We start from the raw sequence: 57,083 nt of genomic DNA on the forward strand, positions 1-57,083 counted from the left end.
AACGCCCGGTTACATTCCGAACCCGGAAGCTAAGCCTTTCAGCGCCGATGGTACTGCAGGGGGGACCCTGTGGGAGAGTAGGACGCCGCCGAACACCCGCCCTTTTAGCTCAGTCGGTAGAGCGTCTCCATGGTAAGGAGAAGGTCAACGGTTCGATTCCGTTAAAGGGCTCCAAGTGAAAAGGCCCCCGCCTCATGGCGGGGGCTTTTTTGCGTTTCCGGGGAGAGAACCAGACGGTCGGCGATCCCCTTGAGGGATCGCCAGCCGTCTCGTCAGCGGTCGTCCGGTTCTCGGAGGCGCATCGCCAGGATGGCCATGTCGTCGGAGGCGGGAGCCTGGGCGAAGCGCTCCACCGCCCGGAGGACCCGGGCGGCTACCGCGCCGGCCGTCAGGCCCGTGCAGGTCTTGAGGACCTCCGCCAGGCCGTCGTCACCCAGCATGCGGGTGCCCTCACGGCGTTCCGTCACGCCGTCCGTGACGCAGAGGAGGACGTCGCCCGGGTCGAGCGTGATCGTCTGCTCGTACAGCTCCAGGTCCTCCATGACACCGAGGAGCGGCTGAGGCTCGGCCGACGGCTCGACCGTGCCGTCCTGGCGGAGACGCAGCGGGAGGGGGTGACCGGCGCAGACGACCTTGAGGATCGCCGAGCCGTCCTCCTGCGGGCGCATCTCTCCGTACAGCAGGGTCAGGAAGCGGCTGCGGGCGCCCTCCTCGAGGATCGCCGCGTTCAGGCGCTCCAGGACGGCCGGGCCGCCGAAGCCCTCACGGGCCAGGAGACGCAGGGCGTGGCGGGCCAGGCCGGTGACGGCGGCGGCCTCGGGGCCCGTACCGCACACGTCGCCGATGGCGAAGCCGTAAGCCCCGTCGCTGATCGGGAAGAGGTCGTAGAAGTCGCCTCCCACCTCGTTGCCCTCGCCGGCCGCGCGGTAGATGACGTCCACCTCGACGCCCGGGATGTCGGGGAGGCCGGGTGGCAGGAGGCTGCGCTGGAGGGACTGGCTGATCGCCACCCGCTCCGAGTACAGACGGGCGTTGTCCAGGGCGAGGGCGGCCCGGCGCGAGAGGTCCTCGGCGAGCTCCAGGATCTCCTGGCGGAAGTGGTCCTCCGACGGCCGGCCGAGGGTCAGCATGCCGATGACCCGGTTGCGGGCCACCAGCGGCAGGACGACCGTCTCGCCGGCGACCGTGCTCGCGGTGGTCAGGGTGATGTCGATGCCGGAGGACAGCGGGCTCGTGGGGTGGTCGAGGGCGCGGACCGAGGCGCTGAGGGCGGCTCGGTGGGCGGCGTCGCCCGGCGCGGTCCAGACGCGGGCGCCGGGGGTCGGCACCGGGTCGGGCGGGGCGATGGAGGAGAGCAGCGCCTTGAGGCCGTCGATGCGGTCCTCGTCCTCGTGCAGGACGTAGGAGAGGTACGGATCGGAGGTCTGGTCGGCGATCGTGTAGACCGCGCACCAGGTGGCGAGGGTCGGGACCGTCATCTGGGCCATCAGGGCCAGCGTCTGGTCGCGGTCGAGGGTGCCGGCCAGGAGGTCGGATGCCTCGACCAGGAAGCTGAGGGAGCCGCGGCGGAGACGCTCCAGCTCGCCGAGGCGGGCCGACTCGACCGCGAGGGCGATGCGGTCGGCGGCGAACTGGAGGCGGAGCGCCTCCTCGTTGGAGTAGCGGTTCGCGCTCTCCGCCGCGACGCCGAGGGAGCCGGTGAGCCGGCCCTCGACCTTGAGCGGGACGGTGACCACCGAGCGCATTCCGGTGCCTTCGAGGAGGGGGACTGCGCCGGGGACGGCGGCCAGGTCCTCGTGGACGGCGGGCATGCGGGCGGAGCCGTAACGGCTGGCGCCGGTCTCGACGGGGACGCGGGCGAAGCGCTGGCGGGCGGCGGGGAGGCCGGTGGTCGCCCGTACCTCGAGTTCCGTCTCGTCGTCGGTGGCGAGGAGCAGGAAGGCGGCGTCGCCGTCGAGCATGTCGCGAGCGCGTTCGACCGTGCGCTGGAGCAGGCCGTCGAGGTCGTCGGGGGCGGGCGAGCCGATGAAGACCTCGAAGGGGTCTGCGGTCCGGCTCTCGGCGCCCGGCTCGGCGGTGGGGCGCTGCGGGGTCTGGAGGACGGCCCGCTCGTGCTCGCGGACCAGGAGGCAGACGGTGGAGGGCTCGCCCTGGGCGTCGCGGACCCGGAGGTGCGAGGCGTAGACGGGGATGACGCGGCCGTCGGCGCAGCGGATGCCGTAGCTGCCCTCCCAGCGGGAGAGACGCAGCGCCTCGGCGAGGCCGGTGCCGATGCCGGGGGTGTGGGGCCAGGCGGCGAGGTCGCCGAGGGGTTTGCCGGTGACCTGCTCGGAGGCGTAACCGAAGAGTTCCTCAGCGTGCTCGTTCCAGGCGGTGACGGCGCCGACGCGGTCGATCTGGGCGACGGCGACGCGGACGCGGCTGTCGGCGACCGGGAGGAGCGCGTCGGGGAGGACGGGGCCCGCGGAGCGGGTGCCGACCGGGCGTCCGGGGAGGTCGAGGTGGAACCAGACGTGCTTGCGGGTGGGGGAGTAGTCGACGCCCCAGCGGTGGGCGAGGGCGGCGCAGAGCAGTAGGCCCCGGCCGTTCTCGCGGTCGGGGCTGCCGAGGGAGCGGCCGCTCTGGACGGGGATCTCGCGCTCGGGGTAGCGGTCGGCGACCTCGACGCGGATGCTGTCGTCGGCGCGGAGGCAGAGGACCTCGGCGGCGGTGCCGGCGTGGATGACGGCGTTGGTGACGAGCTCGCTCGTGAGGACGACGGCGTCGTCGACGAGCTCGGGGTGTCCCCAGCCCTGGAGGGTGTCCCGGACGAAGGCGCGGGCGGCCGCGACCGATCGCCCGACGGGCTCGAAGGTCGCAGTCGCCCGCGCGGTGATCACTGAACTCCTCGTACGCGTCTCGACGCCCGGCTCTGCCATGCTCGGTCTGTCCCTCCCGCTGCCCGGTGGTCGTGCGCGCACCGCGCCGCCCCCGCCGGGCTGACCGGGGCGAGTGGACAGTCGGAAGCCAGGTTACTTACCTTCACTGTCCCAGCGGATGCCGCTCACGCTGATTCCGTCCCCCGGGGGTAGGGACGCATGTGCGAAGCTGCCGAACTGTTATCGCCTGGTTCGGTGACGGTGAAACACTGGGCAGGCTACCGGCGGGAGCCGGAGCAGTACGACGGTCGACCCCTTTCGGGAGGGACACGGTGGAAGCTGGCACGGCGGCGCGACGCGGCGGAGGCACTGGCACGCGCGCGAGGGGCGGGCGTTCCCGTGGGGGGACGGTGCAGGTGGACGCGGCGGCGCTGGAGCGGCTGCTGGCCGCGCTGGTGTCGATGCGGGACGGCAACCTCCGCAGGCGGCTCACGGTGTCCGGCGACGGGGTCATGGCGGAGATCTCCGCCGTGTTCAACGAGGTCGCGGACCGGCAGATGCATGTGACGGGGGAGCTGTCGCGGGTCCGCCGGGTGGTGGGGCGCGAGGGCAAGCTGTCCGAGCGTCTGGAGGCGGGCGCCGGTGAGGGGGCGTGGGCGGCGGCGATCGAGGCCGCGAACGCGCTCGTCGACGATCTGGCCCGGCCGGTGTCCGAGGTGGGACGGGTGCTCTCGGCGGTGGCCGAGGGCGATCTGGATCAGCGGATGGACCTGCGTTCGGAGGGTGCCGACGGGACGGTCCGGCCGCTGCGCGGGGAGTTCCTCAAGGTCGCCCGTACCGCGAACAACCTGGTCGACCAGCTGTCGGTGTTCGCCTCGGAGGTGACCCGGGTCGCCGTCGAGGTGGGTACGGACGGCAAGCTGGGCGGGCAGGCGCAGGTGCGTGGGGTGTCCGGTTCGTGGAAGGACCTCACGGACTCGGTCAACACCATGGCGAACCGGCTGACGGCCCAGGTGCGGGACATCGCCCTGGTGACGACGGCGGTCGCCAACGGTGATCTGTCGCAGAAGGTCACGGCGAACGTGGCCGGCGAGATGCTGGAGCTGAAGAACACCGTCAACCGGATGGTGGACCAGCTGTCGTCGTTCTCCTCGGAGGTGACCCGTGTCGCCCGTGAGGTGGGTACGGAGGGTGAGCTCGGCGGTCAGGCCGAGGTGGCCGGCGTCGCCGGCGTGTGGAAGGACCTCACGGACTCCGTCAACACCATGGCCGGCAACCTGACCAACCAGGTGCGGGGCATCGCCGAGGTGACGACGGCGGTGGCCAACGGCGATCTGTCGCAGAAGGTGCGGGTGTCGGCGCGCGGGGAGATCGCGCAGCTGGCGGACACGATCAACCAGATGACCAAGACGCTGCGGACGTTCGCCGACGAGGTGACCCGGGTGTCGGGTGAGGTCGGTGCGGAGGGTCTGCTCGGCGGTCAGGCGCAGGTGCCGGGTGCGGCGGGGACGTGGAAGGACCTCACGGACTCGGTGAACACGGTCTTCCGGAACATCACCACGCAGGTGCGGGACATCGCGCAGGTGACGACGGCGGTCGCCAACGGTGATCTGTCGCAGAAGGTCACGGTGGACGTGGCCGGCGAGATGCTGGAGCTGAAGAACACCGTCAACACGATGGTGGACCAGCTGTCGGCCTTCGGTTCCGAGGTGACCCGGGTGGCCCGGGAGGTCGGGGTCGAGGGTCTGCTCGGCGGCCAGGCCGAGGTGCAGGGAGCGGCGGGGACCTGGAAGGACCTCACCGACTCGGTGAACACGGCCTTCCGCAACCTGACCGGTCAGGTGCGGGACATCGCGCAGGTGACGACGGCGGTCGCCAACGGTGATCTGTCGCAGAAGGTCACGGTGGACGTGGCCGGCGAGATGCTGGAGCTGAAGAACACCGTCAACACGATGGTGTCGCAGCTGTCGTCGTTCGCGGACCAGGTCACCCGGATGGCACGGGACGTGGGCACCGAGGGCCGGCTGGGCGGGCAGGCGCGGGTCGACGGTGCCTCCGGGCGCTGGCGGGAGCTCACCGACTCGGTGAACTTCATGGCAGGCAACCTGACCTCGCAGGTGCGGCAGATCGCGCAGGTGACGACGGCGGTGGCCCGGGGTGACCTGTCGCAGAAGATCGACGTCGACGCGCGGGGCGAGATCCTGGAGTTGAAGAACACCATCAACACGATGGTCGACCAGCTCTCCGCCTTCGCCGACCAGGTGACCAGGGTGGCCCGCGAGGTGGGCACGGACGGGCGCCTCGGCGGTCAGGCGCAGGTGCCGGGTGTGGCCGGGGTGTGGCGTGACCTCACGGACTCGGTGAACGGCATGGCCGGGAACCTCACCACCCAGGTGCGCAACATCGCGCAGGTCGCCACGGCGGTGGCCCGGGGTGACCTGTCGCAGAAGATCGACGTGGACGCCCGGGGCGAGATCCTGGAGCTGAAGAACACCCTCAACACGATGGTGGACCAGCTCTCGAACTTCGCCGAGCAGGTGACCCGGGTGGCCCGTGAGGTGGGCACCGAGGGCATCCTGGGCGGTCAGGCCGAGGTGCAGGGGGTGTCCGGCACCTGGAAGGACCTCACCCAGTCGGTGAACTTCATGGCGAACAACCTCACCATCCAGGTGCGGAACATCGCCGAGGTGACCACGGCCGTCGCCAAGGGCGACCTGTCGAAGAAGATCACCGTCGACGCCCGGGGCGAGATCCTGGAGCTCGTGACGACCGTCAACACGATGGTGGACCAGCTGTCGAACTTCGCGGACGAGGTCACGCGCGTGGCCCGCGAGGTGGGTACGGAGGGCATCCTCGGCGGTCAGGCGCGGGTACGGGGTGTCACCGGCACCTGGAAGGACCTCAGCGACAACGTCAACCTGATGGCCAACAACCTGACCAGTCAGGTGCGGAACATCTCCCGCGTGTCGGCGGCCGTCGCCAACGGCGACCTGACGAAGAAGGTGACGGTCGAGGCGCGGGGCGAGGTCGCCGAGCTCGCCGAGACCGTCAACACCATGGTGATGACCCTGTCGTCCTTCGCGGACGAGGTCACGCGGGTGGCGCGCGAGGTGGGTACGGAGGGTGAACTGGGCGGCCAGGCGCGGGTGCCGGGCGTCTCGGGGACCTGGAAGGACCTGACCGAATCGGTGAACTCGATGGCCGACAACCTCACCGGTCAGGTGCGGCAGATCGCCGCCGTCACCACCGCCATCGCCAAGGGCGACCTCACCAAGAAGATCGACATCGACGCGCGCGGTGAGATCCAGGAGCTGAAGAACACCATCAACACGATGGTCGACCAGCTGTCGAACTTCGCCGAGGAGGTCACCCGCGTGGCCCGCGAGGTGGGCACCGACGGCCAGCTCGGCGGCCAGGCCCGGGTCCGGGACGTGGAGGGCACCTGGAGCGATCTCACCGAGTCCGTGAACGAGATGGCCGGGAACCTCACCCGGCAGGTGCGGGCCATCGCGGCCGTCGCCACCGCGGTGACCCGCGGCGACCTCAACGTCAAGATCGACGGTGTGGACGCGGCCGGCGAGATCCAGGCGCTCCAGGACAACATCAACACGATGATCGCCAACCTGCGCGACACCACCCTCGCCAACGACGAGCAGGACTGGCTCAAGAGCAACCTGGCCCGCATCTCCGGCCTCATGCAGGGCCGGCGGGACCTGGACGACGTCGCCTCGCTGATCATGAGCGAGCTGACGCCGGTGGTCTCGGCCCAGCACGGCGCCTTCTTCGTGGCGGTGCCGACGGGCGCCGCCCACGGCGACGCCGAACTCGTCGGTGAGGGCGACGGCTCGTACGAGCTGCGGATGCGCGGGAGTTACGGATACTCCCCCGGGTCCATGCCGACCTCGTTCCGGCCCGGTGAGACGCTCATCGGCACGGCGGCCGACGAGAAGCGGACCATCCAGCTCCATGTGCCGCCCGGCTATCTGAAGATCTCCTCCGGGCTCGGTGAGGCCTCGCCCGCGCATGTGATCGTCCTTCCGGTCCTCTTCGAGGGGAAGGTCCTCGGCGTGATCGAGCTGGCGTCCTTCCAGCCGTTCACGCAGATCCAGCGGGACTTCCTCAACCAGATCGCCGAGCTGATCGCGACCACCGTCAACACCATCAGCGTCAACACCAAGACCGAGGTGCTGCTGCAGCAGTCGCAGGAGCTGACCGAGCAGCTCAGGGAGCGCTCGGCCGAGCTGGAGCACCGGCAGAAGGAACTCCAGGGCTCCAACCTGGAGCTGGAGGAGAAGGCCGAACTGCTCGCACGGCAGAACCGCGACATCGAGGTGAAGAACACCGAGATCGAGGAGGCCCGGCAGGTCCTGGAGGAGCGGGCCGAACAGCTCGCCGTCTCCATGCGCTACAAGTCCGAGTTCCTCGCCAACATGTCGCACGAGCTGCGCACCCCGCTCAACTCGCTGCTCATCCTGGCCAAGTTGCTCGCCGACAACGCCGAGATGAATCTGACGCCGAAGCAGGTCGAGTTCGCGGAGACCATCCACGGTGCGGGTTCCGACCTGCTCCAGCTCATCAACGACATCCTCGACCTGTCCAAGGTCGAGGCGGGCAAGATGGACGTCTCGCCGACGCGGATCGCGCTCGTCCAGCTCGTCGACTACGTGGAGGCGACCTTCCGGCCGCTCACCGCGGAGAAGGGGCTCGACTTCTCGGTGCGGGTCTCGCCCGAGCTGCCGGCCACGCTCCACACCGACGAGCAGCGCCTCCTCCAGGTGTTGCGCAACCTCCTCTCCAACGCGGTGAAGTTCACCGACACCGGCGCGGTGGAGCTGGTGATCCGCCCGTCTGGCGCGGATGTGCCGCAGTCGATCCGGGAGCAGCTCCTGGAGGCCGGTTCGCTGCGGGATCCGGAGGCCGACCTGATCGCGTTCTCGGTCACCGACACGGGCATCGGGATCGCGGCCAGCAAGATGCGGGTCATCTTCGAGGCGTTCAAGCAGGCCGACGGCACGACCAGTCGGAAGTACGGCGGTACGGGTCTGGGGCTGTCCATCAGCCGGGAGATCGCGCGGCTGCTCGGCGGCGAGATCTTCGCCGCGAGTGAGCCGGGCCGTGGTTCGACGTTCACGCTCTATCTGCCGCTGAGCCCGACGGAGCTGCCGACGGGTCCCTTCGGGCAGGGGCCGGACACGGACGATCCGCAGCAGGACGCCGAGGAGGGGTCGGCCGGGGCCGTCCACGCGTTCCCGCACTTCCCGCCTCCGCCCGTACGGACGGAGGCACGGTCGGGAGCCGGGGCGCTGTTCCGGCACCGGCGGAAGGCGGCGGCCGAGGCGACCGGGGCGCGGACGGCGGTGCCGGGCCAGTCCGGCGCGGAGGCCGGGGCGGACCGGGTGGAACCGGAGGTGGAGGCCGAGCCGCGCCGTACCTTCAGCTTCTCCGGCGAGAAGGTGCTCATCGTCGACGACGACATCCGTAACGTCTTCGCGCTCACCAGCGTCCTGGAGCAGCACGGGCTCGCGGTGCTCTACGCGGAGAACGGACGGGAGGGCATCGAGGTCCTGGAGCAGCACGACGACGTGACGATCGTCCTGATGGACATCATGATGCCGGAGATGGACGGATACGCGACGACGACCGCGATCCGGCGCATGCCCCAGTTCGCCGGGCTGCCGATCATCGCGCTGACGGCGAAGGCGATGAAGGGCGACCGGGAGAAGGCCATCGAGTCGGGGGCCTCGGACTACGTGACCAAGCCGGTCGACCCCGACCACCTGCTGTCGGTGATGGAGCAGTGGATGCGGGGGGCGTGACTCCGCACCGGGGGCCCGCGCGGAGCGCCGCGCGGGCCCCCGGGGGCTTCGCTGACGGACTGTCCCCACAGGGGTGTGTGAGAGGGCGGGATACGGGGAACCTTCTGGTCTCCCACCGCGTTTCGGGTATGTGCACAGTGACATCGCGGTGACAGGGTGTGGCGACGGGCGGGGTGCGGCTACGATGACCGGCACAAGGACGGACGGCGTTAGGGAGTCGTCTTCAGGGGCGGCGCCCGGAGCTTCCCCCGGTTCGGGGAGCCGGGGAGAGCCGTTGCCGGGGCGAGGAGGACGGGGCATGGTGCAGAAGGCCAAGATCCTCCTGGTCGATGACCGGCCGGAGAATCTGCTGGCGCTGGAGGCCATTCTCTCCGCGCTCGATCAGACGCTGGTGCGGGCATCGTCCGGGGAGGAAGCGCTCAAGGCGCTGTTGACGGACGACTTCGCGGTCATCCTGCTCGACGTCCAGATGCCGGGGATGGATGGGTTCGAGACCGCCGCGCACATCAAGCGGCGCGAGCGGACCCGGGACATCCCGATCATCTTCCTCACCGCCATCAACCACGGCCCCCACCACACCTTCCGGGGGTACGCGGCCGGTGCGGTCGACTACATCTCGAAGCCGTTCGACCCGTGGGTGCTGCGGGCCAAGGTCTCCGTCTTCGTCGAGCTGTACATGAAGAACTGCAAGCTGCGCGAGCAGGCCGCTCTGCTGCGGCTGCAGTTGGAGGGCGGCGAGGGCGGGCAGGGCAAGGAGTCGGCGGGTCTGCTCGCCGAGCTCTCCGCGCGGCTCGCGGCCGTCGAGGAGCAGGCGGAGGCGCTGTCCAAGCAGCTCGACGACGACTCCGCCGACGCGGCGGCCGTCGCCACCGCCGCCCATCTGGAGCGCAAGCTCACCGGGCTGCGGCGGGCCCTGGACGCGCTTGAGCCCGGCACCGGTGCCGCGGCGCCGAACCTGCCCGCCCAGGGCTGACGCACCGTCACCGACGGGGCGTCGGTGCCCGGGTCGGGTGTGAGTCCGCGTGAGGTGGCGTCAGCTTCGCGCCTCGGCAGGGGCGACACGAACGGGTGAGGCGGACAGCCGGTCCTCACACCGGTAACCTCGGCATCATGGCTTCACGTACGTCCGGCAAGGGCTCCCAGGGCACAGCGGGCACCGCAAAGCCGCGCGCCGGCCGTACGACGGGCGCCGCGAAGAAAGCGGCATCCGCGAAGTCCGCCGCCAAGCCGCCCGCGCGGAAGGCGCCGGCCAAGAAGGCCGCGCCCGCCAAGCGGGCGCCCGCGCGGAAGCCGGCGGCGAGGAAAACCCCGCCTCGTCCCGCGCCGTCTCCCACCGGCGGCGTCTACCGGCTCGTGCGCGGCGCCTGGCTCGGCATCGCCCACGGGGTGGGGGCGATGTTCCGGGGCATAGGGCGCGGCGCCAAGGGTCTCGACCCGGCCCACCGCAAGGACGGGCTCGCGCTGCTCCTCCTCGGCCTGTCGCTGATCGTCGCCGCGGGCACCTGGTCCAACCTCCGAGGGCCCGTCGGGGACCTCGTCGAGATGCTGGTCACCGGGTCCTTCGGCCGGCTCGATCTGCTCGTACCCCTGCTTGTGGGCGCGATCGGCGTGCGGCTGATCCTCTATCCGGAGAGGCCCGAGGCCAACGGGCGGATCAGCATCGGTCTCTCCGCGCTCGTCATCGGTGTCCTCGGGCAGGTCCACATCGCGTGCGGTTCGCCGGGGCGCGGCGACGGCAGCGAGGCCATGCAGGACGCCGGGGGCCTGATCGGCTGGGCCGCGTCCCAGCCCCTCGTCTTCATGATGGGGGAGGTCCTGGCCGTACCGATGCTGGTGCTGCTCACGATCTTCGGGCTGCTCGTCGTCACCGCCACCCCGGTCAACGCGATCCCGCAGCGGCTGCGCGCGCTCGGTGTCCGGCTCGGCCTCGTCGAGCCCGCGTACGACCCGGCGGAGGCCTACGTCGAGGACCAGGAGGGGTACGACGAGGAGTGGCGGGAGGCACGGGCCCGGCCCCGGACCGCGCCGCCCGCCCGGCGCCGTGGCGTCGGCCCCGTGGAGCCGTACGACGTGGACCGCGCGGAGGCGGAGACGCTGGAGCGGCGGGGCCGTTCGGCTCGTCGCACGGCTGTGCGGCCCGCGTCCGACCACGGTCTCGACCCGGTGGACGTCGCGGCGGCGGCCGCCGCCGCGCTCGACGGCGCGGTGCTCAACGGAATGCCGCCCTCCCCGGTCGTCGCCGACCTGACCCGGGACGTCTCCGCGGAGCGGAAGGCCGGGGCGCCGGACACGCCGGGGGCGGCCGGCGCCGAGACGCCCGAGCGGGGGGCGCAGGCCGCGCCCGTGCCGCCGGCGCGGGGCGGGGCCCAGCGCGCCGGGGGCGTACCGGACCGCTCCGGCGGGGGCGTACCGGATCTGACGAAGCCCGCGCCCGAGCCGACCGAGCTGCCGAACCGGGCCGAACAGCTCCAGCTGTCCGGGGACATCACGTACTCGCTGCCCTCGCTCGACCTGCTGGAGCGGGGCGGGCCGGGGAAGACGCGCAGCGCCGCGAACGACGCCGTCGTGGACGCGCTCTCCAACGTCTTCACCGAGTTCAAGGTCGACGCGGCCGTCACCGGCTTCACCCGGGGACCGACGGTCACGCGGTACGAGGTCGAGCTCGGGCCCGCCGTGAAGGTCGAGAAGATCACGGCCCTCACCAAGAACATCGCGTACGCCGTGGCGTCCCCCGACGTGCGGATCATCTCGCCGATCCCCGGCAAGTCCGCGGTCGGCATCGAGATCCCCAACAGCGACCGGGAGATGGTCAACCTCGGCGACGTGCTGCGGCTCGCCGCGGCCGCCGAGGACGACCATCCGATGCTGGTGGCGCTCGGGAAGAACGTCGAGGGCGGCTACGAGATGGCCAACCTGGCGAAGATGCCGCACGTGCTGGTCGCCGGGGCCACCGGCTCCGGAAAGTCCTCGTGCATCAACTGCCTGATCACTTCGATCATGATAAGAGCGACCCCCGAGGACGTCCGGATGGTCCTCGTCGACCCCAAGCGGGTCGAGCTCACCGCGTACGAGGGCATCCCGCACCTGATCACCCCGATCATCACCAACCCCAAGCGGGCCGCCGAGGCGCTGCAGTGGGTGGTGAAGGAGATGGACCTCCGGTACGACGATCTGGCCGCCTTCGGCTACCGGCACATCGACGACTTCAACCAGGCGATCCGGGACGGCAAGATCAAGCTGCCCGAGGGCAGTGAGCGGGAGCTCAACCCCTACCCGTACCTCCTGGTGATCGTCGACGAGCTCGCCGACCTGATGATGGTGGCGCCCCGGGACGTCGAGGACTCGATCGTGCGCATCACGCAGCTGGCGCGCGCCGCCGGCATCCATCTGGTGCTCGCCACCCAGCGGCCGTCCGTGGACGTGGTCACCGGTCTCATCAAGGCGAACGTGCCGTCCCGGCTCGCCTTCGCGACGTCCTCGCTCGCCGACAGCCGCGTCATCCTCGATCAGCCCGGGGCCGAGAAGCTCATCGGAAAGGGTGACGGTCTGTTCCTGCCGATGGGTGCCAACAAGCCCGTCCGGATGCAGGGCGCGTTCGTCACCGAGCACGAGGTCGCGGCCGTCGTGCAGCACTGCAAGGACCAGATGACGCCCGTCTTCCGGGAGGACGTCACCGTCGGCACCCGGCAGAAGAAGGAGATCGACGAGGACATCGGCGACGACCTCGATCTGCTGTGCCAGGCCGCCGAACTCGTCGTCTCCACCCAGTTCGGCTCCACGTCCATGCTCCAGCGGAAGCTGCGCGTCGGCTTCGCCAAGGCCGGACGGCTGATGGACCTGATGGAGTCCCGGAACATCGTCGGGCCGAGCGAGGGCTCCAAGGCGCGCGACGTGCTCGTGAAGGCGGACGAACTGGACGGTGTGCTGGCCGTCATCCGGGGGGAGTCGGGCGCGTAGCCGGAGCAGACGGGTGGCGCCGGGGAGCGGGGGGAGTGGCGCCGGGGGAGCGGGGTACCCGATCGAGACCGGGTCGAGACTCACTCGTAAGGGAACGAAGGGCAACCGTTTCCCCTGGCCGTACGTCAAGTTGGACGGAGGGACAGAAGGATGTCCCATCCTCATGGCGTACAAACAGCACCCGCCCGGTTGCCCCACCCTTTCGTACCACCCATAGACTGAACGTCCAGCAGGTGGCTACACGCTCGAAAGGCGCTCTCGTGTCCATCGGCAACTCCCCCGAAGACGACCGGACCTTCCCGGCAGACGACCGGGACTCCATCGGTCGCGCTCTCCAGCAGGCCCGCGTCGCCGCCGGTCTCACCGTCGAAGAGGTCAGTGCCTCCACGCGTGTCCGGGTCCCGATCGTGCACGCGATCGAGGAGGACGACTTCTCGCGCTGCGGCGGTGACGTCTACGCCCGCGGGCACATCCGTACCCTCGCGCGCGCCGTCGGCCTCGATCCCGCTCCGCTGATCCAGCAGTACGACGACGAGCACGGCGGGCGTCCCGCGCCCACCCCCGCCGCCCCGCTGTTCGAGGCGGAACGCATCCGCCCCGAGCGGCGCCGGCCCAACTGGACCGCCGCGATGGTCGCGGCCATCGTCGCCGTCGTCGGGTTCGTCGGCTTCACGATGTTCGACGGAAACGAGGCGCCGAAGGGCACCACCGCCGAGGGCGGGTCGGCCCCCGCGCCGGAGAAGGCCACGGCCGCCGCCAAGCCGAAGCCGGTCAAGCCCGCACCCAAGCCCACCGAGAGCGCGATCGCCGCGGTCCCCCGGGACAAGGTCACGGTCAAGCTCTCCGCCGTCGACGCCAAGAGCTGGATCTCGGCCAAGGGCCACGACGGCAAGCTGCTCTTCGACGGCCTCCTCCTGGAAGGCGAGTCCAAGACCTTCCAGGACGACGAGCGCATCGACCTGGTCCTCGGCAACGCCGGAGCGATCGAGCTCCACGTGAACGGCAAGAAGCTCCAGGACAAGTTCGAATCCGGCCAGGTGGAGCGGCTCACGTACACCAAGGGCGACCCCGAGGCCGGCTGAGCCCCGTGCGGCCACCCCGGATGTGACCTTGTCGCGCAGGTGAACCCTGCGCGACGGGGGAACAGCCGGGACGAAGTAGTCTTGAGTCCATGCCCGAACGCCGTACCGTCGCCCTTGTCACTCTTGGCTGCGCCCGTAACGAGGTGGACTCGGAGGAGCTCGCAGGCCGCTTGGCAGCGGACGGCTGGGAGCTCGTCGAGAACGCCGAGGACGCGGACGTCGCCGTCGTCAACACCTGCGGATTCGTCGAGGCCGCGAAGAAGGACTCCGTCGACGCCCTGCTCGAAGCCAATGACCTGAAGGACCACGGCAGGACCCAGGCCGTGGTCGCCGTCGGCTGTATGGCCGAGCGGTACGGCAAGGAGCTCGCGGAGGCCCTGCCCGAAGCCGACGGAGTCCTCGGCTTCGACGACTACTCCGACATCTCCAACCGGCTCCAGACCATCCTCAGCGGTGGCAGTGTCGAGGCCCACACCCCGCGTGACCGGCGCAAGCTGCTGCCGCTGTCGCCCGTGGAGCGCCAGGAGGCCGCCGCCGACGTGGCCCTCCCCGGACACGGTGTCGCCGCCGTAGCGCCCGTCGACGCCCCCTCCGACCTGCCCGAGGGGGTCGCGCCCGCCTCGGGGCCGCGCGCGCCGCTCCGGCGCCGCCTGGACGCCAGCCCCGTCGCCTCCGTGAAGCTCGCCTCCGGCTGCGACCGCCGCTGCACCTTCTGCGCCATCCCCTCCTTCCGCGGCTCCTTCGTCTCGCGCCGTCCTTCGGACGTGCTGAACGAGACGCGCTGGCTTGCCGAGCAGGGCGTGAAGGAGATCATGCTGGTCTCCGAGAACAACACCTCCTACGGCAAGGACCTCGGGGACATCCGGCTCCTGGAGGGGCTGCTGCCCGAGCTGGCCGCGGTGGACGGCATCGAGCGCGTCCGTGTGAGCTACCTCCAGCCCGCCGAGATGCGGCCCGGTCTGATCGACGTCCTCACCTCGACCGATAAGGTCGTGCCCTACTTCGACCTGTCCTTCCAGCACAGTGCCCCGGACGTGCTGCGGGCCATGCGCCGCTTCGGTGACACCGACCGCTTCCTGGAGCTCCTGGAGACCATCCGCTCCAAGGCGCCCACGGCCGGCGCCCGCTCCAACTTCATCGTCGGCTTCCCCGGCGAGACCGAGGCCGACTTCGCCGAGCTGGAACGCTTCATCACCCACGCGCGGCTCGACGCCATTGGCGTCTTCGGCTACTCCGACGAGGACGGCACCGAAGCGGCCACGTACGAGCACAAGCTCGACCAGGACGTCGTCGACAAGCGGCTCGCCCAGCTCTCCCGTCTCGCCGAGGAGCTCACCGCCCAGCGTGCGGAGGAGCGGATCGGAGAGACCCTTGAGGTACTGGTCGAGTCCGTCGACGAGGAGGACGGCGTGATCGGTCGTGCCGCCCACCAGGCCCCCGAGACCGACGGACAGGTGGTCCTCACCACGGCCGACGGCGGGCGCCCGGACCTGGCCCCGGGCCGTATGGTCAGGGCGAAGGTCGTCGGCACGGAAGGCGTCGACCTGGTGGCCGAGTGTCTTTTCGAGGAGGCAGCCAGATGACCGGAGTCCCGGCATCCGCGACGGGCGGGACCGGTAGGCCGGCGCCCCGCGGCAAGCTGGGCTCGGCGGCCGTCAACCAGGCCAGCCTGTGGAACATCGCCAACATCCTGACCATGATCCGGCTCGTGCTCGTGCCGGCCTTCGTGCTGCTGCTCCTCCAGGACGGCGGGCACGACCCCGCGTGGCGCGCGTGGGCGTGGGCGGCGTTCGCCGTCGCCATGATCACGGACGTCTTCGACGGGCACCTCGCCCGTGCGTACAACCTGGTCACGGACTTCGGGAAGATCGCCGACCCGATCGCCGACAAGGCGATCATGGCGGCCGGACTGATCTCCCTTTCCACCCTCGGGGACCTGCCCTGGTGGGTGACCGGGGTCATCCTGGCCCGGGAGCTGGGGATCACCCTGCTGCGGTTCTGGGTGATCCGCCACGGGATCATTCCGGCCAGCCGCGGCGGCAAGATCAAGACGCTCGCCCAGGGAACGGCGGTCGGCATGTACGTGCTGATGCTCACCGGGCCGCTGGCGACCCTGCGCTTCTGGGTGATGACGGTGGCCGTCGTGCTGACCGTCCTCACGGGTCTGGACTACGTACGGCAGGCGGTCGTGCTGCGACGCCTGGGGCTCGCCGCGGAGCGGACGGCCGCGCGGTCGGAGGCGGCGACACGATGACCGTGGCCGCCCGGGTGCTGGCGCTGCTCGCGGAGCGAGGTCACACGCTGGCCGCCGCGGAGTCGCTCACGGGTGGTCTGGTGGCCGCGGAGCTCACCGGGGTGCCCGGGGCGTCTGCGGCCTTCCGGGGGTCCGTCACCGCCTACGCGACGCCCCTCAAGCACCAACTGCTCGGGGTCGACGAGGGTCTGCTCGCGGAGCGCGGCGCGGTGGACCCCGAGGTCGCGCTGCAGATGGCGGCGGGTGTACGGGACCGGCTCGGCGCCGACTGGGGCGTCTCCACGACCGGGGTCGCGGGGCCGGACCCGCAGGACGGACAGGCCGTCGGCACCGTCTACGTGGCGGTCGCGGGACCGGCGGCGACCGGCGCCCACGCCGGGAAAGTGGTCTCGTTGAGGTTGAACGGCGGCCGGGCGGACATCCGTAGAGAGAGCGTGCGGACCGTCCTGGAACTGCTCCATGAGGAACTCTCGGGAAATGCGCGGGCACAGGATACGGAACACAACGGGGGGATTTGATGTTTGCAGCCCTGAGTGAACACGACATCGCTCCCCGCACGGCCGCGGCGCGAGGCGGTACGGTGGGGCGTGAAGGATGCGGCTACGCGGTCCGAGGAGGGAGCCACCGATGATTCTGCTCCGTCGCCTGTTGGGTGACGTGCTGCGTCGGCAGCGCCAGCGTCAGGGCCGTACTCTGCGCGAAGTCTCCTCGTCCGCCCGAGTCTCGCTCGGCTATCTCTCCGAGGTGGAGCGGGGGCAGAAGGAGGCTTCCTCCGAGCTGCTCTCCGCGATCTGCGACGCGTTGGACGTACGGATGTCCGAGCTCATGCGCGAAGTGAGCGACGAGCTGTCACTGGCCGAACTGGCCGAGTCGGCGGCGGCGAGCGAACCGGTGCCGACGCCGGTACGCCCGAGGCTCAATTCGGTGTCGGTGACGTCGGTGGCGGGTGTGCCCACCGAGCGGGTGACCATCAAGGCGCCCGCGGAAGCGGTCGACGTCGTCGCTGCCTGAACCGGAACGGGGAGAAGCCCCGGTCGGTACCCCTCAGGGGTGCTGACCGGGGCTTCTCTCTGTGTTCTCCCACCGTGCGGGGCGAATTGTTTGAGATGCCGGGTTCCGGTGATGCGTGCCATGGTGGGGGAACGTTCGACTGGTTGGAGATTCGCAATGTCTGTCGTGAAGAGCCCGCTGTCCGACGCCGACCTCAAGACGGTCGGTAACGCGCTCCAGGGGGCGCTGGTCGACCTGGTCGACCTTGCCCTGGTCGCCAAGCAGGTGCACTGGAACGTCGTCGGACCGCGTTTCCGTTCCGTCCACCTCCAGCTGGACGAGGTGGTCGACACCGCCCGGCTGCACTCCGACACCGTGGCCGAGCGTGCTTCCGCCCTCGGTGTGAGCCCGGACGGACGCTCGGCGACCGTGGCGTCCTCCAGCGCGATCGGCACGGTGCCGGAGGGCTGGATCAAGGACGAGGAGGCGGTGCAGATCCTCGTCGCCGCGCTGGGCGCCGTCATCACCCGGATGCGGGAACGCGTCGACGCGACCGGCGACCCCGACCCGGTCAGCCAGGACATCCTGATCACTCTGACGGGCGAGCTCGAGAAGCACGCGTGGATGTTCCAGGCCGAGAGCGTGTAGGGACGGGACGGTGACGGGTCCGGTGGTGACGGCGGCGTTCGGGTCGCCGCCCGTCGTGGACGCGCCGATCGGGGAGCTGCCCTCGGCGGCGTTCTCGGTCGTGGCGGCGCCCGTGGTGGCGATACGTATGGAGTGCGCCGGTTCTGGCATCGGTGCGCCCTCCCGCAGGGTGATCCTGCCGGTCTAGCGTCGGCGGCAGGAGGCGGCCATGGTACGGCGACGGGTAGCGCAGGCGACGCTCGCGCTGGTCGCGATCGGGCTGGCGGCCGGAGGGCTCTGGTGGTGGGCGGTGCTGCGGCTGGTGCTGGTACCGGGGGAGGCCGGGCCGATCGAGGGCGTGGTGGCCGCGGGCGGTTGGGGCCTGAGCCTGTTGCCGGTGCACGTGGCCGCCTCTTCCGGTCGGCCGGGCGCCCTGGTCCGGCGGATCACCAGGGCGTCGCGGCGCCGCCGTTGGGGCGCAGGCTCTCGCCTGTCATGAACGCGGAGGCGTCGGCCGCACGGTGCAGAAGCGCGAGCGCGACGTCCTGGGCAGTGCCGTGCCGGCCGATCTGATCGATCTGACGAATCATCAAGTGTCGTGGGCGCTCAACCGGTGGGGCCCGTCGTGCTGTCGGGGCCGCGCTGGCAGCCCGGGCACCAGTACGTGACCCGGTCGCCCAGTTCCGCCTTGCGGATCGGGGCGCCGCAGCGCAAGCAGGGGCGCCCCCCTCGGCCGTAGACGTGCAGATGGGTGCCGGGGTGACGAGCCGTGGTCGTGCGACGGTCGGGGCGCTCCTTGTTCGCCTCCAGAAGGCGATGGGCGGTCGCGACGAGGCGGGCCGGGACCCCGGGCTCCAGTTCGCCCACCGGCAGCCAGGGGGTGACACCGGCGAGGAAGGCCAGCTCCGACTTGTACACATTGCCGATGCCGGCCAGGTTCCGCTGGTCGAGCAGGGCCTCGCCGAGCGTCCTGGCGGGGTCGGCGACCAGTCGGCGCACGGCCTCGTCCGGGTCCCAGTCGGGGCCGAGCAGATCCGGGCCGAGATGCCCCACCACGTGGGACTCCTCAGCGGTACGGATCAGTTCGAGGATCGGGAGCCGATAGCCGTACGCGGTGGACTCCGCGTTCCCCAGGATCGCCCGGATCTGGTGGTCGGGGCCGCCGCGCGGCCGCTCTCCCGTGGCGTACACCCGCCACGCGCCGTCCATCCGCAGATGGGAGTGGAGGGTGAGACCACCCTCGACGCGGGCGAGCAGGTGCTTGCCGCGGGAGGTGACGTCGAGCAGGGACCGGCCGGTGAGGTCGGCGGTGGCGAACCGGGGCACGCGGAGGTCCGAGCGGGTCAGCACTCGACCCGCCAGGGCGGTGTGCAGGCGATGGGCGGCCTGCCAGATGGTGTCTCCTTCGGGCACGGGTCCAGTCTGCCGGGTGTCGGAGGTGGTGCGGCTGCGGGCGGCTTCTTGCGGGGTGGATGTCGTGCGGAGGGGGAGGGGGACGGGTGACCGGCTGGGGGTGGTGGCGGCCGGGCGGGGGTCGCACCGAGGTCAGGCGCGGAGACGGAGGCCTCTCGGGGTGGCGAGGAAGCCGGCTGATTCCAGGGCGCGGGACAGGGGTGAGGTCAGGGACGTCGCGCCGTTGATCCGTTCCACCGTGACCGTGCCCAGGGTGCCCGCGCGGGCCGACGCGGCCAGGGCCTCGGCCGCCGCCGTGAGGGCCGGGTCGTCCGGCTCGGTCGGCCAGCAGAGCAGCGTCTTGCCGCCGCGCTCCATGTAGAGCGTCAGCTCGCCGTCGACCAGGACCACCAGCGCGCCCGCCTTGCGCCCCGGCTTGTGCCCGGCGCCGGTCGGGGGCTCGGGCCAGGACAGGGCCGCCCCGTACGCGCTCGCCGGATCGGCCGCGGCGAGAACCAGCGCGCGCGGGCCCGTCGCCGCCTCCACACCCCGGTCCCGGGCGGTCGCCGCCGCCCGCAGCCGGTCCACCGCGCCGTCCATGGCGAACTGGGCCGCGCCGAGACCCTCCACGACATAGCCACGCCGGGCCTGACCGCTGTCCTCGAAGGCGGCCAGGATCCGGTACGTGGCGGAGAAACCGCCCTCCACGCCCTCGGCGGCCACCGCGCCCCGGGTGACCACCCCGTGCCGGTCCAGGAGGGTGCGCGCCAGGGCGTGCGCACGATGGGTCGGCTCCGGCTCCAACGGCGGCAGCAGCGCCCAGCGGCCCGAGACCGTGGGCGGCCCCGACCGGGAGGCGGTCCGGGCGGCCGCCGTCAGCGTGCCGTACCGGCCGCGCGGGACCGTGCGCCGCGCGCGGTGGGCGGTGGACCCCGCCGTACGCCCCGAGCCGAGCAGCGCGCGCAGCGGCGCCAGGGTGTCGTTGGTGAGCCGACCCGACCAGGCCAGGTCCCAGACGGCGTCGGCGAGCTGCGAGTCGGTCGCGGCCGGGTGGGTCGTGGCCCGGACCTGGTCGGCGATCTGGCGGAAGAACAGGCCGTACCCGCCGGAGAGGCTTGTGAGCACCGACTCGTGCAGCGCGGACAGCTCCAGTGGATGCGGCGCCGGGAGGAGCAGCGGCGCGGCGTCCGCGAGGTACAGCGAGACCCAGCCGTCCTTGCCGGGCAGCGACCCGGCTCCCGCCCAGACCACCTCGCCGGTCGTCGTCAGCTCGTCGAGGAGCCCCGGGGCGAAGTCCCTGACCCGGGACGGCAGGATCAGCTTCTCCAGGGCCGACGCGGGGACGGGCGCGCCCTGGAGCTGCTCGATCGCACGGGCCAGGCCGTCGATACCGCGCAGGCTGTTGCTCCCCAGGTGCTGCCACTGCGGCAGGAAGGTGGCGAGCGCCGCCGGGGGCACCGGCTCCAGCTCGTGGCGCAGCGCCGCCAGGGAGCGGCGGCGCAACCGGCGCAGGATGGTGGCGTCACACCACTCCTGGCCGATGCCGGAGGGGTGGAACTCGCCCTGGACGACGCGGCCCGAGGCGGCCAGCCGCTGGAGGGCGCCGTCGGTGACGGCCGCGCCCAGACCGAAGCGGGCGGCGGCCTGGGAGGAGGTGAACGGGCCGTGCGTGCGCGCGAACCGCGCGAGAAGGTCCCCCAGCGGGTCCTTGACCGGCTCGGTGAACGCCTCCGGCACGCCGACCGGCAGAGCCGTGCCCAGAGCGTCCCGCAGCCGGCCGGCGTCCTCGATCGCGGCCCAGTGCTCCCGGCCCCCGACCCGCACCCGGATCGCGCGGCGCGCCGTCCCGAGGTCGGGCGCCCAGCCCGTCTCGGCGCCCCGCTCGACCAGCTCGGCGTCCGTGAGCGGGCCCAGGACCCGCAGCAGGTCGGCGACGCCCTCCACGTCCTTGATCCGCCTGTCCTCCGTCAACCACTGGAGCTCCCGCTCCAGCTCGGTCAGGACGTCCGGGTCGAGGAGCTCGCGCAACTCCGCCTGGCCCAGCAGCTCCGCCAGCAGCCGGGAGTCCAGGGACAGTGCGGCCGCCCGCCGCTCGGCGAGCGGGGAGTCGCCCTCGTACAGGAACTGCGCGACGTAGCCGAAGAGCAGGGAGCGGGCGAAGGGGGACGGTTCGGGGGTCGTGATCTCGACCAGGCGGACCCGGCGGGCCTCGATGTCCCCCATCAGCTCTTTCAGACCCGGGAGGTCGAAGACGTCCTGGAGGCACTCGCGGACCGCCTCGAGGACGATCGGGAACGAGCCGAACTCGCTCGCGACCTGGAGGAGCTGAGCCGCGCGCTGCCGCTGCTGCCAGAGCGGGGTGCGCTTGCCCGGGTTCCGCTTGGGCAGCAGCAGGGCGCGGGCGGCGCACTCGCGGAAGCGGGACGCGAACAGCGCGGATCCACCGACCTGGTCGGTGACGATCTGCTCGATCTCGCCCTTGTCGAAGAGGGCGTCGGCCGCCCCCACCGGCGCCTTGTCGGCGTCGTGGGTCGTGTCGGAACGGCGGCCGGGGTCGACCGGCTCGTGGTCGAGGAGGTCCAGGCCCATGTCCAGGCCCATCAGGTCGGCGTCCGGGAGCCGTAGCACGATGCCGTCGTCCGCGTGCATCACCTGCGCGTCCATGCCGTACCGCTCGGCGAGCCGGGCGCCGAGCGCCAGCGCCCACGGGGCGTGCACCTGCGCGCCGAAGGGGGAGTGGATGACGACCCGCCAGTCCCCGAGCTCGTCCCGGAAGCGCTCGACGAGGATCGTACGGTCGTCCGGCACGTGTCCGCAGGCCTCGCGCTGCTCCTTGAGGTACGCCATGACGTTGTCCGCCGCCCAGGCGTCCAGGCCCGCGGCCCGCAGCCGCTGCCGGGCGTCGTCGTCCGCGAGGGCTCCGACCTCGCGGAGGAAGGCGCCGAGCGCCCGGCCCAGCTCCAGCGGACGGCCCAGCTGGTCGCCCTTCCAGAACGGCAGCCTGCCCGGCACGCCCGGCGCGGGGGAGACGAGGACCCGGTCCCGGGTGATGTCCTCGATCCGCCAGGAGGTCGTGCCCAGGGTGAACACGTCGCCGACCCGCGACTCGTACACCATCTCCTCGTCGAGCTCGCCGACCCGGCCGCCGCCCTTCTTGGGGTCCGAGCCCGCGAGGAACACGCCGAACAGACCGCGGTCGGGGATCGTGCCGCCCGAGGTGACGGCGAGCCGCTGCGCGCCCGGCCGTCCCGTGATCGTCCCGGCGACCCGGTCCCAGACCACGCGGGGGCGCAGCTCGGCGAACGCGTCCGACGGGTAGCGGCCCGCGAGCATGTCGAGCACGGCCGTGAACGCCGAGTCGGGCAGCGACGAGAACGGCGCCGCCCGGCGCACCAGGGCGAGGAGGTCGTCCACCTGCCACGTGTCGAGCGCGACGATCGCGACGAGCTGCTGCGCTAGGACGTCCAGCGGATTGGTGGGGATCCGCATCGACTCGATGTCACCCGAACGCATCCGCTCGGTGACCACGGCCGCCTGCACCAGATCGCCCCGGTACTTGGGGAAGACCACGCCGGTCGACACCGCGCCCACCTGGTGGCCGGCGCGGCCGACGCGCTGCAGTCCCGAGGCCACCGACGGGGGCGACTCCACCTGCACGACCAGGTCGACCGCGCCCATGTCGATGCCCAGCTCCAGGCTTGAGGTCGCCACCACGGCGGGCAGCCGGCCCGCCTTCAGGTCCTCCTCCACCTGCGCGCGCTGCTCCTTCGACACCGAGCCGTGGTGGGCGCGGGCGAGCAGCGCGGGTGCGCCCTGCGCCGCCCCCGACTGCGCCATGATCTCGGCCGGGGAGACCGTGTCCGGAAGGGGCTCGCCGGTCGCCCGCTCGTACGCGATCTCGTTGAGCCGGTTGCACAGGCGCTCGGCGAGACGGCGGGAGTTGGCGAAGACGATCGTGGAACGGTGGGCCTGGACCAGATCGGCGATCCGCTCCTCGACATGCGGCCAGATCGACGGCTTGTCACCGCCGTCCTTGCCCTCGGAGGCGGGGGAGCCACCCAGCTCGCCCATGTCCTCCACGGGGACGACGACGGAGAGGTCGAACTCCTTCCCCGACGGCGGCTGGACGATCTCGACCGCGCGCCCCGGCGACAGATAGCGGGCCACCTCGTCCACCGGGCGGACCGTGGCCGACAGGCCGATCCTGCGCGCGGGGCGGGGCAGCAGCTGGTCGAGCCGCTCCAGGGACAGGGCCAGGTGCGCGCCCCGCTTCGTGCCCGCGACCGCGTGGACCTCGTCCAGGATGACCGTCTCCACACCCGCGAGGGCCTCACGGGCGGCGGAGGTCAGCATCAGGAACAACGACTCGGGTGTGGTGATCAGGATGTCCGGCGGCCGGGTCGCGAGCGAGCGGCGCTCGGCGGGCGGGGTGTCACCCGACCTGATGCCGACCCGCACGTCCGGCTCGGGCTGCCCGAGCCGGACCGACTCCTGCCGGATTCCGGTCAGCGGCGAGCGCAGGTTCCGCTCGACGTCCACGGCGAGCGCCTTCAGCGGCGACACGTACAGCACGCGGCAGCGCTTCTTCGGCTCTGCCGGCGGAGGCGATGAGGCCAGCCGGTCCAGGGAGGCGAGGAAGGCGGCCAGCGTCTTGCCGGAGCCGGTCGGAGCGACGACGAGCACGTCGGAGCCGGCGCCGATGGCCTGCCAGGCGCCCTCCTGCGCCGCAGTGGGCGCGGAGAAGGCCCCGGTGAACCAAGCACGGGTCGCGGGGGAGAAGGAGTCGAGCGCGGACCTGACCATGCCCCCCATCGTGCACCCGGCCACTGACAACCGCCCGGACCTGGGAAGAAACCGGTCCGGCGGCGGCGCGGGCGCCTGTCGGCAGCGTGCCCGGTCCGGCCACCGGCCCTGCCGGTCCCGTGCCCGGTCCGGCTGCGGCGGAGCCACGGGCCCTGTCGCAGAATGGAGGCATGGCGAGCGGGGAGCGGGCACGGTACTGGCAGTACGCCGAGCTGCCCGGGGTCGATCTGCTGCACGCCCGATACATCCGCAAGGCCTTCGCCCGGCACACCCACGAGACCTTCGTCTTCGCCGCGATCACCGAAGGCGTCGAGGCCTTCCACTACCGGGACGAACTCGTGCACGCGGGCCCCGGGCAGATCGCCCTGGTCAACCCCGACACCCCGCACACCGGGCACGCGGGCGTGCCCGAGGGCTGGACGTACCGGACGATCTACCCCGACGCGGAGATCGTCCGGTCCATCGCCGCCGACACCCTCGCCCTGCGCGGCTCGGTCGGCTTCACCACGCCCGTCGTCGACGACCCGTACGCCGCCCGGCTCGTCGTCGGCGTCCACCGGGCCGCCGAGGAGGGCAACGCGCTCGCGGCCGACAGCCTGCTCCGGCTCGTCACGGCCCGCATGCTGCGCAGCCACGGCGGACTCGTCACACCGCTCCCGGCGCTCTCGGCGGGCGCCCGGAACGCGGCACGCGCGCGTGCCGTCCTGGAGGACCGCATGGTCGAACCGCCGACGCTGGAGCGGCTCGCCGGCGAGCTCGGCACCAGTCCGTTCGCCCTCCTGCGGGCCTTCAGGGACGCGTACGGGATGCCGCCGCACACCTGGCTCACCGACGCGCGCGTGCGCAGGGCCAGGCAGCTCCTGGACTCCGGTACGCCCCCGGCGGCAGCCGCGGCAGCCGTCGGCTTCACCGACCAGTCGCACCTCAACCGGCACTTCACACGCAGCGTCGGGGTGCCACCGGGGGCGTACCAACGCGCGCGTGGCGGCGGAAGGACACCCCGCTCCGGCGGCGGCGGGACCGCCCCCGGCTCCGCCGCAAGAACGTACAAGACCGGGCCGACGATGCCGCCGTAACGTCCCTGACGTGGCAGAACAGACAGCACCCCCCGTCATACGCGACGGCGCACCGGCCAGACCCGACGCGGCCGTCGTCCGCGACGCCCTCGGTGTCGGCGTCGCCGTCGGGCTCTCCGGCTTCGCCTTCGGCGTGACCTCGGCGGGCTCGGGCCTCACCGTCCTCCAGACCTGTGTGCTCAGCCTGCTGGTGTTCACGGGCGCCTCGCAGTTCGCCCTGGTCGGAGCGCTTGCCGCGGGCGGCAACCCCTTCACGGCCGCCGCCGGCGCCTTCTTCTTGGGCACCCGTAACGCCTTCTACGGACTACGGCTCTCCCAACTCCTCGCCGTACCGAAAGCCTTCAGGCCCTTCGCCGCCCACTGGGTGATCGACGAGACCGCGGCGGTCGCCCTCGCCCAGCCGTCCCGACGGGCCGCACGCCTCGGTTTCACCGTCACCGGACTCACGCTGTACGTCCTGTGGAACGCGACGACGCTGCTCGGGGCCCTCGGCGCCGAGGCGATCGGCGACACCGCGGCCTGGGGGCTCGACGCGGCCGGTCCCGCCGTCTTCCTCGCCCTGCTCGCCCCCATGCTGAAGTCCGCGACCGAGCGGGCCACCGCCGCGATCGCCGTCCTCCTCGGCCTCGGGCTGCTGCCCGTGCTGCCCGCGGGGATCCCGGTCCTCGCCGCCGCCCTCGCCGCTCCCGCGGTGCTCTGGGCGCATGGCCGCCGCACGGCATCGGTTGCACGTGCACGAGAGAAGGACCCCCGATGAACGTCTGGATCGCGATCGCTCTGACCGCCGCCGGGTGCTACCTGGTCAAACTGGTCGGACTGCTCGTCCCCGCCGGAGCCCTCGAACGGCCCCTCGTCCAGCGGCTCGCCGCCCTGCTGCCGGTGGCGCTGCTCGCCGCGCTGACCGCCCAGCAGACGTTCGGCGCGGGCAGCACCGTCCTCCTGGACGCCCGTGCCGCCGGACTCGCCGCGGCAGCCGTCGCCCTCGTCCTGCGGGCCCCGTTCCTGGTCGTCGTGGGCGCCGCGGTCGCCGTCACCGCGGGCGTACGGGCCCTGGGCTGGTGACCGCAGCCGGGGCCACGGCGGCGGCCGGGGCAAGCGGTCAGCCGACGCGTCGGCCGTGGGCGCGCAGGGTGCGCAGGGCCTCGACGGTGACGACGGGCCGCCACTCCAGGGCCGAGCCGGGGGCCCAGGCACGCCAGCGAATCGGCCAGCCGCCGTCCTCCTCCTGGTCGGCGGCGAGCCGGTCCAGGGAACGGGCCATCTCCTCCTCCGTGAACCAGCGGGCGGCCAGCGAGTCCGGCACGCGCGCGTAGTCGTGCGGGAAGTGGTGCTCGCCGGGCGCGTAGCCGTCGGCCAGGGGGTAGTCCTCCTGCCGGTCGGGGTCCAGGACGGCGAGCCGCTGTTCGCGGACCAGGCGTCCGAGGCGGTCGGCGGCCGCCTCCGCGCGCGAGCGGTCCGGGGCCCCGTCGAGGAAGGCGACGGCGGCCTCGATCTCGTACGGGTGGGACTTCTCCAGCGACTCCACGGCCGACCAGCAGAACTCGGTGGCCCGGAACAGCCACGCGTGCCACACCTGGTTGCGGTGCAGCAGCCCGACGACGGGTCCGGTCGAGAGCAGCGCGCTCGGCGGGAGGTCGACGACCGGGACGAACGGCGCGGACGGGTAGGCGCGCTGCGACGGGTGGATCGCCGGGAGCGCGCCCTCGTGGGTGGACACCTCGGTGAGGTAACGGCAGATCCGCTCCACGCGCAGTCCGCCGCAGCGGCCGATGGAGTCCAGGACCCGCAGCGCGTGCGCGGTGTGCAGGGGCTGGCTGACCGGACCGCGCAGATCGGGTTCGAGCGCGTGCCCGTAGCCGCCGTCCTCGTTGAGGTACGCGGCGAGGGCCGTCTCCACCTGATCCGCGCCACCGCGCAGGAAGTGGTAGGCGAACCTGCGCTGTTCGAGGACACGGGCCGTCAGCCAGACGAAATGCTCGGCGCGGGCCAGGGGGGTCGCGGGCGCGGAGGGGAGGGGTTCTTCGGCCATGTTCCGACCGTAGGGCGCAACGGCGCCGTGACAAGGCCTACGGAGCGGGCTGCACTCTTGGGAGCGGGATACTGGGTTCATGCGGTTGACGATTTTCTGGGAGCGGATGGCGGACCACTTCGGTGCGTCCTACGCCGAGTCCTTCGCGCGGGACCATGTGATGGCGGAGCTCGGGGGCCGGACGGTGCGTGAGGCGCTGGACGCCGGCTGGGAGGCGAAGGACGTGTGGCGGGCCGTCTGCGCGGCCGTCGACGTGCCGGCCGACAAGCGCTGACCGACGCGCGGTGGCCCGCGGACGAGCGGGCGGCTGTGGCGAGGGGACGAGTGACGAGGGCGGGGCGGGCGGCCGGTTCGCGGCGGGGAAGTGCGGGGTCCCGGGGGGATTGTCCGTGCGGTGCGCGAGACTGGCGGGGTGGCCCCGACTGACGAGACCGACCCGACCGACCTGACGGCTTCGACCGCACCGACCGTCCCCACCGCCTCGGCCCCTTCCACGGCCTCGGCCTCCAGAGGTGACGGCGGCGACGGCGGAGGCCCGGCGTCCGTGCCCGCCGCCACGGTGGAGCCGGCCGCCAGGATGCCGCGCTGGCTGCCCCGCGCGCTCGTCCTCGCCCTCGCCCTCTACGCCTGTTTCCAGCTGGGCGAGTGGGCGTTCCACCAGCTCGTCGGCCTCCTGGTCAACATCCTGCTGGCCTTCTTCCTCGCCCTCGCCATCGAACCGGCGGTCGGGCGGATGGCGGCGCGCGGGATGCGCCGCGGCCTCGCCACCTTCCTCGTCTTCCTCGCGGTCCTGGTCTTCAGCGTCGGCTTCGTCGTCCTGCTGGGGTCGATGCTCGCCGGCCAGATCGTGGACATGGTCGAGAACTTCCCCAAGTACCTCGACTCGCTGATCAAGTGGATCAACCAGGTTTTCCACACGGACCTGTCGCGGGTCGAGGTCCAGGACAGCCTCCTGAGCTCCGACTGGCTCCAGAAGTACGTGCAGAACAGCGCGGCCGGTGTGCTCGACGTCTCCGCCACCGTCCTCGGCGGACTGTTCCGGCTCCTGACGATCTTCCTCTTCTCGTTCTACTTCGCGGCCGACGGGCCCCGGCTGCGGCGCGCGCTCTGTTCCGTCCTGCCGCCCGCCCGGCAGACCGAGGTGCTGCGGGCCTGGGAGATCGCTGTCGACAAGACCGGCGGCTATCTCTACTCGCGCGGCCTCATGGCCCTCATCTCCGGCACGGCGCACTTCGTGCTCTTCGAGATCCTGGACGTGCCGTACGCGCCCGCGCTCGCGGTGTGGGTCGGCCTGGTCTCGCAGTTCATCCCGACGATCGGCACCTATCTGGCCGGCGCGCTGCCGATGCTGATCGCCTTCACCGTGAACCCCTGGTACGCGCTGTGGGTGCTCTGTTTCGTCGTGGTCTACCAGCAGTTCGAGAACTACGTGCTCCAGCCGAAGCTCACCTCCAAGACGGTGGACATCCACCCGGCGGTGGCCTTCGGCTCGGTCATCGCGGGGACGGCGCTGCTCGGCGCCGTCGGCGCGCTGATCGCCATCCCGGCCGTCGCCACGCTCCAGGCCTTCCTCGGCGCCTATGTGAAGCGGTACGACGTGACGGACGACCCGCGCGTCCACGGCCACCGCAGGTACGGCGAGGCGGTGGTGGCCCGGTTGCAGAAGGCCCTGCACCACAAGAAGGAAGCCGCGGCCCTGGAGGAGCGGCGTCGTTCCGAGCAGCGTCCCTCGGACGGCCCCGGCGGTGCTCAGAGGTAGGAAGGCCGGGTCACCCGGTGCCGGAAGGCGTGCCAGATCCACGCCTGGACGGCGACGAGCAGCGGGGTGACGCACAGCAGGGCGGGCACGAGCAGACCGAGCGTGCCCGGTGCGGCCGCCCGTTCGGCCAGCGGGAGCGCGGTCCCCGCCCAGAGCGGCAGCCCGCCCATCAGGACGGCGGTGAGGGCGAAGGGCTGCCACGGGCGCCCGGCGTGTCCGACGAGCCGGCGAGCACGCTCGTACGGCAGTCCCGTGAGCCGCAGCGTGGCGAAGCCCAGCCCGTGCGCGGAGAACAGGGCGGCCACGGCGAGTGCGGTGAGGACGCCCGTGGGGCCGGTCGCCGGGTCGTAAGGACGCCCGGTCAGGAGGGCGGCGAGCAGCCACCCCCAGGAGAGCGCGACGGCCCAGCTCCCGCACGTCACGGCGCCGTCGCAGGCCGCGCGCCAGCGTGGACCGGGGCCACGGCCGCGTGACCACAGGCCCGCGTCCCTGACGATCCAGCCGGTCAGCAGGGCCACGAGGACCGGGAACTGGCCGCTCAGCAGGTCTCCTTCGAGGGCGGGGAAGCAGCCGACCAGGACCCCGACGGTGGCGACGAGCCAGACCTCGTTGCCCAGGAAGAAGGGGGCGAAGGAGGCGAGGACGAGTCTGCGCTCCCGGTCGCTCCGGCCGAGCCAGGGCGTGAGCATGCCGGTGCCGATGTCCGCTCCGGCGAGGACGAACCAGCCCGCCGCGAAGAAGGCGAGCAGGACGATGGCCAGGGTCTCCACGGGGGCTCCTCGGGCTTTCGGGCTTTCCTCGGGCGGCGCGCGGGCCGGATGCCGGGGGTTCGGTGGGGGTGCGGGGGCTGATGCCAGGGGTTCAGTAGCGGTGAACGGGCAGCGCGGCGGCCGGGTCGGGTGTGTCGTCCTCCTCCCCGTCGGCGGGGCGCTCGTCGTGGCCGAGGCCCGACTCGACGGGTCCGCGGCGGGCGTGCCGGGTGAGGAGCCAGGCGTTGAGGACGGCGAGCAGGACGAAGACCGTGGTGAAGACGGTGAGGGAGAGGCGCATGGTCCCGACGGAGAGGTCCGAGACCGCGTCCTCCGTCTTCAGCAGGCCATAGACCACCCAGGGCTGCCGTCCGGACTCCCGGAAGACCCAGCCGCTGATCATGGCGAGATACGGCAGCGGCACGGCCGCCATCAGGACGACGTGCCAGAACCGGAACCGGAAGACAACTTTCCGGAAGGAGGCCAGGATCACCCCGGCGAAGCACAGGTACATCATCAGGGCGAAGCTGATGAGCATCAGCAGCGCACCGCCCCGGGTCCACGTCTCCGAGGGCACGTAGTCACCCGGACCGAAACGCTCCGCCATCTCCGCCTGGACCCGAGCGATCTCCGCGGCCTGCCCGCTGAACACGGCCGACTTCATCGGCTGGAAGGCGTCGAGCACGGCGAACTGCACACCGCCGAACACGGCGGTCACCATCAGCGCGGGCGCCGAGAGGAACACCCCGATCCGCAGGCTCCGGCCGAAGAACTCCCACTCGGGGTTGCGCCGGAAGAGGTGGTACGCGCTCACCCCGGCCATGAAGAAGCCGGCCGTGAGCAGCGCCCCGGCCAGGACGTGACCGAAGGCCAGCAGCGCGGAAGGGTTGGCCAGGACGGCGAGCGGGTCGTCCAGGACGAGTCCGTCGTCCTCGGAGCCGTACCCCACCGGGTGGTTGAGAAAGCCGTTGGAGACGAGGATCCAGTACGCCGACAGGTAGGCGGTCAGGACGACGATCCAGATCGCGGCCAGATGCGCCCAGCGGTTGAGCCGGTTCCAGCCGAAGATCCACAGGCCGAGGAAGGTCGACTCGACGAAGAACGCCACGATCGTCTCGACGGCGAGCGAGGCACCGAGGATGTTCCCCGCCTCGTGCGTCAGCCCGCTCCAGGCCATGCCGAACTGGAACTCCATCACGAGGCCCGTGACGATCCCGACCGCGTAGTTGATCACATACAGCTGACCCCAGAAACGCACCATGCGCGCGTCCAGCGGCTTCCGGCCGAGGGTGGCCTTCGTCTGGAGCACGGCGACGACCGTCGCCAGCCCCAGGGTCAGGGCGACGAAGAGGAAGTGGCCGCCCGCCGTGAGGGCGAACTGCAGCCGCGCGAGATCGAGTACGTCCTGGTTCACCCGTACAGCGTCGGCGTACGGTCGGCGGCCCCGCGTCACCCCCGGGTGGACACCGGCCGTACCCCACCGGTTGCGCCGGCCCACGCGCGCGTACCCCAGGAGTTGCGGCGGTCGGCTCCGGTCCCCTACGGGTCAGGCCAGCCACCCGGGGGTGATCATCCCGGACTCGTACGCCAGGATCACCAGCTGCGCCCGGTCCCGTACGGCCAGCTTGGTCATGATCCGGCTGACATGGGTCTTCGCCGTCGCGGGGGAGAGCACGAGACGGCCGGCGATCTCGTCGTTGGACAGCCCCGCCCCCACCAGGCCGAGGACCTCACGCTCCCGCTCGGTGAGCACGTTGAGGCGGGGACTCGGATCCGGCCGCCGCCCGGCCCTGGCAGCGAACTCGGCGATCAGACGGCGGGTCACGGCCGGGGCGATCAGGGCGTCGCCGCGCGCCACCACCCGTACGGCGTGCAGCAGTTCCATCGGCTCGGTGTCCTTCACGAGGAAACCCGACGCACCCGCGTGCAGCGCCCCGTACACATGGTCGTCCGCGTCGAACGTGGTGAGGACGACCACCCGGACCCCCGCGAGCCGCTCGTCCGCGGTGATGCGCCGGGTCGCTTCGAGGCCGTCGAGCACCGGCATCCGGATGTCCATGAGGACCACGTCCGGGCGCAGCTCGCGGGCGAGCCCGATCGCCCGCTCCCCGTCCCCGGCCTCTCCGACGACCTCGATGTCCTCCTCGTCGGACAGGATCGACCGGAAGCCGGCCCGGACCAGGGTCTGGTCGTCGGCGAGCACGACACGGATCATCGGGAGTCCCCCTCGGGCAGGGCGGGTGCGGTCAGCGGCAGCCGGGCGTCCACCAGGAAACCGCCGCCGTCCACATTCTGGGCCGTCAGCTCACCGCCCAGCGCGCGGGCCCGCTCCGCCATGCCCCGGATGCCACTGCCCGGCGGCCGGGAGGTGTCACGGTCCGGGTGCCGCCCCTCCGGCGCGCCCTCGCCGTCGTCCTCGATCCGCAGCCGCACGGCGTCCGGCCCCCAGTCGAGGGTCACGCGGACGCTCCTCGCGCCCGCGTGGCGCGTCACGTTCGTCAGCGACTCCTGCACGATCCGGTACGCGGCCAGGTCGACCGACGGCGGCAGGGCCACCGGCGTGCCCGTGCTCTCCGTACGGACGTCGAGTCCGGCGCTCCGGGCGCGGCCCGCGAGGTCCCCGACGAGTGCGAGACCGGAGAGTGGCGGGGCGGTCGGCGTGGGCTCGTCGGCGCCCCGCAGCACCCCGAGGGTGGCCCGCAGCTCCCGCAGCGCGTCCTTGCTGGTGGCCTTGACGGCCTCCAGGGCCTCGGTGGCGGTGACGAGCCCGGCCTCGGCGGCGGGGCCCTTGCCGAGCCGGTGCAGCGCGGCACCGGACTGGACGTTGATCAGCGAGATGCTGTGGCCCAGCACGTCGTGCACCTCGCGGGCGATCCGCAGCCGCTCCTCGGTGGCGCTCTGCCGGGCGCGGGCCTCCTGCTCCCGCTCGGCGGCGAGCGCCCGCTGCTCCACCTCGTGGAGATAGGCGATCCGGGTGCGCTGGGCCCGGCCCACGGCGACGAGGCTGATCAGCCAGCCTGCCAGCATCGCGAGCGACGTGTCGTCGATCTGCCGGTGCCCCGGCTGCTGCCGGACCTCGCCGACGCCCACCGCGAGCAGGGTGACGGCGGCGAGAGCGACGGCGGCGGCGAACCGGCCCTCGGCCGCGGTCGTGTACAGCGCGAGCGCGAAGGCGATCATGAGCGGGCCGTCCTGGGCGGACAGCGGGTAGTAGACGACGCAGGCGAGCAGGGTCACGACGGCGACCCCGACCGGCTGCCGCCGCCGGAAGTACAGCGCCCCGCACCCGACCAGGACGAGCCCCCAGCCGAGCACCGTACGGACGGCCGGCTCGCTCGCGTCCCCCGCGGAGAGGAGCGTCCAGACGGCGACGAGGAGCAGGACGACACCGGCCACGAGGACGTCGGCGGCGTGCGAGGACGGACGTCCGCCGGGGGAACGGAGGGGGAGGGGCATGCGTCGAAGGATAGGCGGGGGCTCGCCGCGGGGGCCGACGCGAAGCGGGGTCCGAGCCCGGGCCGACTACGGGAGGTGCCGTGCCCTGCCGTCCGCGAGCGGGTTGGGCACGGGGCAGTAGTGGGGGGCGGTCGCCTCCGCGCCGACCCAGCGGGAGAGCAGGTTGGCCTTGCCGGGAAGGGTGGGGGAGTCGAGCAGCTCCTTGACGTCGGGAAGCACCGGCATGGGGCCGCCCCGCTCGAACTCGGCGCGGGCCAGGGCCCACAGGGCGGGGCCGGACCCAGGGAAGCGGTGGGTGAGCGCGCCGGCGATCTCGCAGAGGTTGTTGACGACGAGGCAGTAGACAAGTCTGCGCCAGGCGGACTCGCGGGGCGTCGGAGGCATCGTCCTGGCGCCCTCCGCGTCACGGAACACGGACTGGACGGGGACGCCGCGCGCGTCCACGCCGATCAGCGTGTTCTGCAGATGGCACTCCACGACGACGCCGAAGCGGACGAACGCCTCGAGGACGGGCGCCACGACACACCGCAGATACGCCGACCACCACGGCCGGGGATCGTCGATCCGGTCGAGGGGATTGCCGGGAAAGCCCTCGGCGAGCGCGGCGGCGAGCACGGCGGTCGAACCGGGAGCCAGGTGACGGTCGAGGCCGTCCCGGACGACGACGGCGCAGGTCTCGAACAGGCCGTCCACCGTGCGGTAGCCGCGGTCGCTGAGCCAGCCCGCCGGGCCGTCCATGGCGGCGAAGGCGGCACTGACCAGCGGATCCGTACGGCGCACGTGGAGCAGTTCGTGGCGGCGCATCCGACGGACGTCGTTGGTGATCCGGACGTCGAGACTGAACTTCAGGAACAGGTCCCCGCCGTCCCGGGAGGCGTCGCCCGGAACGTGCAGGGTGCGCACGGATGCCGTCGGCCGCGCGGGCCGGGGCGTGACGCCCAGCCGGACGAGGCGGCCCTCGGCGAACGCGGCACGCACGCGCGTGGACCGCTCGGACAGTTCCAGCTGCCAGGGGTGGGCGGGCAGCAGACGGTAGCCGGGGGGAGCCTCGCCGAGGGCGTCCAGAGCCCCGGTGTCGCCGTCCTCGACGACCGCGTCGTCGCGTACGCCGAGCAGCACGAGCGGGAACCGGGCGTACGCCTCGGGCGCGTAGCGCAGCCAGGCGGCAGCCGGGCCGTCGCAGGTACGCGCCTTGGGAGCGGGATGGCAGGGGTGACCCATGACCAGTGCCTGTTCGGAACGGAGCCAGAGGTCCTCGGGCGGCGCCGTGCGGGCACGCGCGGCGAGCATGGCCCTCACCGCCGTACGGCTGGCGGCCATCTCGGCGGCCAGGGAGGGGTTGGGGCGGCCGGTGGAGGCGCACATCTCCTCGACGGCGAGGTCGACGAGCCCGGCATGGCGCAGGGGCCGCCAGGCGCGCCCCGTCCACAGCTCGGCACCGGAGGGGCGGTGGCCGGGGCGGACCCGTAGGAGGCGACCGGTGCCGCGGAGACGGTGGACGGTGTGGGCGGGGGTGGCGGGGGTTGGGCTCGGCGGCAGGTTCGTCGCCGGGTCCTTCGCCGGGTCCTTCGCCGGGTTCTGCGCCGGGTCCTCCGGCAGGTCCGTCGCCGGGTCCTTCGCTGGGTTCTGCGCCGGGTCCTCCGGCAGGTCCGTCGCCGGGTCCTTCGCCGGGTTCTGCTGCAGGTCCGTCGCCGGAGCCTCCGCCGGGTCCTCCGGCAGGTTCGTCGCCGGGTCCTCCGTGACGCCCGCCGCCTGGCCCTCCGCGAAGTCCTCCTCCGCACCCCCCGCCACGCCCTCCGTCGGGTCCCCCGCAGGGTCCGCGGCCTCGCGGAGCAGGCAGGTGAGCAGGGGCGTCACCGCCAACGCGTCGGCGGTCCGCGTGAGTGCGTTCATCGCCCTCAGTATGTGTGGATCGCACGCGGCCGCGATAGAACATCCGCATGTGCCGAACTGCCGCGGAGCGGGCCGTCGCCGCCGAGCTGGAGGCGATCCGGCCGGGGCTCACGGCCCCGTACGCCGCGGAACTCCCCGGCGCCAGGGCCGCGGTGCTGACCCGGCTGTGGCGCGGTCTCGTCCACGAGCCGCTGCCCTGGATCGCCGCGCGTACGGGCGACCGTGAAGGCGTCTCCCTGCGCCTGGACGACGGGCGGCGGCTGCACGGCCCCGCCTCCGATCCCTGGGCGACGGCGGCCTCGGTGACCGGCCTCGACCTGGACGGCGTCCGGTACGACCATCCGGCTGAGCTGGTGGCGGCCCTGGCCGTGCCAGGAGGCGGCCGGTTCGCCGCCGAGCTCGACCACAGCGTGGCGTCGCTGGCCCTCTCGCGCACGGCTCCTCGGCGAGCGGCCCCGCCGGCCCACCCGTGGGAGTGGGAGCAGACGGACACCGACGGGCATCCGTACCACCCGGGCTGCCGCTCCCGGCCAGGCTTCTCCGCCGCCGAGCAGCTCGCGTACGCCCCGGAGCACCGGCCCCTGGTCGCCCTGCGCCTGGCCCCGGTCGAGGGGGCCGCCGTGTCGGGGGCATGGCCCCGCGAGCTGCGCGACGGCGCCGCCGTGCTGATCCCCGTACACCCCTGGCAGGCCGAGCACGTCCTGGCCGGCCTGCCGCTGCGGCCCGGTCCGACCGGGCACCCCCTGCTGTCGCTGCGTACGATCGACGTCGGCGGGGACACGCACGTCAAGACGGCGCTCAGCACGCGGCTCACGTCGACCGTGCGGGACATCTCGGCGTACACGGTCACCCACGCCGTGGCGACGTCCGACTTCGTCGAGCGGCTCGTACGCCGTCTCGACGGGCGTCTGCGCATCGCGCGGACGGTCGCGGTGGCGGGGGCGGGAGACGCCGACCTGGCGGCGCTCCTGCGCGAGTCACCGCACGTCCACGCGGACGCGGCGGCCGGGGAACGGGTCGTGCCCGTCGCCGTCCTACCTGCCCTGCTCGCACCTCACGCGCCGGAAGAGCGGCTCGACCGGGTCGTGGAGTTCGCGCACCTCGCCCTCGGTGCCTGCCTGGACCTGCTCGACCTCGGGGTGGCCCTGGAGGCGCACGGCCAGAACCTGCTCGCCGTCGTCGATGCCCAGGGCCGGACGAGGCGCCTCGTCTACCGCGACCTCGCCGACATCCGCATCAGCCCCGCCCGTCTCGCCCGGCACGGCGTGCCGGCCCCGCCGGTGAACGGCCGGCTCCTCGACGACGACCCGGCCGCGCTCCGCCGCAAGGTCCTCGGCAGCCTGGTGACCGGGGCACTCGGCCCCCTGGCCGGCGACGCGCCCACTCTCGGCACCGTCCTGGAGGCGGCGACACGGGACCTCGCACCCACCCCGGACCTGCGCGCCCTGCGGACGGAACCGCTCCCGGCGAAGGCGCTCACCCTGATGCGACTGGATCCGGACGGCGGCGGGGACCTGTGGACGGGTCTCCCCCAGCCCGTGTCAGCCGGTCGCGACCGCCAGGTACGGCGGGTTCGCCGTGGCTGACTGATCGGCGTGTCCCTGCGGAGCGTCACAGCACACGCCGGGTACGCGGTCCACGTCGAGGAGGACAAGCCGGGGCTCCGGTCACCATGCCTTGATGACCGGAGCGTCAGGTTCGTGCTGTTCCCAGGCGCCGTTGAGGCGGGCCAGCCGGCCCCGGCTGGCCTCGAATCGATCGACGGCTGCGCTGTCCATGCGGAGCACCCCATGGCGGGTGTGGTTCCCGTGGTACCTCAAAGCCGGCGGCCGGATCTGCTGCAGCTGCATGGCTCGGCTCCTGTCTCGTTGGCGTGCGCCTTGAACGGGACGGAGTCCTGATCGCTGACAGGACAGGAGCCCAATGTGATGTGGGTCACCTCTTGCCGCGCGCTCTCCTTCGATGAGGCTGATCAAGGTCAGCGGTCACGGGGCAGGCGGGGCAAGGGGTGTGGCCCGGGCGTGGCGCGCTTGACACTAAAATCGAACATCCATTCTCATGGAAGTCCGGCCCTGGGAACAGCGGGCTCGGCGCGGGCCTGCCGACGAGTTGTCCACAGGCCGGAGGGGACGTCGGGGCCCATTGTCAGTGGCAGGGGTTAGCGTCTTTCACATGAAGCGATCGACTCAAGCAAACCGGGTGGAACCCATGGCAGGAACCGACCGCGAGAAGGCGCTCGACGCCGCACTCGCACAGATTGAACGCCAATTCGGCAAGGGCGCCGTGATGCGCATGGGTGACCGCGTCCAGGAGCCGATCGAGGTGATCTCCACCGGATCGACCGCCCTCGACATCGCGCTCGGTGTCGGCGGACTGCCGCGCGGCCGTGTCGTGGAGGTCTACGGACCGGAGTCCTCCGGCAAGACGACCCTCACCCTGCACGCCGTCGCCAACGCGCAGAAGGCCGGCGGCCAGGTCGCCTTCGTGGACGCCGAGCACGCCCTCGACCCCGAGTACGCCAAGAAGCTCGGCGTCGACATCGACAACCTCATCCTGTCCCAGCCGGACAACGGCGAGCAGGCCCTCGAGATCGTCGACATGCTGGTCCGATCCGGCGCCCTCGACCTGATCGTCATCGACTCCGTCGCCGCGCTCGTCCCGCGTGCGGAGATCGAGGGCGAGATGGGCGACTCGCACGTCGGTCTCCAGGCCCGTCTGATGAGCCAGGCGCTCCGGAAGATCACCAGCGCGCTCAACCAGTCCAAGACCACCGCGATCTTCATCAACCAGCTCCGCGAGAAGATCGGCGTGATGTTCGGCTCGCCGGAGACCACGACCGGTGGCCGGGCCCTGAAGTTCTACGCCTCGGTGCGCCTCGACATCCGTCGCATCGAGACCCTCAAGGACGGCACGGACGCGGTCGGCAACCGCACCCGCGTCAAGGTCGTCAAGAACAAGGTCGCGCCCCCGTTCAAGCAGGCCGAGTTCGACATCCTCTACGGCCAGGGCATCAGCCGCGAGGGCGGTCTGATCGACATGGGCGTGGAGCACGGCTTCGTGCGCAAGGCCGGCGCCTGGTACACGTACGAGGGCGACCAGCTCGGCCAGGGCAAGGAGAACGCCCGTAACTTCCTGAAGGACAACCCCGACCTCGCCGACGAGATCGAGAAGAAGATCAAGGAGAAGCTGGGCGTCGGCGTCCGGCCCGAGGCCGCGAAGACGGAGCCGGTGACGGACACGGCCGCTGCCGCCGCAGCGGACGCGACCGGCGCGGACGATGCCGCCAAGAGCGTCCCGGCACCCGCGAGCAAGACCGCGAAGGCGACCAAGGCCACCGCGGTCAAGAGCTGAACCGGTGACCGGTCGCACCGAATGGCCGGGTGACAGCCCCGAATCGTCGAGGGCCGAGAAGGAGCTGTCACCCCAGGATCCGGCGGAGCGGGCGCGGGCGATCTGTCTGCGCCTGCTCACCGGAACCCCCCGCACGCGCAAGCAGCTCGCCGACGCGCTGCGCAAGCGGGAGATCCCCGATGAGGTGGCGGAGGAGGTCCTCTCCCGCTTCGAGGACGTCGGGCTCATCGACGACGCCGCCTTCGCGGGGGCCTGGGTGGAGTCCCGCCACCACGGCCGGGGCCTCGCCCGCCGGGCCCTCGCCCGCGAGCTGCGGACCAAGGGGGTCGAGCCGACCCTCATCCAGGAGGCGGTGGAGCAGCTCGACTCCGAGCGGGAGGAGGCCACGGCGCGCGAGCTGGTCGCCCGCAAACTGCGCGCCACCCGGGGTCTCGACCGCGACCGGCGGCTGCGCAGGCTCGCCGGGATGCTCGCCCGCAAGGGGTATCCCGAGGGCATGGCCCTCCGCGTCGTCCGCCAGGCGCTGGAGGCGGAGGGGGAGGACACGGACGGGCTGGACGAACCCTTCTGATCTCCGGGGGGAAATCAGAAGGGCTCGTCGCCGGGGGGTAGCGGGGACCGTCGACCACGGAAGACTTCCCGGAGCCCGGAGCCCGGAGCCCGGAGCCCGGAGCCCGGAGCCCGGAGCCCGGAGCCCGGAGCCCGGAGCCCGGAGCCTGCGGCTCCGTCAGTGTCGGGTCGTCGGGGGGAGGACCGGGAGGCCCTCGGCCTGCCACGCCTGGAAGCCGCCGATCAGGTCGGTCGCCCGGTGAAGGCCGAGCCGACGCAGCGACTCGGCCGCGAGGGAGGAGGCGTAGCCCTCGTTGCACAGCACCACCACCCGCAGATCGTGGTTCACGGCCTCCGCCGCCCGGTGGCTGCCCTGGGGGTCGAGCCGCCATTCCAGTTCGTTGCGCTCCACCACCAGCGCGCCCGGGATCAGCCCGTCCCGCTCCCGCAGGGCCGCGTAACGGGTGTCCACCAGGAGCGCGTCACCCGCCTCGTACGCCTCGAGGGCGGCCCGGGGCGAGATCCGGTCGAGCCCCGACCTGACCCGCTCCAACAACTCGTCGATGCCTACGCGTTCGTCGCTCACTGCCAGTCCTCCGGACGCTCGACCTGCTCAAGACGGAGCACCGCCCCGGTCCGGCTGAACCGCCGGATCAGCGGGAGCGGCGGGTAGTAGGCGTGCACGGACACCGCGTGGGTGTCCGGGGACTCGTTGAGCACCTCGTGCACATGGTGGGAGCCGAAGGCGCGGCTCCCACCCGGTCCGAGGCGGCGGGAGCGGTCGAGCCCGTCGGTCAGTTCCAGGGTCTTCCAGCCGCTAGCCGGTAGCCGGACCGCGAGCGCGTTCTCGGTCAGCGTGCCGCGCGCGGTGGCGAAGGCGCCCAGTGACTCGGCGTGGTCGTGCCAGCCGGTGCCGGTGCCCGGAGGCCAGCCGATGAGCCAGGCCTCGCTGCCGCCGGGGCCTTCGAGCCGCACCCAGGTACGGCCCTCGGGGTCGAGTGGCAGGGAGTCGACGAGTTCCCGGTCGGTTGCCGTGCGCCGGACGAAGTCCAGTAGATCGGCCGCCGTCGGAGTGTGGGGATCAGTAGCCGGGGAGGGGGTCGGGGAGGCAGAGGGGGATGGAGAGGGCGCGGGGATGTGGAGAGACACGGGTGACCGTCCTGAGGTTCGCGAAGAACGCGCGACGGCACACGGACGCGGTGCGTCGGTGGCGGGGCGCGCAGGGAGAGGGCGAGATCAGCAGGACGGGCGACACACGCAGCCCGCATAGCGGACGAGATCCATATGGACCCTCCGCCACAGGCGCACATAGGTGTCGGTCACGCTCCGGAGTACACCACGCGCGCCTGCGGGAATCAACGCATGTCCGCCGTGCGGGCACCTTTCGGGGACGCCGGAGCGGGCACCTCGGCATCCGCCCCGGTGCCTGCCCCGGCGCCCGGCCCGCCACTCGACGCGTCGCTCACCTCGTCGGCCGTCTCGTCCGTCGCCGAGCCGCCGCGGGCCGCGTCCGCCGCCGCGTACAGCTCGTCGGGGCGGACCCCGGAGAACGCGGCGACGAGGTGCCCGTCGGGCCGTACGAGCAGGACGGCGTGGGCCGGAGCACCCGGGTACGCCTCGGTGACCAGGATCTCCGCCTTGGCGGGGAGGGCGCGGACCGCCTCGTCCAGCCGGGGCATCATCCCCGCTCCCTGCCAGTGGCGCCGGTCCCACACCCCGGTGCCGGGTGCGACCAGGAGGACCAGAAACCGGCCCTGACCGAGCCGGTCCCTGAGCCGTACGGTCGCGCCGTCCGGGGCGGTCACGCGGACGTCCTCGACCGGGGCGCCCACCGGGGTGCCCACGGGGGACCGGCCCTCGCTGTACGGCGCGGCGAGGGGGGAGTGCGGGTAGGCGGGGGGCGCGCCGAGCGGGCCGCGCCCCACATGGCCGTCGGTCAGCAGGGCGTCGTGACCGCGCGCAGCGCCGGGCAGGTAGGTCCGCAGGCCACCGCCGCCGCGCAGGACCGGCAGCGACTGGTCCGCCGCGCGCAGCCGGTGGGCGACGGCCGCGCGCCGCTCACTCTGGTAGCTGTCGAGCAGCCGGTCCGGGGCGCCGTGGTGCCAGGTGTGGGCGAGTTTCCAGGCGAGGTTGTCCACGTCCCTGAGCCCCTCGTCGAGCCCCTGGGTGCCGACCGCGCCGAGCAGGTGCGCCGCGTCCCCGGCGAGGAGGACCCGGCCGACCCGCCAGCGACGGGCGAGCCGGTGGTGCAGGGTGTGCACGCCGGTGTCGATGAGTTCGTACGGGGGTGTCACCTCGTCGCACCAGCCGGCCAGGGTCTCGCGGATCCGGCCGACCAGCACGTCCGGGGTGACGAGGTCACCCCGGGGCGGCAGCAGCCAGTCGATCCGCCACACCCCGTCGGGCAGCGGTCGGGCGGTGATCTCGTCGGCGGCGCCCCGCCACGGGGGCTGACGGTGCAGCAGGGCTTCGCCGGGCCAGGGGAGTTCGGTGCGCAGGGCGGCGACGGCGTGCCGCTCCACCGCCGTACGCCCGGGGAAGCGGATGCCGAGGAGCTTGCGTACCGTCGAGCGGGCTCCGTCGCAGCCGACGAGGTGGCTGCCGCGCCACCAGGTGCCCTCCGGTCCCCGGGTGTGGGCGACGACCCCGTCGCGGTCCTGCTCGATGGTGTCGAGCCGGGCCTCGGTGACGAGCTGGACGAGCTTCTGGTGGGCGATGGCGTCGCGCAGCCCGCGTGCGAGGGCGTGCTGGGGGATGTGCAGCGGCGCGGCCGGGGCGGCCGGCGAGGACGGGTCCTCGGACCACTCCTCCGTACCGCTGAGGCCCGGGTCGAGTGCGAAGTGGCGCACCTGCTGGCGCCGGCGCATACCGCGCCAGCCGACCCAGCGGACGCCCTCGTCACGGAGGGTGGTGCAGCCGAGGCGCTCCACCATGGCGGCCGTGTCGGCGCGCAGGACGACGCTCCGGGCGGGGCGCGGCTCGTCCTTTCCGGAAGTCTCGTCGAGGACGACGCTGGGTACGCCCTGCGCGGCGAGCGCGAGGGAGAGCGCGAGGCCGACCGGCCCGGCGCCCACGATGATCACCGGGTCCACGGCGCGGCTCCTGACGGCCGGACGGTCATGGGGGCAGCACAGCTGAGTGTGGCACGAGCCCGGTGCTTGATCACAGAACGTATGCAACCCACTGAGGGTGCTTGCGTCAAGCGACGGGGTGGGCGCGGTGCGGCCCGACCTGTGGTCGGTGCCGCTCCGGCCCACCCCTGTTGTCCCACGGACCCCCGGAGGGGTCAGGCGCCGCTGACGGTCTTCGTCGGTACCTCGGGGGCTCCCGCCTGGGCGGGGAGCGTCACGGCGGGGGACTTCTTGCCGCGACGGAGGCGCTTCTCCAGCCAGCTCGCGAAGCTGGTCAGGGCGAAGTTCAGGGCGATGTAGATCAACGCGATGACCACGAGGGTGGCGATCGTGTTGGCGCCGTAGTTGGCCGTGATCTGCCGGTTCTGGCTGAGCAGCTCCGAGAAGCCGAGCAGGGCGCCGCCGAGCGCGGTGTCCTTGACGATCACGACGAGCTGGCTGACCAGGGCCGGGAGCATCACCGTCACGGCCTGCGGCAGCAGGACGTACATCATGGTCTGGCCCTTGCGCATGCCGAGCGCCACGGCCGCGTCGCCCTGGCCGCGGGGCAGCGAGAGCACACCGGCGCGGACGACCTCGGCGATCACGGAGGCGTTGTAGAGCACCAGGCCGGTGACGACCGCGTAGAGCGGGCGGTAGTCGGAGCTCACGGCCGTGAACTCCCGGTAGACCTGGTTGGCGAACACCATCAGGAGGAGTACCGGGATGGCGCGGAAGAACTCCACGACCGCGCCGACGGGCACCCGTACCCAGCGGTGGTCGGAGAGTCGGCCGATGCCGAGGACGGCGCCGAGGGGCAGCGCGATCAGGATGGAGAGCGCGGCGGCCTTGAGGGTCTCCATGAGGCCCGGCAGCAGGTACGTCGTCCAGACCTCGGAGTCGGTGACGAACGGGCTCCACTTGTCCGCGTCCAGCTGGTTCTTCTCGTCCAGGGCGGCCAGCACCCACCAGCCGGCCAGGACGAGGACGACCAGGAAGGCGATCGTGTAGAGGACGTTCCGCCGCTTGGCGCGCGGTCCGGGGTTGTCGTACAGGACGGAACTCATCGCTTCACCGCCAGTCGCTTGGCCGCCCAGCCCAGGAAGAGGCCGGTGGGGAGGGTGAGAACGATGAAGCCGAAGGCGAAGATGCCGAAGACCACGAAGAGGGCGTCGGCCTCGTTCTCGACCATCTCCCTCATCAGGACCGCCGCCTCGGCGGCGCCGATGGCGGCCGCGACGGTGGTGTTCTTGGTCAGGGCGATCAGGACGTTGGCGAGCGGAGCCACCGCGGCGCGGAACGCCTGCGGGAGGACCACGGACGTGAGGACCTGAGTGAAGGTGAGACCCAGCGCGCGAGCGGCTTCGGCCTGACCCGGCGGGACGGTGTTGATGCCCGAGCGCAGCGCCTCGCAGACGAAGGTGCCGGTGTACGCCACGAGGCCGAGGATCGCGAGCCGGAAGCCGATGTCCTCCGAGCGGTCGCCGCCGAGTGTGATGAGCAGGGTCTGGTTGAGACCCAGCAGACAGGCCACGATGACCACGGTCAGCGGGGTGTTCCGGACGAGGTTGACGTACGAGGTGGCGAAGCCGCGCATGATCGGGACCGGGCTGACCCGCATCGCGACCAGGGCCGTGCCCCAGATCAGCGAGCCGATCGCCGAGTAGAGGGCGAGCTGCGCCGTCACCCAGAAGGCGCCGAGCAGGTCGTACTGCCCGGAATCAAGAAAGTCGAACACGATGCCCCGCGCTCTCCCCTGGTGGTCGGTCGGTGTGGAGGCCGTGCGTGGGCAGCGGCCGGTGCCGGTCCGTGACGGCCGCCCCGAGCGGGGCGGCCGTCACGGACCCGGGCGGGACGGGTCAGCCGACGATCTTCGGCGCGGGGTCGTTCTTGTAGCCCGACGGGCCGAAGTGCTGCTTGACGAGCTTGTCCCAGCTGCCGTCGGAGACCATCTTCTCCAGGGCCTTGTTGATCTTGCCCTTGAGCTCGGCGTCGCCCTTCTTGAGGCCGATGCCGTAGTTCTCGTCGCTCATGGAAAGCCCGGCGAGCTTGAACTTGCCCTGGTGCTCCTTCTGGGCGGCGTAGCCCGCGAGGATGGAGGCGTCCGTGGTCAGGGCGTCGACGGCCTTGTTCTCCAGGCCGGTCAGGCACTCGGAGTAGCCGCCGAGCTGCTGGAGGTCGGCCTTCGGGGCCAGCTTGTCCTTGACGTTCTGCGCGGAGGTCGAGCCGGTGACCGAGCAGAGCTTCTTGGCGTTGAGGTCCTCGACCTTGGTGATCGAGGCGTCGTCGGCACGCACCAGGAGGTCCTGGTGGGTCACGAAGTACGGGCCGGCGAAGTCGACCTCCTTCTTGCGCTTGTCGTTGATCGAGTAGCTGGCGACGACGAACTTGACGTCACCGTTCTTGATCAGGTTCTCGCGCTCGGCGCTCGGCGCCTGCTTCCAGTTGATCTTGTCCTCGGCGTAGCCGAGCTCCTTGGCGACGTAACGGGCGACGTCCACGTCGAAGCCGGCGTACTTGCCGTCCGGGGTCTTCAGGCCCAGGCCGGGCTGGTCGAACTTGATGCCGATGTTGATCTTGTCACCGTTGCTGCCGGAGTCCGAACCGCCGCCGCAGGCCGTGGCGGTCAGGGCGAGGACGACGGCGGCCGCGGCGGCCGCGGAGGTGGTGCGAAGCTTCATGGAGGAATGTCCCTTTACTAGGCGTGAGTTGGGAAGAATAGGCCCGAACTCACTCAGTGGTGAAGGATCTTGGAGAGGAAGTCCTTGGCGCGGTCACTGCGCGGGTTGCTGAAGAACTCCTCGGGCGTCGCCCGCTCGACGATCCGTCCGTCGGCCATGAAGACGACCCGGTTGGCGGCGGAGCGCGCGAACCCCATCTCGTGGGTGACGACCACCATCGTCATGCCGTCCCGGGCCAGCTGCTGCATGACCTCCAGGACCTCGTTGATCATCTCGGGGTCGAGGGCCGAGGTCGGCTCGTCGAAGAGCATGACCTTCGGGTCCATCGCCAGCGCGCGGGCGATCGCCACGCGCTGCTGCTGGCCACCGGAGAGCTGAGCCGGGTACTTGTCCGCCTGGGTGCCGACGCCGACCCGGTCGAGCAGGGCGCGGGCCTTCGTCTCGGCGGCCTTCTTCTCCGTCTTGCGGACCTTGATCTGCCCCAGCATCACGTTCTCGAGCACCGTCTTGTGCGCGAAGAGGTTGAAAGACTGGAACACCATGCCGACGTCGGACCGCAGCCGGGCCAGCTCCTTGCCCTCCTCGGGCAGCGGCTTGCCGTCGATGGTGATGGAGCCGGAGTCGATGCTCTCCAGCCGGTTGATCGTGCGGCACAGCGTCGACTTGCCGGACCCGGAGGGTCCGATGACGACCACGACCTCGCCGCGGCTGATCGTCAGGTCGATGTCCTGGAGGACATGCAGCGCGCCGAAGTGCTTGTTCACGCCGGACAGGACGACCAGGTCGTCCGCGGCGTGCGGGGTGTCCTCGGGCCCTCCGGGCACTGGCTGGGACACAGACTCTCCGCTCATCGGGCTCTTGCTCCGTCCTCCTCGGTTGGGGAGGACACTAGAGACCCACTGTGATGACCGTCATCACATCTGAGCGGAAATTGAGGATAACGATCCGGCCGCAACCCGACACAGTGGGTGAAGGGGGCGCCTCAGGCCGTACCGGCTGCACAACGGAAACGGCGGCGTCACCGGGGGACACTTGACTGTGACACCGAAGATCGGTGTTCATGCCCAGGTACCACCTGGTACACAGACTCGTACACAGAGAGCCGCCATCGGCAGATCACCACGGAGGAGGTACGTATGCGACTGCTGCTCGTCGAGGACGACGACCACGTCGCCGCCGCCCTCTCCGCGATCCTCGCCAAGCACGGCTTCAGCGTCACCCACGCCCGCAACGGCGAGGAGGCGCTCCAGGCCGTCCTGCCCACGGCGCAGGGCGAGCGCCCGTCCTACGGGGTGATCCTGCTCGACCTCGGCCTCCCCGACCAGGACGGCTACCAGGTCTGCGGCCGGATCCGGAAGCTCACCACCACCCCGGTGATCATGGTGACCGCGCGCGGCGACGTACGCTCCCGGATCCACGGGCTCAACCTCGGCGCCGACGACTACGTCGTGAAGCCCTACGACCCCGGTGAGCTCCTCGCCCGGATCCACGCGGTCAGCCGGCGCCACGCCGGCGCCGAGGAGACGGGAGGGACCGGCGCCGGCTCCGACGGCACGCAGTTGCGGCTCGGCTCCGTCACCATCGAACTCCCCACCCGCCGGGTGAGCGTCGACGGCGAGAGCGTCCCCCTCACCCGCAAGGAGTTCGACCTGCTCGCCCTCCTCGCCCAGCGCCCCGGAGTCGTCTTCCGCCGCGAGCAGATCATCAGCGAGGTCTGGCGCACCAGCTGGGAGGGCACCGGCCGCACCCTGGAGGTCCACGTCGCCTCCCTGCGCTCCAAGCTGCGCATGCCCGCCCTGATCGAGACCGTGCGGGGCGTCGGCTACCGCCTGGTCGCCCCCTCCGCGTAAGCGCCGGACGGCCCTCCGTGCGCACCCGCCTCCTTCCGCTGCTCATCATCCTGATGGCCGGCGTCCTGCTCGCCCTCGGCTTCCCGCTCGCCGCCAGCCTCGCCGCGTCGGAACAGCAGCGGGTCGTCGTCGACCGGCTCGACGACGCCGCGCGCTTCGCCGCGCTCGCCCAGTTCGTCAGCGAGACCAATCCCGGCGCCGACGAGCGACAGACCACCCTCGGCGGTGAACTCGCCAGCTACCACGACGTGTACGGCATCCGCGCCGGCGTCTTCTACCGGAACAACCGCTCCATGGCCGCCGCACCCGAGGACTGGGTCGTCCCGTACGAGGGGGAGGGCCGCCGCGCCTTCCGCGAGGCGCTCCTCGGCCGCCGCAGCCACGACCCGCCCCAGGTGTGGCCCTGGCAGCCCCACGCACGGCTCACCATCGCCTCCCCGGTCGTCCGCGACGGTGACGTCGTCGCCGTCGTCGTCACCGACTCGCCCACCGGACAGCTCCGGTCCCGCATCCTGCGCGGCTGGCTGCTCATCTTCGCGGGCGAGTCCGCCGCCATGCTGCTCGCCGTCGCCGCCGCCTTCCGCCTCACCGGCTGGGTCCTGCGCCCGGTCCGCGTCCTCGACTCCGTCACCCACGACATCGCCACCGGACGGATGAACTCCCGTGTCGCCGCGACCGGCGGACCCCCCGAACTGCGGCGGCTCGCGCTCTCGTTCAACGAGATGGCCGACAACGTCGAGGAAGCGCTCGAACAGCAGCGGGCGTTCGTCGCCGACGCCTCCCACCAGCTGCGCAACCCATTGGCCGCGCTGCTCCTGCGGATCGAACTCCTGGCTCTCGAACTCCCCGAGGGCAACGAGGAGATCGCCTCCGTACGGACCGAGGGCAAGCGCCTCGCCCAGGTCCTCGACGACCTCCTCGACCTGGCGCTCGCCGAACACGCGGCCGCCGAGCTGCGGCTCGTCGACGTCGGCGCGCTCACCGCCGAGCGGGTCGTGTCCTGGCGGCCGGTCGCCGAGGACAAGGGCGTCCTGCTGACCGCGCAGTGCGGCGCGGTCACGGCCTGGGCGGACCCGGTGGCCCTCTCCAGCGCCCTGGACGCGGTGATCGACAACGCGCTGAAGTTCACGCCGGCGGGGGAGGAGGTCACCGTCACGGTCGCGGTGACCCCGGGCGGGGCGAGCGTCTCCGTCGTCGTCGCCGACCAGGGACCCGGCCTCACGCAGGACGAGCTGGCCCGCGTCGGTGACCGCTTCTGGCGTTCAGGACGGCACCAGAACGTCAGGGGCTCGGGGCTCGGCCTGTCCATCACGCGCGTCCTGCTGACGGCGGGCGGCGGAAGCCTCACGTTCGCCCCGAACGAACCGCACGGGCTGCGGGTGACGGTCACCGTCCCGCGGCACGCGCCCCCGGACGCGGCGGAGCGGGGCTTCGCCGAGCGGTAGGCCCCGGGCTCCCGGCTCCTCTGCGCCGTGGCTCGACGGCTTCACCCGGTAGGCCCGTGCCCCGTGGCTCTACGGCTTCGCCCGGTAGGCCCCTGCCCCGTGGCTCTACGGCTTCACCGAGCGGTAGTAGCGGCGGGCGCCGTCGTGGAGGGCGAGCGGGTCCGTGTAGACGGCGGTCCGCAGGTCCACCAGCTGGGCCGGGTGGACCTTGCTGCCGATCCGGTCCCGGCTCCTGATCACCGTACGGGTGAAGCCCTCCACCAGGTCCGCGTCGGCCTCCTCCGTGGTGACGAGGAGGTTCGCCACGGCGAGGGTCTCGATCGGCTGGCCGTCCTGCGCCTTGGCGTACGCGTCCGCGGGGATCACCGCCGACCGGTAGTGGCGGGTCGAAGAGCCCACGTCGTGGAGCCGGTCCACCAGGGCCGTGTCCAGCGGGAGCAGCCGGACCTCGAAGCGCTCGGACAGCGTCTGCACCCCGTGCGTGGGCAGTCCGCCCGACCAGAAGAACGCGTCGAGCCCGCCCCGCTCCAGGAGCCCGGGCATGGTGTCGATGCCCGCCGAGACCGCCTTGATGTCACGTACGGGGGTGAGGCCCGCCGCCGCGAGGACCCGGTCCGCTATCAGGCGTACCCCGGAACCGTCCTGGCCGACGCCGACGCGCAGGCCCCGCAGGTCCTGCACCTTCTGCACCGAGGAGCCCTTGCGCACCAGGAGCTGCACGTAGTCGTCGTAGAGGCGGGCGCAGCCGCGCAGCCGCTCGAAGCCGGGCCTGCGCTCGCGCTGGTACTGGGCCACCGCGTCGGCCGTCGCGATGGTGAAGTCGGCCTCGCCCGAGGCGACCCGGGCCAGGTTCTGCTGGGAGCCCTCGCTGTCCTTGAGCGTTATCGAGACCTCAGGCAGGTCCTGGGCGAGAGCCTGGTCGAGGAGTTTCCCGTACCGCTGGTAGACGCCGCTGGGCACGCCCGTACTGAACGTGACCGAACCGCTCGGCACGGGTGACCCGAAGGGCATCAGCCACCACACCAGCACCCCGCACACCGCGAGCAGCGCGGCCGCGACCACCAGGACGCGGCGGCGGACGGCACGGGAGAGGGAGGCGAGCATGCCACGATCCTGCCAGGTCCCCGCCGCCCCTGGCCAGGCTCGCCGGCGCCGGACCGGCGGACGCCGGTACCCGTCGCCTCACCCCCGTCACGGCGGGGAGGCGGCGGACCGGTCGGACCCGGCGGCCCGGCCCGAGCTGCGCGCCCTGATCGCCGGCCCCTTGGCGACCCGGGGCCGGGGCCACTGGGTGAAGGTCTTCGACGGCGTGGACGCCCGGGGGACCCCGGTCCTCACCGGCCGCCGAGGCCGCCGAGGCCGCCGAGGCCGCCGAGCACCAGCTGTTCGCCACCCGCGAGGCTTCGTGCGGATCGGCGACACCCTCCGGCCCGCCCCGCTTCGACCGCACCCCCGCGGAAACCCCCGGCCGCGCCCCGCTCCCCGGGCGAGCACACCGCCGAGGTCCTCACCGATTGGCGCGGCCTCTCCTGACGGAGAAGTACCCGGGCCCCGGTGGATTCGTCGGCCGGGGGTCACGCGTCGCGCTGCTGCCGGTCCTGGCTGCGACCGCGCAACCGGACCGTCACATAGGCCGCGACGGCGACGACGACGAGGACGACGATCACCTTGGACAGGACACCGACATAGGTCCCCACGACGTCCCACCGGTCGCCCAGCCAGTAGCCGGCCATGACGAGGACGCTGTTCCAGATGAGGCTGCCGAGCGCGGTGAGCATGAGGAACAGGGGCATCGGCATCCGCTGGACGCCGGCGGGCACCGAGATCAGGCTCCGGAAGACCGGCACCATCCGGCCGAGGAACACCGCCTTGGTGCCGTGCTCGGCGAACCACTCCTCCGTACGGACCAGGTCCGAGGCCTTCACCAGCGGCAGCCCGCCCCAGATCCGGTGCATCCGCTCCCGCCCGAAGAGCACCCCGATCCAGTAGAGCGCGACCGCGCCGACGACCGAGCCGAGCGTCGTCCAGAACAGTGCCGAGGCCAGGCTCAGCACACCCTGGCCCGCGGCGAAGCCGGTCAACGGCAGGATGACCTCGCTGGGCAGTGGCGGGAAGAGGTTCTCCAGGGCGATGGCCAGACCGGCTCCCGGGCCGCCCATCGTGTCGACAAGGTCGGCGACCCAGCCGGCGATACCGCCGGCGGGCTGCTGGGCCTGTGCCAGTGGCGTCAGGGGCGTGAGGGGCATGAGGGACTCCAAGCGGGCGACGACGGTGACGTAGGTCGGGTACCCCGTGTCTCGTCCTCGAACGGCGGAACGGCCGCGCGGCGCCGTGGCCCCGCCCGGACCCGGGAGGAGCCCCGCCCCGGACCGCCTACCCTTGGACGCATGACGAGCAGCAGCGACCGGAGCACCGCAGTGAGCGTTGACGGCACCAAGACCTATGAGATCCGCACCTACGGGTGCCAGATGAACGTCCACGACTCCGAGCGGCTCTCCGGTCTGCTGGAAGAGGCGGGTTACGTCAAGGCTCCCAAGGGCTCCGACGGAGACGCCGACGTCGTCGTCTTCAACACCTGCGCGGTCCGCGAGAACGCCGACAACAAGCTGTACGGCAACCTCGGCCGGCTCGCCCCGATGAAGACCACGCGCCCCGGCATGCAGATCGCCGTCGGCGGCTGCCTCGCCCAGAAGGACCGGGACACCATCGTCGCGAAGGCCCCCTGGGTCGACGTCGTCTTCGGCACGCACAACATCGGCAAGCTGCCCGTCCTCCTGGAGCGCGCCCGCGTCCAGGAGGAGGCCCAGATCGAGATCGCCGAGTCGCTGGAGGCCTTCCCCTCCACGCTGCCGACCCGTCGCGAGTCCGCCTACGCCGCCTGGGTCTCGATCTCCGTCGGCTGCAACAACACCTGCACCTTCTGTATCGTCCCGGCCCTGCGCGGCAAGGAGGAGGACCGGCGCCCCGGCGACATCCTCGCCGAGATCGAGGCACTGGTCGCCGAAGGCGTCTCCGAGATCACCCTGCTCGGCCAGAACGTCAACGCGTACGGCTCCGACCTCGGTGACCGCGAGGCGTTCTCCAAGCTGCTGCGCGCCTGCGGGCAGATCGAGGGCCTGGAGCGGGTCCGCTTCACCTCCCCGCACCCCCGCGACTTCACCGACGACGTGATCGCGGCGATGGCGGAGACGCCGAACGTCATGCCGCAGCTGCACATGCCGCTCCAGTCCGGTTCGGACGCGATCCTCCGGGCGATGCGCCGCTCGTACCGGCAGGAGCGATTCCTCGGCATCCTGGAGAAGGTCCGCGCGTCCATCCCGCACGCCGCCATCTCCACCGACATCATCGTGGGCTTCCCCGGCGAGACCGAGGAGGACTTCGAGCAGACGATGCACACCGTCCGCGAGGCCCGCTTCGCGAACGCCTTCACCTTCCAGTACTCCAAGCGCCCCGGGACCCCGGCGGCCGACATGGAGAACCAGATCCCCAAGGCGGTCGTGCAGGAGCGCTACATGCGCCTCGTCGCCCTCCAGGAGGAGATCTCCTGGGAGGAGAACAAGAAGCAGGTCGGCCGCACCATCGAGGTCATGGTCGCCGAGGGCGAGGGCCGCAAGGACGGCGCCACGGACCGTCTCTCGGGCCGCGCACCCGACAACCGGCTCGTCCACTTCACCAAGCCGGACGAGGACGTCCGCCCCGGCGACGTCGTGACCGTCGAGATCACGTACGCCGCCCCGCACCACCTGCTTGCCGAGGGCCCGGTCGCGTCGGTACGCCGCACCCGTGCCGGTGACGCCTGGGAGAGGCGCACCGCCGAGACGGCCGCGAAGCCGACGGGCGTCCTGCTCGGCCTGCCGAAGATCGGCGTCCCGGAGCCGCTCCCCGCCGCCGAGGTCCCGGCCTGCGCGAGCCACTGACACGAGCGCGGCTCCGCGCCGCATCCGGCTGAGCCCGTGCCCCACGGCCCGCGCGCAGGGGAACACGGGTACCGTCCGCACCGCGCAGTAGGCTCTGGATCATGCTTGTCGCCGCCGCCGTCTGCCCCTGCCCGCCGCTCCTCGTGCCCGAGGTCGCGACCGGCGCCGCCCCCGAGCTGGACGCCGCGCGGGCGGCCTGCACGGACGCCGTCGGGCTGCTCGCCGCCGCCCGCCCCGACCGGCTGTACGTCGTCGGCCCTGCCCCTGAGGGCGGTGTCTTCGCGGCCGGTTCGGCGGGCACCTTCGCCGGTTTCGGCGTCGACCTCGCGGTACGGCTCGGCGAGAGCCCGACGGAGGACGGCCCGGCGACCGGTGGCGCGCCCGCCGACGACCGAGTCCTCCCCTCCGCCCTCGCCGTCGGAGCCTGGCTCCTCGGCCGGTCCGGCTGGGCCGGCGCGCCGATCGAGGGCCTGGGCGTCGACGAGGGCGCCAAGCCCGACGTCTGCTCCGGCATCGGCCGAGAGCTCGCCGCCTCCGCCCCACGCGTCGCCCTCCTGGTGATGGGGGACGGCAGCGCCTGCCGGACCGTGAAGGCCCCCGGTTACCTCGACGAGCGGGCCGCCGGCTTCGACGCGCAGGCGGCCCGTGCGCTCGGCACGGCCGACGTGACCGCGCTGCTCGCCCTGGACCCGGAACTCGCCCACGCGCTGAAGGCGGCCGGCCGCGCCCCCTGGCAGGTCCTCGCGGGCGCGGCCGAGGGAGCGGGACTGGAAGGACGGCTGCTCTTCGAGGACGCGCCGTACGGGGTGGGGTACTTCGTGGCGGCCTGGTCCTGAACCGAGATGAGAACGACCGACGGCGCGGGAACGACTGGCGGCGCGGGAACGACCGAAGGCGCGGGAACGACCGAAGGCGCGAGGACGACTGACGGCTCCGGAAGCGCCCGAGGCCGACGAGAGCGACCGACGGCGGCGCGTACAGCGGACGGCGAACGGCGGACGGCCGCGGAGCGAGATGCTCCGCGGCCGTCCGCCGTGCGGAGGGACCGTCGGGTGGCGCCGGACGTCAGACGGCCGGCGGCGGTGTCGTACCGCCGGTGCCGGGACCGGCGGTCCCGGGCGTGCCGCCGCCCGGCGTACCGTCGTAGCCCGTCGTCCCGCCGGTTCCGGGTGTGGCGCCGTGTCCGGGTGTGGTGCCGGTTCCGGGCGTGCCGCCCTGGCCGGGTGCGGTGCCGGTTCCAGGTGTGGCGCCGTCCTTGTGACCGATTCGGTCCAGCGCTTCCTTGGCCTTGCCCGTGCCGGACTGGATCTTGCCGCTGTACTTGCCCTTGGTCTTCTCGTCGACCATCCTCGCCGCCTTGTCCAGGCCGTGGTTGATCTTCTCGCCGTGCTGCTGCGCGAGGTCCGCGACCTTGTCCTTGGCGGGGCCGAGCTTGGCCTTGAGCGAATCCAGGAGACCCATGGGAACCTTCCCTCCGCGGACCCTCGGGGGTCCGTGTTCCGTGTCCTGCCCCCAGGACCCCCGGGGGCCTAGCGACGGGCGCCTTCGCCCGCCTCGTTGTCCGCGGCGGCCTCGGCCGACTGCTGCTTCGGGATGTCCACGGCCTCGGCGGCGGCCTCTCCGGCCACCGTCCCGTCCGCTTCGACGCCGTCCGTGTCCTCCGTCCGGCCCGCACTCACGGACTCGTCCGCGACCGAGTCATCGGCTTCCACGGTTTCCACCGTCCCGGTCCCGGCCACGGCCTCCGGAGCGTCGGTCCCGGACTCCGCGTCGCCGTCCTCCGCCGGAACGACGGCCCCGGCTTCCTCCGACTCCGGGGACACCGCTGCCGCATCCTTCTTCTTACGGCGAAACATTGCAAAAACGCCCATATTCACTCCATAGCGTACTCGGATGGGAGGGGTTCCGTGGCGATCGGCGGCCGGAACCTCGCAACAGGCAACGAAGCCGGATGGGGCCCGTCACGTCGCTCATTCGGGGACGGGCCGGGATGTTTGCGAGACTGGGGCAGTGAAAAGCGCAGCTCCCGCCCCGCGGGTCATCGCCGTCGTCGGCCCCACAGCGGCCGGAAAGTCCGATCTGGGTGTATTCCTGGCTCAGCAGCTCGGGGGCGAGGTCGTCAACGCAGACTCGATGCAGCTCTACCGGGGGATGGACATCGGGACAGCCAAGCTGACGCCCGAGGAACGCGGCGGTGTCCCGCACCACCTCCTCGACATCTGGGAGGTGACCGAGGCCGCCAGCGTCGCCGAGTACCAGCGGCTCGCCCGCGCCGAGATCGACCGGCTGCTCGCCGCCGGCCGCACCCCCGTCCTCGTCGGCGGTTCCGGTCTGTACGTACGGGGCGCCGTCGACGCCCTGGAGTTCCCCGGCACCGACCCCGCCGTCCGGGCCCGCCTCGAGGCGGAGCTCGAAGAGCGCGGCTCCGGCGTCCTGCACGCCCGCCTCGCCGACGCCGACCCCGAGGCGGCCCGCGCGATCCTGCCCAGCAACGGGCGCCGTATCGTCCGGGCGCTGGAGGTGATCGAGATCACCGGCAAGCCCTTCACCGCCAACCTGCCGGGGCCCGACTCCGTCTACGACACCGTCCAGATCGGCGTCGACGTGGCCCGCCCGGAGCTTGACGAGCGGATCACCACCCGCGTGGACCGGATGTGGGAGGCCGGCCTCGTCGACGAGGTCCGCGCCCTGGAGGCCCGGGGGCTGCGCGAGGGGCGCACGGCCGCCCGTGCCCTCGGCTACCAGCAGGTCCTCGCGGCGCTCGCGGGGGAGTGCACCGAGGACGAGGCACGCGCGGAGACCGTGCGCGCGACGAAGCGCTTCGCCCGCCGACAGGACTCGTGGTTCCGCCGCGACCCGCGCGTCCACTGGCTCAGCGGAGCCGCCGAGCACCGGGGGGAACTCCCCGGAGAGGCGCTGTCGTTGGTCGAACGAGCGGTTACAGCCTGATCACGTGATGGCATCGGGACGCCCTGCCCGTCATCCCGGCGGTCGGGAGCGTGCCATCATCGAGCATCGATCGACCAAGTGGAGTCCGAGTGGGGAGGGCGCGTGGCGATGGAGGCCGGCCCTCGCGACAGAGAACAGCACGACGCGGTCCTCGGTGACCCGACGGCTGACCCGCTGGGTCGTCGTCCGGCGGACGCCGACGCCCTTCCGCTCGGCGCCGCGGGACTGACCCCGGACGGCCCGGACGACGTGGCGGGCACCGCCGTCGAGGTGGACGCCGTCGAGGTCGAGGTCGAGCTTCGGCCCCAGCGCCGGCTGCGGATCTGGCAGCTCGCCCCGATCGTGGGCCTGGCCGCCGTCGGCTCGCTGATGTTCGCCTTCCCGCTCGCCTTCGGTTCGGGGGACGGCGGTGCCGTCCTCGCCATGCTCGGACTCCTGATCAGCTCGTGCGCGGCGGGCTGGGGCATGATGGCCGCCCGCAAGGTCGGCTACACCTGGCCGGGGCTCCCGCAGCGCGGTTCGGGCGAGCGCCCGGACTGGCGATTCCTCGCGCTGTACGTGTCGACGACCGCGGCCCTGGTCGCCCTCGCGGTCTGGCGCGTCGCCCGCCTGCGCTGAGCGCACGACCGAGCCGGCTGCCGGGGCCACCCCGTACAGTTGATCTCGTGACCAGCACGCGGACCTCGCCCCTCCCCTTCCTCAAGGGCCACGGCACCGAGAACGACTTCGTGATCATCCCCGACGCGGAGAACGCCGTCGACCTGCCGCCCGCGGCCGTCGCGCGGCTCTGTGACCGGCGGGCCGGCATCGGCGGCGACGGGCTCCTGCACGTCGTGCGCAGCGCCGCCCACCCCGAGGCGCGGCACCTGGCCGACGAGGCCGAGTGGTTCATGGACTATCGGAACGCCGACGGATCGGTCGCCGAGATGTGCGGGAACGGGGTCCGCGTCTTCGCCCGCTACCTGGAGCACGCCGGGCACGTCACCGCGGGCGAGGTGGCCGTCGCCACCCGCGGCGGGGTCAAGCGCGTCCACCTCGACAAGGACGGCTCGGTCACCGTCGCCATGGGCCGCGCGGTCCTCCCCGAGGACGGGGTCACCGTCACCGTCGACGGCCGCAGCTGGCCCGCGCGGAACGTGAACATGGGCAATCCGCACGCGGTCGCGTTCGTCGAGGACCTCGACCACGCCGGCAGCCTTTTCGCCGAGCCGCCGTACGAGCCCGCCGGGGTCTACCCGGACGGGGTGAACATCGAGTTCGTCGCCGACCGCGGTCCCCGTCACGTGGCCATGCGGGTCCATGAGCGCGGCGCCGCCGAGACGCGCTCCTGCGGCACGGGAGCGTGCGCCGTGGCCGTCGCCGCCGCCCGCCGGGACGGCGCCGACCCCGCCGAGAGCGGCACCCCCGTGACGTACACCGTCGACGTCCTCGGCGGGACCCTGGTCATCACCGAGCACCCCGACGGCGGCATCGACATGACGGGTCCCGCGGTGATCGTCGCCGAGGGGACCGTCGACCCGGCCTGGCTCTAGCCGAGCCGTAGGAATCGGCGCGGACCGAGCCGCGGGAATCGCCGGAATCGAAACAGTCAACGACTGTTTCGTCGCTCGAATGGGTGATCCGTTTCACGCTGAGCGAGAGCGCGACTGCGCCACGTGGTGGGGTCGGTAGCATCAAGCACCGGCCCCCGGGGCACGCCTGGCCCGCCCACCGCCGGTCGACGTCGCCGGAGGTACCCCATGAGCGCAGAGGCCACCAACCCTGTGAGCGCGGCGGAAGCCGCCGTCACCGATGCGACCGTCCGCAGACGCGGACGCGCCAGGATCGAACTGCGCCGGCTCGGCCGGGCCGCACTGCTCGGCGCCACCGCCGGACCCGCGTCCCGTGACCGGCTGCCCGACGCCATCAGCCATGTCGCCGAGGCCCATCGCGCCCACCATCCCGAGGCCGACCTCACGGTGCTGCGCCGGGCGTACGTCCTCGCCGAGTCCTCGCACCGGGGCCAGTTCCGCAAGAGCGGCGAGCCGTACATCACCCACCCGCTCGCGGTGACCCTGATCCTCGCCGAACTCGGCGCGGAGACCACCACCTTGACCGCTTCCCTCCTCCACGACACCGTCGAGGACACCGAGGTGACGCTCGATCAGGTGCGCCGGGAGTTCGGTGCCGAGGTCGCCTACCTCGTCGACGGCGTCACCAAGGTGGAGAAGATCGACTACGGCGCCGCCGCCGAACCCGAGACCTTCCGCAAGATGCTGGTCGCCACCGGCAACGACGTCCGGGTGATGTCGATCAAACTGGCCGACCGGCTGCACAACATGCGAACCCTCGGGGTCATGCGGCCCGAGAAACAGGCCAGGATCGCCAAGGTCACCCGCGACGTCCTCATCCCGCTCGCCGAACGGCTCGGGGTCCAGGCCCTCAAGAGCGAGCTGGAGGATCTCGTCTTCGCCATCCTCCACCCCGAGGAGTACGAGACCACCCGGGCGC

At 72.2% G+C, this 57,083-nt stretch carries 50 protein-coding genes, 1 tRNA gene and 1 rRNA gene (1 of these 52 running past the window's edge); 29 read left to right on the plus strand and 23 right to left on the minus strand.

Features of this window, described 5'->3' with window-relative positions:
• A 5S ribosomal RNA gene (gene rrf, locus ABZ567_RS14755) occupies positions 1 to 94 on the plus strand; the annotation flags it as partial.
• 4 nt (positions 95 to 98) lie between these two features.
• A tRNA-Thr gene (locus tag ABZ567_RS14760) sits at positions 99 to 174 on the plus strand.
• Between the two features lie 98 nt (positions 175 to 272).
• On the opposite strand, the gene ABZ567_RS14765 is transcribed toward ABZ567_RS14760, so the two are convergent.
• The gene (locus ABZ567_RS14765) at positions 273 to 2,918 is read right to left on the minus strand and encodes a SpoIIE family protein phosphatase (RefSeq protein WP_360788844.1); all 2,646 of its coding nucleotides are present in this window, start codon (positions 2,916 to 2,918) and stop codon (positions 273 to 275) included.
• Between the two features lie 272 nt (positions 2,919 to 3,190).
• Here ABZ567_RS14765 and ABZ567_RS14770 point away from each other — a divergent pair, with 272 nt between their 5' ends.
• From ABZ567_RS14770 to ABZ567_RS14820, 11 genes are all read left to right on the plus strand, one after another.
• On the plus strand, positions 3,191 to 8,674 hold the full coding sequence (locus tag ABZ567_RS14770) for a HAMP domain-containing protein (RefSeq protein ID WP_360788847.1): 5,484 nt from the start codon (positions 3,191 to 3,193) through the stop codon (positions 8,672 to 8,674).
• 298 nt (positions 8,675 to 8,972) lie between these two features.
• Complete coding sequence (locus ABZ567_RS14775; protein WP_360788850.1) at positions 8,973 to 9,647, plus strand: response regulator; 675 nt, start codon at positions 8,973 to 8,975, stop codon at positions 9,645 to 9,647.
• Positions 9,648 to 9,784: 137 nt separating this feature from the next.
• Positions 9,785 to 12,631, plus strand: a complete 2,847-nt coding sequence (locus tag ABZ567_RS14780) for a DNA translocase FtsK (RefSeq protein ID WP_360788853.1) — start codon at positions 9,785 to 9,787, stop codon at positions 12,629 to 12,631.
• A 260-nt stretch (positions 12,632 to 12,891) separates the two neighbouring features.
• Positions 12,892 to 13,713 (plus strand): helix-turn-helix domain-containing protein, encoded by an 822-nt coding sequence (locus ABZ567_RS14785; protein ID WP_360788856.1) that lies wholly within the window; start codon positions 12,892 to 12,894, stop codon positions 13,711 to 13,713.
• Between the two features lie 89 nt (positions 13,714 to 13,802).
• Positions 13,803 to 15,296: a 30S ribosomal protein S12 methylthiotransferase RimO gene (gene rimO / locus ABZ567_RS14790; protein WP_360788859.1), complete on the plus strand. Its 1,494-nt coding sequence runs from the start codon at positions 13,803 to 13,805 to the stop codon at positions 15,294 to 15,296.
• A complete protein-coding gene (pgsA, locus tag ABZ567_RS14795) occupies positions 15,293 to 15,967 on the plus strand; it encodes a CDP-diacylglycerol--glycerol-3-phosphate 3-phosphatidyltransferase (RefSeq protein WP_360788862.1) in 675 nt (224 codons plus the stop codon). The genes rimO and pgsA overlap by 4 nt, the downstream gene beginning before the upstream one ends.
• Positions 15,964 to 16,485, plus strand: coding sequence for a CinA family protein (locus tag ABZ567_RS14800; protein ID WP_360788865.1), 522 nt, complete (start codon positions 15,964 to 15,966; stop codon positions 16,483 to 16,485). Before pgsA ends, ABZ567_RS14800 begins: the two co-directional genes overlap by 4 nt.
• Positions 16,486 to 16,594: 109 nt before the next feature.
• A complete protein-coding gene (locus ABZ567_RS14805) occupies positions 16,595 to 16,978 on the plus strand; it encodes a helix-turn-helix transcriptional regulator (RefSeq protein WP_073819741.1) in 384 nt (127 codons plus the stop codon).
• Between the two features lie 156 nt (positions 16,979 to 17,134).
• Entirely contained in the window at positions 17,135 to 17,605 is a 471-nt protein-coding gene (locus ABZ567_RS14810) for a DNA starvation/stationary phase protection protein (RefSeq protein ID WP_360788868.1), read from the plus strand.
• 10 nt (positions 17,606 to 17,615) lie between these two features.
• A complete protein-coding gene (locus ABZ567_RS14815) occupies positions 17,616 to 17,792 on the plus strand; it encodes a hypothetical protein (RefSeq protein ID WP_360788871.1) in 177 nt (58 codons plus the stop codon).
• 21 nt (positions 17,793 to 17,813) lie between these two features.
• On the plus strand, positions 17,814 to 18,083 hold the full coding sequence (locus ABZ567_RS14820; protein WP_360788874.1) for a hypothetical protein: 270 nt from the start codon (positions 17,814 to 17,816) through the stop codon (positions 18,081 to 18,083).
• Here the strand turns inward: ABZ567_RS14820 and ABZ567_RS14825 are convergent.
• From ABZ567_RS14825 to ABZ567_RS14835, 3 genes are all read right to left on the minus strand, one after another.
• Complete coding sequence (locus tag ABZ567_RS14825; RefSeq protein ID WP_360789888.1) at positions 18,031 to 18,174, minus strand: hypothetical protein; 144 nt, start codon at positions 18,172 to 18,174, stop codon at positions 18,031 to 18,033. The genes ABZ567_RS14820 and ABZ567_RS14825 overlap by 53 nt on opposite strands.
• 16 nt (positions 18,175 to 18,190) lie before the next feature.
• Positions 18,191 to 18,997, minus strand: coding sequence for a DNA-formamidopyrimidine glycosylase family protein (locus ABZ567_RS14830; RefSeq protein ID WP_360788877.1), 807 nt, complete (start codon positions 18,995 to 18,997; stop codon positions 18,191 to 18,193).
• A 132-nt stretch (positions 18,998 to 19,129) separates the two neighbouring features.
• Positions 19,130 to 23,779 (minus strand): DEAD/DEAH box helicase, encoded by a 4,650-nt coding sequence (locus ABZ567_RS14835; RefSeq protein ID WP_360788880.1) that lies wholly within the window; start codon positions 23,777 to 23,779, stop codon positions 19,130 to 19,132.
• 170 nt (positions 23,780 to 23,949) lie between these two features.
• Between ABZ567_RS14835 and ABZ567_RS14840 the strand changes: the two genes are divergently transcribed.
• From ABZ567_RS14840 to ABZ567_RS14850, 3 genes are read left to right on the plus strand one after another with little or no spacing between them, the layout of a single operon-like run.
• Positions 23,950 to 24,855: an AraC family transcriptional regulator gene (locus ABZ567_RS14840; protein WP_360788884.1), complete on the plus strand. Its 906-nt coding sequence runs from the start codon at positions 23,950 to 23,952 to the stop codon at positions 24,853 to 24,855.
• Positions 24,856 to 24,865: 10 nt separating this feature from the next.
• Positions 24,866 to 25,612 (plus strand): AzlC family ABC transporter permease, encoded by a 747-nt coding sequence (locus tag ABZ567_RS14845; RefSeq protein ID WP_360788886.1) that lies wholly within the window; start codon positions 24,866 to 24,868, stop codon positions 25,610 to 25,612.
• Complete coding sequence (locus tag ABZ567_RS14850; protein WP_360788889.1) at positions 25,609 to 25,917, plus strand: AzlD domain-containing protein; 309 nt, start codon at positions 25,609 to 25,611, stop codon at positions 25,915 to 25,917. Before ABZ567_RS14845 ends, ABZ567_RS14850 begins: the two co-directional genes overlap by 4 nt.
• A 37-nt stretch (positions 25,918 to 25,954) precedes the next feature.
• On the opposite strand, the gene ABZ567_RS14855 is transcribed toward ABZ567_RS14850, so the two are convergent.
• Positions 25,955 to 26,884: a hypothetical protein gene (locus ABZ567_RS14855; protein ID WP_360788892.1), complete on the minus strand. Its 930-nt coding sequence runs from the start codon at positions 26,882 to 26,884 to the stop codon at positions 25,955 to 25,957.
• Between the two features lie 79 nt (positions 26,885 to 26,963).
• On the opposite strand from ABZ567_RS14855, the gene ABZ567_RS14860 reads away from it, so the two are divergent.
• Positions 26,964 to 27,158 carry a DUF3046 domain-containing protein gene (locus ABZ567_RS14860; protein ID WP_041662943.1) on the plus strand — a complete coding sequence of 65 codons (195 nt, stop codon included), beginning with the start codon at positions 26,964 to 26,966 and terminating at the stop codon, positions 27,156 to 27,158.
• Between the two features lie 303 nt (positions 27,159 to 27,461).
• The gene (locus ABZ567_RS14865; RefSeq protein ID WP_360789826.1) at positions 27,462 to 28,643 is read left to right on the plus strand and encodes an AI-2E family transporter; all 1,182 of its coding nucleotides are present in this window, start codon (positions 27,462 to 27,464) and stop codon (positions 28,641 to 28,643) included.
• Here ABZ567_RS14865 and ABZ567_RS14870 read toward each other — a convergent pair.
• The 5 genes from ABZ567_RS14870 to ABZ567_RS14890 all read right to left on the minus strand — a co-directional run bounded on the left by ABZ567_RS14870 (position 28,634) and on the right by ABZ567_RS14890 (position 34,741).
• Positions 28,634 to 29,413, minus strand: coding sequence for a cytochrome d ubiquinol oxidase subunit II (locus ABZ567_RS14870; protein WP_360788896.1), 780 nt, complete (start codon positions 29,411 to 29,413; stop codon positions 28,634 to 28,636). The genes ABZ567_RS14865 and ABZ567_RS14870 overlap by 10 nt on opposite strands.
• A 91-nt stretch (positions 29,414 to 29,504) precedes the next feature.
• Entirely contained in the window at positions 29,505 to 30,806 is a 1,302-nt protein-coding gene (locus tag ABZ567_RS14875) for a cytochrome ubiquinol oxidase subunit I (protein ID WP_360788899.1), read from the minus strand.
• Positions 30,807 to 30,938: 132 nt separating this feature from the next.
• Positions 30,939 to 31,607: a response regulator transcription factor gene (locus ABZ567_RS14880; RefSeq protein ID WP_360788902.1), complete on the minus strand. Its 669-nt coding sequence runs from the start codon at positions 31,605 to 31,607 to the stop codon at positions 30,939 to 30,941.
• Positions 31,604 to 32,848 (minus strand): sensor histidine kinase, encoded by a 1,245-nt coding sequence (locus ABZ567_RS14885; RefSeq protein ID WP_360788904.1) that lies wholly within the window; start codon positions 32,846 to 32,848, stop codon positions 31,604 to 31,606. Before ABZ567_RS14885 ends, ABZ567_RS14880 begins: the two co-directional genes overlap by 4 nt.
• Before the next feature lie 66 nt (positions 32,849 to 32,914).
• Entirely contained in the window at positions 32,915 to 34,741 is a 1,827-nt protein-coding gene (locus ABZ567_RS14890; RefSeq protein ID WP_360788907.1) for an IucA/IucC family protein, read from the minus strand.
• Positions 34,742 to 34,788: 47 nt separating this feature from the next.
• On the opposite strand from ABZ567_RS14890, the gene ABZ567_RS14895 reads away from it, so the two are divergent.
• Positions 34,789 to 36,327, plus strand: a complete 1,539-nt coding sequence (locus tag ABZ567_RS14895) for an IucA/IucC family siderophore biosynthesis protein (protein ID WP_360788910.1) — start codon at positions 34,789 to 34,791, stop codon at positions 36,325 to 36,327.
• A gap of 81 nt (positions 36,328 to 36,408) precedes the next feature.
• On the opposite strand, the gene ABZ567_RS14900 is transcribed toward ABZ567_RS14895, so the two are convergent.
• Positions 36,409 to 36,591, minus strand: coding sequence for a hypothetical protein (locus tag ABZ567_RS14900; protein WP_360788912.1), 183 nt, complete (start codon positions 36,589 to 36,591; stop codon positions 36,409 to 36,411).
• Between the two features lie 358 nt (positions 36,592 to 36,949).
• On the opposite strand from ABZ567_RS14900, the gene recA reads away from it, so the two are divergent.
• Positions 36,950 to 38,092 (plus strand): recombinase RecA, encoded by a 1,143-nt coding sequence (recA, locus tag ABZ567_RS14905; protein ID WP_360788915.1) that lies wholly within the window; start codon positions 36,950 to 36,952, stop codon positions 38,090 to 38,092.
• A gap of 4 nt (positions 38,093 to 38,096) precedes the next feature.
• Positions 38,097 to 38,663 carry a recombination regulator RecX gene (gene recX, locus ABZ567_RS14910; RefSeq protein ID WP_360788918.1) on the plus strand — a complete coding sequence of 189 codons (567 nt, stop codon included), beginning with the start codon at positions 38,097 to 38,099 and terminating at the stop codon, positions 38,661 to 38,663.
• A 156-nt stretch (positions 38,664 to 38,819) separates the two neighbouring features.
• On the opposite strand, the gene ABZ567_RS14915 is transcribed toward recX, so the two are convergent.
• The 8 genes from ABZ567_RS14915 to ABZ567_RS14950 all read right to left on the minus strand — a co-directional run bounded on the left by ABZ567_RS14915 (position 38,820) and on the right by ABZ567_RS14950 (position 45,283).
• Positions 38,820 to 39,227: a rhodanese-like domain-containing protein gene (locus ABZ567_RS14915; RefSeq protein WP_360788921.1), complete on the minus strand. Its 408-nt coding sequence runs from the start codon at positions 39,225 to 39,227 to the stop codon at positions 38,820 to 38,822.
• Positions 39,224 to 39,790 (minus strand): cysteine dioxygenase, encoded by a 567-nt coding sequence (locus ABZ567_RS14920; RefSeq protein ID WP_360788923.1) that lies wholly within the window; start codon positions 39,788 to 39,790, stop codon positions 39,224 to 39,226. The genes ABZ567_RS14915 and ABZ567_RS14920 overlap by 4 nt, the downstream gene beginning before the upstream one ends.
• A gap of 87 nt (positions 39,791 to 39,877) precedes the next feature.
• Complete coding sequence (locus tag ABZ567_RS14925; RefSeq protein ID WP_351482515.1) at positions 39,878 to 39,964, minus strand: putative leader peptide; 87 nt, start codon at positions 39,962 to 39,964, stop codon at positions 39,878 to 39,880.
• A gap of 32 nt (positions 39,965 to 39,996) precedes the next feature.
• Positions 39,997 to 41,733 (minus strand): FAD-dependent monooxygenase, encoded by a 1,737-nt coding sequence (locus tag ABZ567_RS14930; protein ID WP_360788926.1) that lies wholly within the window; start codon positions 41,731 to 41,733, stop codon positions 39,997 to 39,999.
• Between the two features lie 194 nt (positions 41,734 to 41,927).
• Positions 41,928 to 42,818 (minus strand): amino acid ABC transporter permease, encoded by an 891-nt coding sequence (locus ABZ567_RS14935; RefSeq protein ID WP_360788929.1) that lies wholly within the window; start codon positions 42,816 to 42,818, stop codon positions 41,928 to 41,930.
• Entirely contained in the window at positions 42,815 to 43,489 is a 675-nt protein-coding gene (locus ABZ567_RS14940) for an amino acid ABC transporter permease (protein WP_360788931.1), read from the minus strand. Before ABZ567_RS14940 ends, ABZ567_RS14935 begins: the two co-directional genes overlap by 4 nt.
• A gap of 121 nt (positions 43,490 to 43,610) precedes the next feature.
• Positions 43,611 to 44,432 (minus strand): glutamate ABC transporter substrate-binding protein, encoded by an 822-nt coding sequence (locus tag ABZ567_RS14945; RefSeq protein WP_360788934.1) that lies wholly within the window; start codon positions 44,430 to 44,432, stop codon positions 43,611 to 43,613.
• Positions 44,433 to 44,485: 53 nt separating this feature from the next.
• Positions 44,486 to 45,283, minus strand: coding sequence for an amino acid ABC transporter ATP-binding protein (locus ABZ567_RS14950; protein ID WP_360788936.1), 798 nt, complete (start codon positions 45,281 to 45,283; stop codon positions 44,486 to 44,488).
• Between the two features lie 285 nt (positions 45,284 to 45,568).
• Between ABZ567_RS14950 and ABZ567_RS14955 the strand changes: the two genes are divergently transcribed.
• Positions 45,569 to 46,282 (plus strand): response regulator transcription factor, encoded by a 714-nt coding sequence (locus tag ABZ567_RS14955; RefSeq protein WP_360788939.1) that lies wholly within the window; start codon positions 45,569 to 45,571, stop codon positions 46,280 to 46,282.
• Positions 46,283 to 46,299: 17 nt separating this feature from the next.
• Positions 46,300 to 47,727, plus strand: a complete 1,428-nt coding sequence (locus ABZ567_RS14960; protein ID WP_360788942.1) for a HAMP domain-containing sensor histidine kinase — start codon at positions 46,300 to 46,302, stop codon at positions 47,725 to 47,727.
• Between the two features lie 105 nt (positions 47,728 to 47,832).
• On the opposite strand, the gene ABZ567_RS14965 is transcribed toward ABZ567_RS14960, so the two are convergent.
• Together ABZ567_RS14965 and ABZ567_RS14970 are read right to left on the minus strand one after the other, a co-directional pair.
• On the minus strand, positions 47,833 to 48,831 hold the full coding sequence (locus ABZ567_RS14965; protein WP_360788945.1) for a TAXI family TRAP transporter solute-binding subunit: 999 nt from the start codon (positions 48,829 to 48,831) through the stop codon (positions 47,833 to 47,835).
• 470 nt (positions 48,832 to 49,301) lie between these two features.
• Positions 49,302 to 49,973, minus strand: a complete 672-nt coding sequence (locus ABZ567_RS14970; protein ID WP_360788947.1) for a DedA family protein — start codon at positions 49,971 to 49,973, stop codon at positions 49,302 to 49,304.
• 141 nt (positions 49,974 to 50,114) lie between these two features.
• Between ABZ567_RS14970 and miaB the strand changes: the two genes are divergently transcribed.
• Both miaB and ABZ567_RS14980 read left to right on the plus strand, forming a co-directional pair.
• A complete protein-coding gene (gene miaB, locus ABZ567_RS14975; protein ID WP_360788950.1) occupies positions 50,115 to 51,644 on the plus strand; it encodes a tRNA (N6-isopentenyl adenosine(37)-C2)-methylthiotransferase MiaB in 1,530 nt (509 codons plus the stop codon).
• A 101-nt stretch (positions 51,645 to 51,745) separates the two neighbouring features.
• Positions 51,746 to 52,480, plus strand: a complete 735-nt coding sequence (locus ABZ567_RS14980; protein WP_360788953.1) for a class III extradiol dioxygenase subunit B-like domain-containing protein — start codon at positions 51,746 to 51,748, stop codon at positions 52,478 to 52,480.
• A gap of 229 nt (positions 52,481 to 52,709) precedes the next feature.
• Here the strand turns inward: ABZ567_RS14980 and ABZ567_RS14985 are convergent, their stop codons facing one another.
• Positions 52,710 to 53,105: an antitoxin gene (locus ABZ567_RS14985; RefSeq protein WP_360788957.1), complete on the minus strand. Its 396-nt coding sequence runs from the start codon at positions 53,103 to 53,105 to the stop codon at positions 52,710 to 52,712.
• A 68-nt stretch (positions 53,106 to 53,173) separates the two neighbouring features.
• Complete coding sequence (locus ABZ567_RS14990) at positions 53,174 to 53,467, minus strand: hypothetical protein (RefSeq protein ID WP_360788960.1); 294 nt, start codon at positions 53,465 to 53,467, stop codon at positions 53,174 to 53,176.
• Between the two features lie 187 nt (positions 53,468 to 53,654).
• Here ABZ567_RS14990 and miaA point away from each other — a divergent pair, with 187 nt between their 5' ends.
• From miaA to ABZ567_RS15010, 4 genes are all read left to right on the plus strand, one after another.
• A complete protein-coding gene (miaA, locus tag ABZ567_RS14995; protein WP_360788963.1) occupies positions 53,655 to 54,593 on the plus strand; it encodes a tRNA (adenosine(37)-N6)-dimethylallyltransferase MiaA in 939 nt (312 codons plus the stop codon).
• Between the two features lie 108 nt (positions 54,594 to 54,701).
• Positions 54,702 to 55,211 carry a hypothetical protein gene (locus tag ABZ567_RS15000; protein WP_360789829.1) on the plus strand — a complete coding sequence of 170 codons (510 nt, stop codon included), beginning with the start codon at positions 54,702 to 54,704 and terminating at the stop codon, positions 55,209 to 55,211.
• Positions 55,212 to 55,258: 47 nt separating this feature from the next.
• On the plus strand, positions 55,259 to 56,125 hold the full coding sequence (dapF, locus tag ABZ567_RS15005) for a diaminopimelate epimerase (RefSeq protein WP_360788966.1): 867 nt from the start codon (positions 55,259 to 55,261) through the stop codon (positions 56,123 to 56,125).
• Between the two features lie 207 nt (positions 56,126 to 56,332).
• Positions 56,333 to 57,083, plus strand: partial view of an HD domain-containing protein gene (locus ABZ567_RS15010; protein WP_360788969.1) — the beginning only. Its footprint extends 2,093 nt past the window's final position; the window shows 751 of its 2,844 coding nt (coding positions 1-751); it begins with the start codon at positions 56,333 to 56,335; the stop codon falls past the right edge of the window.

Origin of the sequence: Streptomyces sp. NPDC016459, assembly GCF_040632845.1 — a bacterium.
Taxonomy (GTDB): Bacteria; Actinomycetota; Actinomycetes; order Streptomycetales; family Streptomycetaceae; genus Streptomyces.

Bases quoted from the DNA above. Each gene is read 5' to 3' on its own strand.
- pgsA (WP_360788862.1), top strand. From the start codon at position 15,293: ATGACCGGAGTCCCGGCATCCGCGACGGGCGGGACCGGTAGGCCGGCG.
- ABZ567_RS14970 (WP_360788947.1), bottom strand. From the start codon at position 49,973: ATGCCCCTCACGCCCCTGACGCCACTGGCACAGGCCCAGCAGCCCGCC.
- ABZ567_RS14980 (WP_360788953.1), top strand. From the start codon at position 51,746: ATGCTTGTCGCCGCCGCCGTCTGCCCCTGCCCGCCGCTCCTCGTGCCC.
- ABZ567_RS14780 (WP_360788853.1), top strand. From the start codon at position 9,785: ATGGCTTCACGTACGTCCGGCAAGGGCTCCCAGGGCACAGCGGGCACC.
- ABZ567_RS14860 (WP_041662943.1), top strand. From the start codon at position 26,964: ATGCGGTTGACGATTTTCTGGGAGCGGATGGCGGACCACTTCGGTGCG.
- ABZ567_RS14950 (WP_360788936.1), bottom strand. From the start codon at position 45,283: ATGAGCGGAGAGTCTGTGTCCCAGCCAGTGCCCGGAGGGCCCGAGGAC.
- ABZ567_RS14890 (WP_360788907.1), bottom strand. From the start codon at position 34,741: ATGAACGCACTCACGCGGACCGCCGACGCGTTGGCGGTGACGCCCCTG.
- ABZ567_RS14855 (WP_360788892.1), bottom strand. From the start codon at position 26,884: ATGGCCGAAGAACCCCTCCCCTCCGCGCCCGCGACCCCCCTGGCCCGC.
- recA (WP_360788915.1), top strand. From the start codon at position 36,950: ATGGCAGGAACCGACCGCGAGAAGGCGCTCGACGCCGCACTCGCACAG.
- rimO (WP_360788859.1), top strand. From the start codon at position 13,803: ATGCCCGAACGCCGTACCGTCGCCCTTGTCACTCTTGGCTGCGCCCGT.
- ABZ567_RS14800 (WP_360788865.1), top strand. From the start codon at position 15,964: ATGACCGTGGCCGCCCGGGTGCTGGCGCTGCTCGCGGAGCGAGGTCAC.
- ABZ567_RS14945 (WP_360788934.1), bottom strand. From the start codon at position 44,432: ATGAAGCTTCGCACCACCTCCGCGGCCGCCGCGGCCGCCGTCGTCCTC.
- ABZ567_RS14805 (WP_073819741.1), top strand. From the start codon at position 16,595: ATGATTCTGCTCCGTCGCCTGTTGGGTGACGTGCTGCGTCGGCAGCGC.
- ABZ567_RS14835 (WP_360788880.1), bottom strand. From the start codon at position 23,779: ATGGTCAGGTCCGCGCTCGACTCCTTCTCCCCCGCGACCCGTGCTTGG.
- ABZ567_RS14825 (WP_360789888.1), bottom strand. From the start codon at position 18,174: ATGATTCGTCAGATCGATCAGATCGGCCGGCACGGCACTGCCCAGGAC.
- ABZ567_RS14935 (WP_360788929.1), bottom strand. From the start codon at position 42,818: ATGAGTTCCGTCCTGTACGACAACCCCGGACCGCGCGCCAAGCGGCGG.
- ABZ567_RS14840 (WP_360788884.1), top strand. From the start codon at position 23,950: ATGGCGAGCGGGGAGCGGGCACGGTACTGGCAGTACGCCGAGCTGCCC.
- ABZ567_RS14765 (WP_360788844.1), bottom strand. From the start codon at position 2,918: ATGGCAGAGCCGGGCGTCGAGACGCGTACGAGGAGTTCAGTGATCACC.
- ABZ567_RS14885 (WP_360788904.1), bottom strand. From the start codon at position 32,848: ATGCCCCTCCCCCTCCGTTCCCCCGGCGGACGTCCGTCCTCGCACGCC.
- ABZ567_RS14985 (WP_360788957.1), bottom strand. From the start codon at position 53,105: ATGGGTCTCCTGGATTCGCTCAAGGCCAAGCTCGGCCCCGCCAAGGAC.
- ABZ567_RS14775 (WP_360788850.1), top strand. From the start codon at position 8,973: ATGGTGCAGAAGGCCAAGATCCTCCTGGTCGATGACCGGCCGGAGAAT.
- ABZ567_RS15000 (WP_360789829.1), top strand. From the start codon at position 54,702: ATGGAGGCCGGCCCTCGCGACAGAGAACAGCACGACGCGGTCCTCGGT.
- ABZ567_RS14880 (WP_360788902.1), bottom strand. From the start codon at position 31,607: ATGATCCGTGTCGTGCTCGCCGACGACCAGACCCTGGTCCGGGCCGGC.
- ABZ567_RS14865 (WP_360789826.1), top strand. From the start codon at position 27,462: ATGCCGCGCTGGCTGCCCCGCGCGCTCGTCCTCGCCCTCGCCCTCTAC.
- ABZ567_RS14850 (WP_360788889.1), top strand. From the start codon at position 25,609: ATGAACGTCTGGATCGCGATCGCTCTGACCGCCGCCGGGTGCTACCTG.
- ABZ567_RS14965 (WP_360788945.1), bottom strand. From the start codon at position 48,831: ATGCTCGCCTCCCTCTCCCGTGCCGTCCGCCGCCGCGTCCTGGTGGTC.
- ABZ567_RS14900 (WP_360788912.1), bottom strand. From the start codon at position 36,591: ATGCAGCTGCAGCAGATCCGGCCGCCGGCTTTGAGGTACCACGGGAAC.
- ABZ567_RS14810 (WP_360788868.1), top strand. From the start codon at position 17,135: ATGTCTGTCGTGAAGAGCCCGCTGTCCGACGCCGACCTCAAGACGGTC.
- miaB (WP_360788950.1), top strand. From the start codon at position 50,115: ATGACGAGCAGCAGCGACCGGAGCACCGCAGTGAGCGTTGACGGCACC.
- ABZ567_RS14955 (WP_360788939.1), top strand. From the start codon at position 45,569: ATGCGACTGCTGCTCGTCGAGGACGACGACCACGTCGCCGCCGCCCTC.
- ABZ567_RS14820 (WP_360788874.1), top strand. From the start codon at position 17,814: ATGGTACGGCGACGGGTAGCGCAGGCGACGCTCGCGCTGGTCGCGATC.
- ABZ567_RS14895 (WP_360788910.1), top strand. From the start codon at position 34,789: ATGTGCCGAACTGCCGCGGAGCGGGCCGTCGCCGCCGAGCTGGAGGCG.